A 55,336-nucleotide genomic window follows, 5' to 3' on the forward strand; every position below is an offset into this window, starting at 1 on the left:
GTTCTGCACATCGGTGCCGGCAAAATTGCTCTTGCCCGTGTTGGCTGCCGCAGCAATATCGCCGTTGGTCGATGCGCTTACGCGGAAGCCGGAACTCTTCGACTTGCCGCCCTGGGTGCCGGCCTCCTGCGCGTAAGCGATGGTGATCGCGCCGTTGGCGGCAAGGCTGAAATAGTTCGCAGCCATGATGCTCGAACCCGTTATCCCGATCGAGCCCAGCTGCCCCTCCCCGGTCGCGACCAGCGCCACGTTGTTACCGGCGATCGAAGAGCCGACCGCGGTTTCGTCATGACTTGTGTTTGCCGAGGAGGATTTGCTGATGCCAAGGCTTACGGTGATGGCACCAAGCTTCGACAAATCACCCATCTTGATGGCGCTCACAGCATCCTTGCCGGTATCGTAGGCATTGACCGCTGCCATGCCGCCGGCAAGCCCGGCCACGGCCGTTACCCGGTCGTTATCGCTGGTCGAGGCGATCTTGGCTGCGTCCACCAGGTTGCCGCCGTTCTGCAGAAGCTGGCTGGATGCACCGATGCTGAGCCCGAAGCTGGAGGACTTGGAGGTCTGGGTCGTATCGGTAACGTCGAGCGCATTGGTGATGTCGATGGATTTACCGGCCAGCAGTACGTCGCCGCCGGACGTCAGGGCGGCCGCGTTGAGGGGAATGTCGTTGCCGGCGCTGAGCTGCAGGTCCGATGGGGCATTGATCGCCGCGTCCGCGACGCGCTCTCGGCGCCATCGAGCTCACCCATATGATCAGCAAAGGTCAGATGATTTGCGCAAACGACGCCCGGAATCCGTCTCTGGCCGATCAGGTCAGCAGCCTCGCTGCATAACATACCCTTTCGAAGATCAAATTCCGGTCGACATCCAAGTTTGCGACAGCCTCCCGGGTCAGTTCTCGGTGAAACTCAACAAATACCTCTCCGTTAGCTGCCCACGAGTTTGCGTTTCTCTTCGTCAAACCAAAGAATTTTGGGGCAGTGAATGTCGTACCAAAAGTTGGTTAGCCGGATATCGTTCTCTTCGCTTATCCCTTCAGGCCAATAGCGGCGAATGTGCTCGATCATGTGAGCGTGGGGAGCGGCCCACACATCGACACCCAAGACTTCGCGCGATCCGTACTCTGCGTCAGCAGGTTCTTCAAGATAGACTTTTTCGTTATCTAATAACCTCTTCAGTAAAAAATAGAAAACCTCCATTTTCTGCTCATAAGATAAATCGAGGCGACTTGGCCACAAGGCACTTATCCAGAGTCCGAAAGCGCCTTCTCGCGCAGATATCCATGCGAAATCTTGGAGTATCAGATTTTCAAAGTCGCTCTTTCTCATCTAAATTTAATTTCCGCTTTCTTGGGCGTTCCAGCGACCGATGCCGGCACATCGATAGTCCACTTTGCTCCAGTCTCACCAGAAGAAGTAGATGTGCTACGCAATGTGAAGTTGCCGTTTGGAGCTTTAATAGTATAGCATCCCCTCTGGAACCACTTGTCCATTTGCCTTCGTATACGCAGAAATAATCTGTAGATCCGGCAGCTTCTGTCCAGCGAGTCCTGTAAAGTACCGCTTTACCTCGGCGTCTGAATCGAACTTACCATGCCCTCTGTTCAAGCACTCGCACTCGATGGGCTGTGATGCACATTGAAGCAGAGCGGTTTATCCGGAACGGGAAAACGGATCGTTTGAAATTTTATGAAACAGCGCAACAGCTTGACTGATCGGAGGAACATAGATCTCTCCTGTCCAACTTTTTTTATTAAAATCATCAGAATCGAATGTTATATTTACAATTGATCCCTCACCCACCCTGCATATAGTATGCAATTTTTCTCCGTCTGGGGATTCAAGATCAATATTATAAATTCCCTTCTCAATGTAAATTATGCTTCTCAAGTATTTTATATTTCCGTTTGGAATATACGTCATTTTCCCCACACTCCACCAGCGACATATTGCTCAATCCAAGCCGAGTTCACGTTGTAGGTGGCGCCTGCTCCCGTGTCTTGGACAAAAAATTGCCCCGGAGACCCTGCGACCGGCGATATTGTCACCATGTGAGCTGGCGCTCCGGGCGCCTGCAAAACGGCACCAAATTCGCCCGAATTGGCCACAGTCAGCGCATCGGCACCACTCGCAAAATAGCCGCCAGTCCAATTGGCGCCAGACTGCGCCCGATTTAAGGCGCACGTAAGCTTGATAAGCTAATAATCGAGTTGAGCGCTTAGCAACCGGTTGGACAGACAGAATCAAAAACGCAGTGATCCCGAAGGCTCCGCGTGCTGCTTCGATAACCGCCCATCGTTTAAAGCCGATCCGCGGATGGTGGGGCAGTGTCACTGCCTAGAAGAAGTGCGAGCCGCTCGATGCGTGATGGCAATTGAATGGCTGCTGTCCCTAGGTTGAAACCCGAAACCGGACGGGCAGCAAACGGCCACAAGCCGTCATTCTCGCTCACTTGAAATTCCGCCCCTTTCCGAACGTGTCGATGTGCAAATCGGGGATCAGAATGTTGCGCGCAGCAGGATGCTTCTCGACCGGGTCGCGCGGATCGGGACCGCCGCCATTCTTCGCTCCATCGCCGCGCCCGAACGGCAGCGAGAACGTGTCGTGAGTACTGCCGCGCTCACGTCCCACACCCGATAGCAGTGGCGTCAGATCGGCCAGCCTCTTTGCGATGACGTGGATCACGTCGCCCTCGCGCTGGACTACGCCCTCGACGCCGAGCATCCGCGCGCCCATGACGATCCGGCGGTTCTCCTCGAACATGCGCGGCCATACGATGAGGTTGGCGATGCCCGTCTCGTCCTCGATCGTGATGAACAGCACGCCCTTGGCGGAGCCGGGACGCTGGCGCACCAGTACGAGACCTGCAAGCGAGATACGGCGCCCATCGCGAATGCTCTCGAGCGAGCGGCAGGGCGCGATCTTCTTGGCGTCGAGGTCCTCTCGGAGAAACGCCACCGGATGGCGCCTGAGCGTCACGCCAACGTGGCCGTAGTCCTCGACCACCTCCCTGCCCTCCGTCATGGCGCGAAGGAGAACGGGCTGCTCGACGATCTCATGGATGAAACCGTCGCCGCGCGCCTCCGCGGCAGCGAAGAGCGGCAATTGCTCATCCCGCAGCGCCTTGATCGCCCAAAGGGCCTCACGCCGCGCCAGCCGAAGCGAGGGGCGAAAGGCATCGGCTTCGGCGAGTTTACCGAGAGCGGCCGCTGGAACATCGGCGCGGCGCCACAGCTCCTCGACGCTCGTGTAATGCTGGTCCGCGCGCGCGGCGACGATACTCGCGGCATCTGCCTCCGCAAGCCCGCGCACCATCCGCATGCCAAGACGCACCGCAAAGAGATCATCTTCGTCACTACTCGCGGTGGGCTCGAGAGTGCAGTCCCAGCGCGAGGCATTGACGCAGACCGGCCGCACCTCGACACCGTGCGCCTTGGCATCCGCCACGATCTGCGCCGGAGCATAGAAGCCCATGGGCTGGGCATTGAGCAGGCTGGCGCAGAACACATCGGGATGCCAGCACTTCAGCCAACAGGACGCATAGGCAATCAGCGCGAAGCTCGCGGCATGGCTCTCGGGAAACCCGTAGCTGCCGAAGCCCTCAAGCTGGCCGAAGGTCTTCTCGGCGAACTCGGCAGTGTAGCCGCGCTCGGTCATGCCGGTGACGAGCTTTTCCTTGAACTTCGAAACGCCGCCGGTGAACTTGAATGTCGCCATCGCGCGGCGCAGCTGGTCGGCCTCGGTCGGGGTAAAGCCCGCGCACTCGATCGCGACGCGCATGGCCTGCTCCTGGAACAGCGGGACACCCAGGGTCTTACCGAGGACCTTTTCGAGTTCGGGCTTGGGGTAATGGACCGGCTCCCTGCCCGCGCGCCGGCGCAGATAGGGATGGACCATATCGCCCTGGATGGGCCCCGGCCGGACGATCGCGACTTCGATGACCAGATCGTAGAACGTGCGCGGCTTGATGTGCGGCAACATCGCCATCTGCGCTCGGCTTTCGATCTGGAAGGCACCGAGCGTATCGGCTGCGCGGATCATGGCATAGGTGCGCGGGTCCTCGGGCGGGATGGAGCTGAGATCCATCTCGATGCCCTTGTGCTGGCTGAGGAAATTGAAGCCGCGTTTCATGGCGGTCAGCATGCCGAGCGCGAGACAATCGACCTTCATGAACTTGAGGATGTCGATATCGTCCTTGTCCCATTCGATGACTTGACGGTCCAGCATTGCCGCCGGCTCGATCGGAACCAGTTCGTCGAGCCGGTCATGCGTGAGCACGAAGCCGCCCGGATGCTGCGACAGGTGCCGGGGTGTGCCGATCAGCTCACGCGCAAGGTCGATCGCGAGCCGCAGCCGGCGATCGCCGAGATTGAGGTTCAATTCCTTGACGTGACGGTCCTCGACGCCGTCCTCGCTCCAGCCCCACATCTGGCCGGACAGCGACTTGATGAGGTCTTCGGAGAGGCCGAGCGCCTTCCCGACATCGCGGATGGCGCCCTTGGCGCGGTAGCGGATGACCGTCGAGCAGAGCGCGGCGTGATTGCGGCCATAAGTCTCGAAGACCCACTGCATGACGATCTCACGCCGCTCGTGCTCGAAGTCGACGTCGATGTCAGGTGGTTCTCTCCGCTCCTGGCTGATGAAGCGTTCGAACAGCAAATCGGAGCGCGCAGGATCGATCGAAGTGATGCCGAGCACATAGCAGACCGCGCTGTTGGCCGCCGAGCCCCTGCCCTGGCAGAGGATTTCACGGCTGCGCGCGAAGCGGACGATCGAATTGACCGTCAGGAAATACGGCGCATAACCAAGCTCGCCGATCAGCGAAAGTTCGTGCCGCAGCAGCCGCGCCACCTCATCCGGGAGGCCCTCGGGATAGCGCTGCTCGGCTGCTTCCCAGGTCAGTTTTTCGAGGCCTTGCTGCGAAGTCAGCCCGGGAATCGCGGTTTCCTCGGGGTATTGATAGCGCAGTTCGTCGAGCGAGAAGCGGCAGCGCTCGGCGATCTCGACGGTGCGCGCCAATGCCGCCTCGTACCGGCCATGGAGCCGGTACATCTCGGCAGGCGGCATGAGGAAACGGTCGGCATTGGTTTCGCGCCGCGCGCCAAGTTCGTCGATCGTGCAACGATGGCGGATACAGGTCATGACCTCCTGCAGCACGCGCCGATGGGGATGATGGTAGAGCACGTCTCCGGTGACGACCGTCGCCACCCCATGCTGTGCAGCCAGATTGGAAAGCGTATGGAGGCGCATCTGGTCGCCGGGCCGACGATGCAGCGTCAGGGCGAGATAGCACCTGCCCGAGAAGATGCGTTCGAAGCGGGCAATTACAGGCTCCGCTTCCTCGATCTCACCCGGAAGTAAAATCGCCAGCAGGCCTCCGGCATGATCCGCGACATCATCCCAGCCGATGAGGCACTTGCCCTTCCCGCCCCGCTGCTTGCCCCGGCTGAGGAGGCGGCAAAGGCGGGCATAGCCTGTCCGGTTCATCGGATAGACGAGAAGCGAGTGCCCTTCGATGAGATCGAGACGGCAGCCGACGATGAGGCGGACACCCGTCGATCGCGCGGCATCGTAGGCGCGCACGATCCCGGCGAGGCTGTTGCGGTCGGTAATGGCGAGCGCCTCAAGCCCAAGCGCCGCCGCCGTGGTGAACAGTTCCTCGCAGCTCGAAGCCCCGCGCAGGAACGAGAAATGCGAGGCGCATTGGAGTTCGGCGTAGCGCATGGCACTTCAGCCCTTCAGCAAGGCTTTCTCAGGCGAGCCCATCCGCAAACAGGGGCAGCGCGGCGCCCGCTTCCTGTTGCTCGAAGCCCGATACCGTCACACCAACGAGGCGTACGCCCTTTTCGGTCGGCAGCACCTGGCGAACGAGTGCGAGGCTTGCTTCGCGCAGCTGCGCATGACTGCGCACGGCCATCGGAAAGGTCTTGCTGCGCGTGATCTGCTGAAAGTCGGCGTATTTGACCTTCACGGTCACCGTCCGTCCAAAGGATTGCGCCCGTTCGCACCAGGTCCACACATCGTCGGCCTGGCCCAGCACGCCTGCCTCGATCTCCGCATCCGCGACCAGATCGCGGTCGAAGGTCGTCTCGCTGCCCGACGACTTGCGTTCCCGGTCCGGATTGACCGGTCGCTCGTCAATGCCACGTGCAATCTGGTAGTACCATTCCGCCGAGCTGCCGAAATGCTCCTGCAGGAAGCTGAGCGTTTTGGCGCGCAGATCGGCGCCGGTCTCGATGCCAAGCGCCTCCATCTTGCTCGCGGTGACCGGGCCTACGCCATAGAAGCGCTTCACCGGCAGGCTCTCTACCCAAGCGGCGCCCGTGTCGGGCGTCACGGCGAACTGGCCGTTGGGCTTCTTCTGGTCGGACGCAAGCTTGGCCAGGAACTTGTTGTAGGAAATGCCGGCGGACGCCGTGAGCCCGGTCTCATCGAGAATCCGTGCGCGAATTTCCTTGGCGGTCAGCCAGGCGGTGGCAATCGCCCGCCGGTTGGCGGTCACATCGAGATAGGCCTCGTCGAGCGAGAGCGGCTGAATGAGATCGGTGTAGTCGGCGAAGATCGCATGAATTTGCCGCGAGACCTCTTTGTAAACGTCGAAACGAGGCGGCACGAAGATGAGGTCAGGGCAACGCCGCTTCGCGGTGACGGAAGGCAGCGCCGAACGCACACCGAACTTTCGCGCCTCGTAGCTCGCCGCTGCCACCACGCCGCGCGCCGCCGGGTAGCCGACGGCAACCGGCTTGTCTTGCAGCGAAGGATCATCGCGCTGTTCGACCGACGCGAAGAAGGCGTCCATGTCGACGTGGATGATCTTTCGCTGCGGAGACTCGGCCATTCCTTGCGGTTAGCACGAATGGAACATTTAGGGAACATTCTGGATATTCGCGCAGTGCCGTATCCAAGCGTCGCGCTTGCGCTCAATTTTATAAAGCGCAATCAGATTGGGTAACACTGGTTGCACTCCTTGCATTTGCTCTAGAGATCGTTCGCCCACATATGCCGGGGGCCTTTCAGGCATCCTCTCCCAAAGACTTTCCAAGCCGGCCCTCGTGGCCGGCTTTTTTTCGTCCTGCACGCTTTGCTGCCTCAATATTCTGGCCGCGAACAGACGGATCAGGCGGCTTCGGATTGCTTTCGTTTTGGAATGCCGGCAACGCCATCTACGAGCCAGGCCGCCAGTCGCCAGAACACTTCGAGTCCGGCTATAACGGCTAAAGCGGCACCGAGCGTATCCAGAATCCGCTCCCGCCAAATATCATACGACTGCTTCTCTGCGATCACGGCAGCCTGTCGATCGACGTCGGAGGTTGGATCGAAACCGGCTGCCATTCCTTGGGCATACCGCGTGGCATCGGGGCTGTCCTTGGGCCAGCCGGTCCACCCGCTCCCCTCCTCGCTGACGGGGATCAGCATTTCGCCTTGATCTGATACGCGCGATTTCAAACACAGCCGCGCAAGAATGGGGATTCCGCCCGCCATGCGCTGGATGTCCTCGAATTCACTTGTTCCAGGATGCCTACTGCTAAGTGAGGCGGGTTCGGCCTCGCAGTCCATATGCTCGTCGATCTGCCAGGGGCTGTTCGGGCCATCGATCGCGAAGCCGACAACCACGTCGGGCTGGAAGTTGACGAGAACCGTCGCTGCAACACCCGCCGCGCCAAATTGCAGCAAACGTACGACACGAGAACCCCACTTGTACCACCTAGCTTGCATGTTCCCCCCAAAAAAACGCCTGATCCGCCGCGCCCGATTGTCGTACGCGGTACAACATACGACCTAAAACAAAACGAAAAACTGCTGCTATCTCAAAGCAATCCCCCCATCGAGGATTGCTTACTGCAGGGCATTATTCGTTTGATTTCGGCCTTTCCCCCGCGTTTTTCAGGCAAAGATTCCATGCAGGAACCAGTCCTGCCCGCCGGTGGCGGCGTCCATGCCGTCGCCCTGCCGAAAGACCCAGTAGCGTGCGCCTGTCTCGTCCTCGACGAGGAAATAGTCGCGCACGCTTAGCCATTCCGCCTCGCTCAAATGCCATTCGCCATAAATGCGCTCGGGCCCGTCGGCTCGCTTCACACGCCGACGCACGCCGCGCCACACGAAATGAACCGGCGGATGGTCGGGCAAAAGCGCCATCGTCTCGATCGCCTCGGGCCTTGCGAAAAGGCGTGCCGGGCGCGGCCAGCGCTCGGGCCAGCGGAGCAACGTCGGATCCGACATCGGTGCGATACGCATGACCGAGCGCTCGGGGATATGGCTCTCGCGCGCGGCGACGCGGAACAGTCGCTCCTCGCCGACCCGATTGCCGAGGATATCGACGAGCGCCGAGACATCGGGAACGGGCTTGTCGCCGAGGCTCGACATGGTCCGAAGACCCAGCGGCTCGATCACCGGTGCAGCCAGCACCATGCGTTCGATACCAAAGCCTGGGTCGACGGTCTCGATTCTGTCGCAGAGCAGCCGGGCTAGCTGCTTCTTCTCCCGGCTCGCCTTGGCAAGACCGGCGCGGATGGCCTGGACGGCATTATCGACGCGGTGGAAACGAAGATCGAGCCGGCGCGCACCGAGCCCTGCCTCCTCCAACAATTCGCATAACGTATCGACCAGCTTGCGGGTGTAGCGCGCGATCGTCTCCGGGGCGCCGATCGGCTCGGCAAAGCGGCGCTCGACTTCGATCTGTTTCGGCGCCTCGACCGGTTCGAAAGGTTCCGACAGCCTCCCAAAGATCTGGTCGAGCCGCCGGCCGGGATCGGAACCGAACCGCAAGGCGAGCGAGGCGCGCGGCATTGCCTCCAATTCCGCGATCACCTCAATACCCAGCGCGGCCAGGTTCTCGATTGTCTTGGCCTCCAATCGAAGGGCCGCAAGCGGTAGCCGCGCGACAGCTTCGACAAGGTCTGCCGGATCGACAATGCCAAGTCCTTCAGGGCACAACATCTCGCCGCCGAAGCGGGCAAGCGCATGCGCAGCCCCGTAGGTCGGCGCGCAGACGGCGCGCGCGGCGGTCTCGACTTCGGCGAGCCGGCGCAGCATGTCGGCGAGCAGCCCTCTGGCCCCGCCATGGCTATGGGTTGCTCCGGTCACATCGAGCATCAAGCCTTCGGGCGGATCGAGTGCAATGAGAGGCGAGTATTTGCGCAGCGACCAGACCGCCAAACGCTCCAGCGCCTTCTCATCAGCTTGAGGGTCGGCATCCATAAGCAGCAAATCGGGCACCAGCGCCTGCGCCTGGGTTACCGCCATGCCTACGTGGAGGCCGAGAGCGCGGGCCGGCGCGCTCACCGCAGTCAACACGCGGCGGCGCCCTTCCACACCTGCCAGGACCAGCGGCGCGTCAGGCGGCGGTGCTTGTCGCCCAAGTCTGCGCCGCAGCCGGTCGATCGGCCAGGTCGGCAGGAAGAGCGAGACGACCTGTCGCATCGCAGGATTCCAGAAGAAAATCGGCGCTCTCGCCAGCCCGGCACCGGATGAGCTCGACGAACCATCGCGGCCGCCCGACGCCGGGGACCGGCAAGGCCTCGGACGGGACCGCCGTCACCCGCCAGCGCGTCGCAGCCGCTGTCGGCTGCCCGAAATCGGCCGCATCCTCGCGCCTACGCCAACGGCGCAGCGCGATCCCGATCGCGCCGCTGTTTTCCGCAGCCAGCAGCAGGCGGCGAGATACCGGCATCGAGAGCCGTGACACCTCGGCAACCACACCGCCGAGCCCGCCATGGCGCAGTCCCTCCTCGAAGCAGGCCAGCACCGAAGTCTCATCCTGCGCTTCAAGATAGATGACACGGTCGGGATCGAGCCCGGCCTGGGCGATGGCCGGTGCGAAGAGATCGGCCTTGGTCATGCACCAGAGAATCTTGCCTTCGGCGCGTGCCATGATCCCGGCAGCGAACAGTGCAGCCGCCGCGCCGTCGGTCACGCCCTGGGCGCCGCCGGCCACTTCATGCAGTGAACCCAGCGCAAGCCCTCCGCCGGGTAGCTTGGCATCGAGCGCTTCAAGACCGAAGGGCAATACCTCGCGCGCGCGCCTGTCCCCGCCTTCGATCTCGGCGATCCGGGCGCGCAGGGTATCAATGCGAGATGGTGACCCTCGCTCCGTCATGAAGGGCCTCCTTGTGGCTCTGCGATGGAAATTTCGTTCTTATTTTGTTCCATTTCATCTAAGAGTCAACGCCGCGCCTTGAACATCGCAACGCGCGGGCAGGAAAGGGCCCGGAATTCAGATAAAAAGGTTGAGCAAATTTGGGCCTCGTCGATACCCGCTGCTTCCCGTGCCGGACAGAGCGGGCAGTGGCGGCTAGCGGGCGAGCGAATCAGCCTGCGCCCGCCCTCAGAAGCGTTGCTCACCCTTTGTTGTACCTGCCTGCGGGCGTAGTATGGTTTTGAAAGGATGCTCCCATCTGCAACCTCTATCGCTTGACCACCCCTGCTAGCGCCATCGCCGCGCTTTTCGACACCGAGCCGTCGAGCGGGGCCAATTATCTCGAGGTGGTGGCACCGACGGACCCCGGCTTGGTAATTTCCCAAAGCCAAGTCCGGGCGATGGCCTGGGGCTTCCCGCGTACCGATCCAAGCAAATTGACCGGCGAGATGCTGAAGCCTCACCCCATCTACAATGCGCGTGCGGACAAGATCGGATCGAGGTTCTGGCGCGGGAGCTTTGCGCGGCGTCGCTGCCTCGTTCCACTAAACGCCTGGGCCGAACCGGAAGGAAAAAAAGGAAAGATGACCCGGACCTGGTTCTCGGTACCCGGCGAGGAGATTTTTGCAGTCGCGGGCATCTGGCGGCGTAGCGACGAATGGGGGCACGTTTTCTCGATGATGACGGTTCCCGCGCACGAATCCATGCTGGATCTCAACGACCGCATGCCAGTGATCCTGCGCCGCGAAAACTGGAAGACCTGGACCGACGGCTCGCCAACCGCCGCTCACGGACTTTGCAATCCATGGGAGCGGGAATTGCTGCGTGAGCCATCCGACGAGCCATGGTCCGACAAGTCTCAAATGGACAAGCCGCCGGCACCCTCACCGCAGTTGTCCTTGCCGCTGTAGCCGAAAATCAGGCGATCAGACGCACCAACCAGGGAAGCGCAAGCGCTGCCGCCAGGAGACCAGCTTCGATATATGTCTTCAATGGAAACGGTCCCGCCGTTCGGACGTCGGGCGAAAACCCTCCGCCCATAACGCGTTGATGAGGGCCTGCCCCGCCCTTTCGATGGCCTGCGTGTTTCCGGCAATATTCACGGCCTGCCGATAGCGTTGTGCTGTACGTTCGCTTTTCATGGAGGGCATGTAGAACGCCCGTCAGCAAGCGCGACCGCTGATGCATCCGGATTGGCGGCGCTTTGCATAAGCAACGCCCGCAAAAGTTGCCCGCCAACAAGCCCCGATCAAGAAATTTCCGGCCCGGAACGTCCACGTCCAAACTGCCAGTTGATACCGGCCTCGCGCATGATCCCGCCGGCCTGCTGCCCAAGCTGCTTCTCGAGTACGGGCCGCCATGGAACCAGGGTGAATTCGTGGCTGCGCTCGATGAGCGCGAAGCGCCCCGAAATACCATCTATCCTGCGGCTCACCTTGCCTTCGATCCAGTCGCCGGTCTTGGCCTCCGAGAACTCCTTCCCCAGCTCCCCGGAAAGGCGCTCGGCGATCCGGAGCAATTCGCGCCGCTGAAGCAACGCCAGGGTATGCTGCCGCAATCTGACGCCGCTCGGTGAAACATCGGCCAGATCCTGCTCGACCAGCCACTGCCGTCGCTGATCCAGGCCCGTGCGCACTTCGCGTCCGAACCCTGCATCGCGTATTGCCAGTCCTGACGGCGAGGCGAGTTCACGATCCAGCCATGTTGCCGCTTCCATGCCGGACATTCGCTCCACCGAGCCCGAGCCCAGGACCTCGACTGCAACAGGCCGGGAAGCGACATCTCGCTGCTCGAAGCGTTCTGCGACTTCGAGATGTTCGGACGAAATACGCCAGCTTCCATCGGCCTCACGGGTAACATCGGAGCGCGCTCGTCGCATCGCTTCAAGCCTGCGCACGTGGGTCTCGGCGAAAGCCTGGGTGACGGAGCAGTCGTAGCGTAAATGCCGCGCGATCGAATACCGCCCCTCGTTCGCCTGCGACACCTCCAGAACATTGCGATCGATATCCCGAACCTCCGCTATTCGCGGGATCACCCGTACCACCGCATCGCGTGGCAACGGCTCAACGGCCGTCGAGGGTCCAATGTCGATGTAGTGCGAACGTCCATCGATGCCGTCGACCAGCAGGAAATGACGATCGTGATGCTCGTCCGCCAGCCCGCGACAAATGACCCTGCCGACAAGCGGCCCAATGTCCGGCGCATAGATGCGCTGGTCCTGTCGCTCCAGTCTGGCGCGCGTGACCTCGCGCTGCATCAGGCGGATGATGTCGCCGCGCTCCCCCATAGCCCTAAGCGTTTCATCGAGCCTATCGGCAAGCTGCCATCGCCCGTCCCCCAGTTCGCTGGCAAGATCCATGCGCTTCAAAGCCTGCAGGCGTCCCGTCTCCAGTGCCTGGAAAAACGGATCGCGATCATGCGGCGAGACGCACCGATCGGCATCCATCCGTCCGATGAGCCGGCGGTCCAAGCCAGTGAAGCGCTCCTGCTCCATTTCCTGACGCAGCCGCGCCTCGATTTCGTGGCCTGCGCGCGGCCCGAGATCGAGCGACATGAGATCAACGGCGCGCTCACGGAAACCATGGGCAATATAATCGCGCGCAATGACGAGGTCCTTGCCTCGATCGTCGATCCCACGAAGCACGATATGCGTGTGTGGATGGCCGGTGTTGTGGTGATCGACAGCAACCCATTCCAGCCTGGTTCCAAGGTCCTCCTCGACCTGGTTCATGAGCCGGCGAATATAGGGCTTAAGGTCCCCATACTGGTCGCCGTCCTCGGCCGAGACGATGAACCGGAATTGGTGCCGGTCGTCCTTCGAGCGTGTGAGGAATTCGGCGCCGTCCATGCGGTCGTTGTCGGGGCCATAAAGCACTCCCTGTTCGCCCTCCCTGGTGACGCCGTCACGCTGGATGTAATGGAGGTGGGCTTTGAGGGCGCTGGCGCTACCGCTGCGAACTTTCACCAGCCTCGTCTTCACGACAACGCGGCGGGCCCGGTATCCCCCCAGTCGATCCCGCCCCGCAAGCGCGCGCCCGAGCGCCGCACCCCGACCGATACGGCTACCAACGAACTTGCCGCCCTTCTTCCCGGTGCCGATCAGCCCCGCTGCGACGGCAACGCGGGTCGCGTATTTGATCGCTTTCCTGCCGCCCTTTCTTGCGACCGCATCGCGCTGCCGCCCAAGGCGCGGCTCGAAATCGTCGTCGAAATCCATGCAAAGCCTCCCGAAAAGGCATGTCTCGCTACAGTCTCGTCACCGACCCTACAGTCTCGCAGAAAAACGATGTGCAGACAGAAACTTAAGCGTGTCACGAGACACGCCTTCAATCTTGTCGTCCGCCACTTTTCCGCCTCCCCCCTCCCCGCAACCAAATCCGACCCCTCCCATCCAACCCAGTTGCCAGACGCCAATGATTCACCGGCAAATCGATGGGGCAGCACCGTCCGGCACTGCCCCATCGATTGCGCAGAGCTCAATGGGCCTGCGCACTCGCTTTCTCAGCTGCTGCGCGCTTCGCAAAATCGCGCCGGGCAATGAGGCCGACCGGATCGCCCTCTCCATCAATGATGAGCGTGGCGGCGAACCAGCGGCGGCCCAGGCGGCCCAGGACGGCGACCCGATCGAGATCGACCGCATCGTCCTCGCCAAGGCCTTCGTAGCGCCCGAGCCAGCGCTCCGAGATACGTGCGTCCCAGAGGAAATCGCTTTCCTCCGCTTCGATAAAGCGCTGTGCCAGGGCGCGTCCTGCGCCTTTGCCGAACTCGATTTCGAGCCCGTGAACGAGGCTGGCGAACACATCGTGATGGTTTGCGGCAATGGTGCGATCGATCTGCATGATGAAGCTCCTCGCGTGACCGTTCCCGTGACTGAGAACGACCATTCGAAGACGGGCGCCGGGCGGTCTGTCAGGGCCGCAGGGCTTTAGTCCTGCGCCGCGAAGCGGACGTGGGGGGAACCGATTTGCGAAGCAAATTGGGGGGTACCCGCGGGCCTTGATAGACTGTTCGGCGCCCGTCACACTGCACCATCTCAGACGAGCATTCTTACCTCTCCTCTGGGCACGACCTCTCAGTGGGCGTTGTGGCGAACGGCAAACAGAGGATCGCGTTCGGGAGGACGGACGGGACTTTTCCCATCTCCTTCCACCACTTCCCCACGCGTTTGCCCCGACTTGTCCTCCGGGTTCTCCACAGGGCTTGGGGCAGACTGCGAAGTGCCCACAAAGAGCGGCGGCGCTTGGGGCAAAACGGAGGTGTCACTGCCGCTTATCCCCGCAAGGTAGGCCACAGTTTCGGCGGGCAGCGGTATGCCGGACAGATACTTTTCATAGCGCGCCGGCCCGGCATTGTAGGCCGCAAACAGCCCCGGATATCCGAAGCGATCGTAGAGCAGTCTCAGGTAATATGCCCCCGCGAGAATGTTGTCGCGCGGGTTATCCGGGTCGTTGCCGAGCGACAGGCGCGTGCGCATCTCCGCCCAGGTGCCCGGCATCAGCTGCATGAGCCCGATGGCGCCTTTGGGACTGCGGATCGGTGCGCCGCCGATCTGCGTACGCCCCCTGCTCTCGGCCCAGATCACTTTCCTGACCCAGGCCGACGGCACGCCGAAACGGGACGAGGCTTCTTCGATATGGGGCTGCCAGCGCTCCAGATCCTGGGCGCAGGCAGGGGTTGCCGCGATGATCGTCGCGGCGACGATCATCGCTCTCAGCGCTCCCATAGCAGATAGGCCTGACCGATGATGTCCGAGCTGCGGCTTATCCCGAAATACCGCCCGTCGAAGGAATCCGGGCTGGCCGTCATGAGGAGGAAATACTCGCCGCGAGCGAGCACCCGGCATCCTTCCCACCGCGGCATGGGCCGTCCTTTTCCATCGTGTGCCTTGCGAACGACCAGTGGCACGCCGTCGAGGAAAATCTCGTTTCCCAGCGCGCAGATTTCCCGCCCCGGATAGCCGACGACGCGCTTTACCAGCGGTACGTTCGAGGGAAGATAGCGGCGCGAGGCGGCAAGGTCGCGCCACGGCCGGGGCATGCGGGCAATCACCATATCGCCCGGCAGGGGATCGCTTCCCGGCGATACCAGGTAGAGGCCCATCGGCGCGCTGGGACTGGCATTCCAAAGGAGGCGTGGTGCAGGCGGAAAGGCCAAGGTTGCACTCAGCAGGCTCGCCACTATGGCGATGCCGAACGTCATGGTCCGCGCCTTCCGATAACGGTCGCCCTTGGACTGCCAGGGCGACACATCGCCGCCGGGGATATCGGGCCCGTTCACAGGCGGAACGCCCGGCCGGAGTTCGCTTCGCTCCAGGCATTGAGATCGTCAATATGGTACTGGATGAAGCGGCAATGGCGGCGGAAGATGGGGCCGCCGCCGTTGCGCCGAAACTTGAGGAGCAGGCGGATCGAGATGCCGAGATAGGCTGCCGCCTGGGGCGTGTTGAGAAACGGCGATCCGCGCTTGGCAGCCCGGGCGCGATCGATCTCGTCGGAGTTTTCCATGGTGTCCCTTCCGTGCATCGGGCGACACCCAGTCGCCCTCGGGGACACTCAAATGAGGGACAATCCATGGCCCGGGCAGAGTCGGATTCGGCTATAGGCGAATTCGACTCCCCGCGTCGGTTGGCCCACGAACCGCTCTTTGCAATTGCGCCGAAGCGCCGGACTTGCCACACCGCCACGCGGGCTTGTCGACGGGGGTTATCTATGCGCGGACTATCGGTTTTTGCGGGCTTGGCAGTGTTGGCAGGCACGGGGGCAGCCCATGCCGCCGAGCCTGCGCCGCCGGCAATTCCGACTGCAATTTCGCATCTCCAAGGATGCTGGGAAGGCACCGGGGAGGTCATGAAAAAGCCGGTGACGATCGCGCTTGTCAGTAAACCGGTCGCGCTCGGCGCCATCCTGACGGTTGATGCCGAGAGCCACACCATTGCCGATCCCTCCGATCGCTATTCAGCGCATCTGGTGCTCGGCGGGGCCATGGTTCTGCCGGGAAGCGCGCCGGATCTGGTCGGCTATTGGGCGGACAGCTTCGGCGGCGCAATGACCGCTACGGGATCCGGTTCGAGCAGGCCCGACGGCTTCGACATGAGCTATCAATATGAGGACGGCGCCTTCCTCAATCGCTGGCGTTTCAATGGCGACAAGCTCACATGGCAGATTGTCTCGCAGGATCCGAAAAAGGGCGAGGAAGCGTTTGCGAGCTACACGCTCAACCGCGTGAAATGCCGCGCAAGTTGATCGCCGAGACCTTGCCGTTCCGGGCTACGAGCACGTCATATTTGATGGCGTGGCCGACCTCGAGACTCCATATTCCGGCAGCGATGACTACGGACACGTGGACGAAGAGATCGCGTCCTCCGTCATCGGGCGCTATGAAGCCATAGCCCTTTTTCGCATCGAAAAACTTGATCCGCCCGCTCGGCATCGCCCCTGCCCCCACGTTACTGAGGTTGTGCACGGTGCGGGCGAGATCAGAAATTGCACAAGTGAACACAGTTCCCCCGTATAGAGGGGGTGTCGCAAACCGGGACGGATTTTGGGCGTCAGATGTTGGAAAGCCGCTTCTCGGCGATGCCTTGAACAGCAGTCTGGAGTTCCTGCACCCGCTCGAAAGCCCAGTCCAATTCGGCATCGCCGATAGAGAATTCGGGAGAATATCGCCCCTTGATGTATGCCTGATGGAGAAGCTCGAAACACCGCCTGGCGAACTTGTCCTCGCGCGGCCAGATCGGGATCAGTTCGCGCGCGACCTCCTCGGCCCGGCTGCGAAGGAACTTGAGGTGATGCGTCCCCGGGCAATGGAGGGTCTTGACCGCTAAAACTGCCTGATAGGATTGCTCGGCGGCCTGATGAAGCTGGAACGCAGCATGGCTGTTCGCTCCCCGCGACAGTGCAAAATCCGCCGTATCGAGGAAGATCCTGGCGTTATCGAACCACTGATGGAAAAGCTGGTGTGTCTGCTGGCGAAGTTCCTCTCGGGGGAGCCTCTTCGGCATCTCGAACTGTGTCGAGCCGCACTGATAGAGCGCAATCCCCTTGCGCAGGAGGTCCACGAAAAACGGGCGTCCGTGACCAAGTTGCCGGGTGAAATCATCCAGAGAATGGACAACCAGATTTGGCAGCGCCGATATCCGCCTCGCCATCGAATATTCGCGCGCCAGCGCGTCCTTCGCCTTGTTCCAATTCGCGACTTCGTTCGCCAGACGCTCGTGGTTGACGATGACCAGGATATCGTAATCCCACGCGTGACCGTCCAGGTGATGTGCCTCCCAGTCGGCGCGCGCATAGGCGCCGTAGAGAATGACGCTCAGGATCCGGCCCCGCCGCTTCCACGGCTGTGTGGCGCGCGCAATGGCGTCCTCGAACTGCGAGAATATGATCTGCACGACCCGTTCCAGGTCGCGCTGATGCTGTTCGGGCAAGTGGTCGAGATCGGTCTTCATAGTCCCCCGGATTTGGAAAAGTCCGGTCCAGAGACGCCGATTATCGAAAACACCCCCAGCGGGACTTCTCTTTAATCCAGCGGCTTGCCCAGATGCCTCTCGCAGATCGCTTTCACTTCCACTTCGAGCAGTTCGATGCGCTCGACCAACCACTCAAGTTCGACGTCACGGATGACGTAATGCGGCGAATACCGGCCCTTCACGTAGGCCTGATAAAGCAGCTCCCAGCAGCGATTGCCGAACTTGGTATCGCGGGGCCAGACGGGGATCAGGTCGCGCGCGATGTCTTCCGCCCGGCCGCGCAGATACTTCAGGTTGTGCGACTTGGGGCTGTAGAGTTTGAGGACCAACAGCACGGTGTGGTAGAAGTTCTCGGTGGCTTGGTGGAGTTGGAACGCCGCCTGATTATTCCAGCCCTCCTTCACCCCCATTTTTCCGAATGCAAGAAATCGGCTGGCGCTCTCGAACCACTGGTTGAAGTGGTTCTCGGCTTCGATATGCGCCACCGCGCTATCGAGCGGCTTGGGCAGTTCGAACTGCTGGGCTTCGAGCTCGTAGAGCACGATGCCCTCGCGCACGACGTCGATGAAAAACGGTCGGCTGCGCGATAGCTGGAAGTTCGCGTCCGCCATCGAATGGACGGTCAGACCAACCGGCGCCGAGATCAGGTTCATGATGTCGTAGGCGCGGTTGAGGTGGTCCTTCGCCTTGCCCCAATACTCGGCCTCATCCGCAAGGCGCTCGTCGTTCACGACGACAAGGATATCGTAATCGGAATAGTACCGCCCGACAGGATCGGCGACCCAATCGCCGCGCGCATGCGAGCCGTAGAGGATCACTTTCATGATCCGGCCCTGCTTCTTCCAGCCCTGCGTCGCGAGACCGAGAACGTCCTCGAATTCGGCAAAGACGATCTCCACCACACGCTTCAGGTCCCGGCGCTTTTCTTCGGGAAGGTGATCGAGATCCGTCTTCATAATCGGCTGATTCTAGACGAGTTCGGGGTAAGAACAACACTCGTTTTGCTGCACGCACAGGAAATCCCCGCGCCGTTTTCGGCGCGGGGACCGGCTGTCAGTCTGCGGGATTCCAGATGATCGCGTAACTGTCTTCATCGTCCTTGCCGGCAGCGCGACCGAGGTTCGCGTAAAGCCGCCGGGGTCCGAATTCCGGTGCCGCCAGCGTCAGCGAGACGTAGTCGTTGCCCGAGGCCTCGCTGCGGCGCAGCCATCCGGCACCGACCTCGACGCCGGAAGACGTAACCCTGAAATCCGGCTGGGTGTCGCCGGTCTTGCGGGTATTGGGCGCGATCTCGATCTCGGCGCGGATAGAGAGTGTGCGAAGCTGACCCTTGAAGCTGCGCCCATCGCGCGTGACGTATCCGATTGCGGGCATGATAATTCTCCTTGATCTGTCGCCGCGAGAACCATTCCCGGGCGATGGGCAGACCAAAGGGACAGTCACAGCGGCGCCCGCGAACCGTGAGGCCGCAGCGTCAGCGAAGGACCGGAACCGGCGGCTTGTTTGGAGCGTCAGCGGCCGCGAGGAGCCCGCCTTGGCGGGCGGGGAAAGAAGCCGTTCGGCGATGGTTTGCGCGGGACCGCGACTGTTCCAGGTCAATGCCCCGAACCCGGAATGGACCTGGCGACCAATACGGGAACGCTGTCAAAGCCGCAGTTGGAAACGCAAAAGGCACCGACGTCGCCTCGATGGAACCTGCCTTGCTCTGTCTGAAACCGAGCCGATCAGAGGGCAACCCCGTGTCCACCCGTCGACACTCCCGAAGCGCGGGTTGAACCTTCTGCCCCCACTCGAGCTCGCAGCTTGCCGCAGAAGAGCGTCGATTTATCGCAGCAGATATGGATCGCGGCGCCCGTCGATTGGAGAATTCGCGGGTCGTTTAGTGAAGCGGGGCATTGCCCGCGCATGGAGAACGCTATGACGATCTACACGCTCAAGTTCCATAAAGACCGCCACGGCCCTGCCAAGGATATCCGGTTCGAAGCGACAGACCCAGGCGCCGCCCTCCTGTTTGCCCAGAAAGAAGCACCCGAGCGCCCCGCCGAATTGTGGGACGGCGCGCGAAAGATCTGCACGCTCACGCAGAGCGGTAGCGGTGTGTGGGAACTCAAGGCGTGATCCGCCGGTCGTCGCGCCCCGGCGCCGAACGGCCTTGGCCGGCCGGGAACTCTTCAGCGGCTGTTGCAGTTTGTCAGTCCGCAAGCGTCCGGAAGAACGATGGAGGAGAGACATGAAAATCTACACGCTGCACTTTTCGGACGATGGCGAGGGTCTCGCCAGGCGCATCGAATTCAAGGCCGAGGACCTCACCGCCGCGCTTATCATTGCCCATCGCGAGGCGAATCGAAGGACGGCTGAACTTTGGGAAGGAGCAACCAAGCTCTGCACCATTCGGCGCGAAGCGAACGAGAACGAAGTCCCTGTCTTTTCGCAGCGCCGCCAGATGGCCTGAACCTTCGCAGGCGGTCACTGTCGACGGCCGCCCTTTGGTGCGTCGGTCGGTTCGATGGTGCCCGGGATCAGTTCAGCGACGGCGCGTCACGAGGCGGGTTTCGCCGCAAAGGCTGCAGGCATCCTTGTTGCGTTCGAACCCATTAGCCCCTGCCAGTTCGCGCACAAGCTGATCGGCGTGATCAAGCGGCGAGAGTCCGAGGATCTGGTTGATGCATTCGTCGCAGATCGGATCGGGAGAGAGCCGGGAAACAAGCTTTTCGATGGTGTGAAGCGCGTCGGTCTGAATTGCAGTCATGATGTTTTTCCTGTCACCGATTGCGTGCCACCGGGATAGGACCACGGCAATGAAGTTTTGGTGTCAGCCGCGGACCCGCGCCTATCAGGGCGCGGGTCCGAGGCCGGAATTTTCCCTCGCCGCAACAAGTTGGATCGGAGGCGGATTGTTCCGCCTCCGATCATTTTTCAGGCCGCCAGCCGGTCGCCTTGCGGTCCGGCATCCTCCGTGAGGTCCTCGGGCCCCGCCCCTTCGGTTGAGCGCGAATCATAGGTTTCGCCCCAAGCCTCGCCGCCCTCCTCTTCCGCCGGTTGTCTGTCGGCTTGCATGGCCGCGCGGGCGTGCGCCTCGACCGTCCCGACTCCGCCTCGCTCGGTATAGGCGGATGGCGGAAAAGCCATCCAGCGCGGCACCCAGCCTTCGCGCTTCTCGCGCCCGCCGTTCCCCGCCAGATGATCGCGAATGATCGCGCGCAAGGTCTTGGCCTTCTCCTTGGCATTGGCCTCGGCCACCAGCTTTCCGGCCACCTCACCGACCATAGCGAGCAGGACCTCACGGTCGCGCAGCGTCTCGAGGAAGGCTTCGTCAGCCTCCCACCAATCCGCCATGGGAACACCGATGGCGAGCCCCACCGCTTCCACCGAAGGGCTCCCGGCCTCCAGCGCCTCGCCCATGACGAGCGCCAGCACGTCCATGACCTGCGCATCGGCAAGTTCGGTCAATCGAGCGAACAGGCCGCAAAGCGCGCGCAGCCCGCCCCGCATGCCATAGCCGGTCCCGCCGATCACCGTGGGTTCGTCATCCGGCAACGCCAGCTGCGCCAAAACTTCGCGCCGCCGCGCATCGAACACCGCTTCGGCGCGGCAGTTCTCGACGCTTTCCTTCACCGCATCGCTCTTGGAAACCTGCGGTTCGACCACGATCCGCCATAGCGCAGACCCGGCAATGGCGTGGGCGACCATGAGCCGCAAGGCAATGCCGGGCCGTCCCAGCAGTTCGGCACGAACGGCGGCATGACGGTGCAGGTCGATATAGGTCTGGGTGATCGAGGTCAGTTCGGGGCGGACTGCCTTTGCCATCGCTCCACCCTCTACCGCCTCGGCCTTGGCGAGCCGCGCCGCTTCTTTCGCGGAAAGATAGCCTTCGTGGATGACGACTTCGCCATTGCCGCGAACGTCCAGATAGACGCGCCCGCCCTTGCGCTTCGGGGTCTTGTCATACTCCCACGAATGGAAATGGGTTTCGGGAGGAAGGATGACGGCATCAGCCCAGCCCGCCTCGATGAAGCCCGTGCGCTTCGCCTCGATGGCGGCATTCTGGAGGTCCCAGAACGCGTCCGTCTCGGCAAAATATGCGTCTTCTCCGAAGAGGTCGGAAACCGTGGCGAGCCCGCTCGTCTCGACATCGAAGAGCGCATGGCCGGTCGGAACCGACTGCCCGCCGAACAGGAACGACTTCAGCTGAAACCCGCGCGGCGCGTAGCTGTCGGGGTCGTCGGCAAGGGCCAGCCATGCCTTCTGCTGCGATTTCGACGCCATGGTGAGATGGCGGATGGTCGCCGCGTCGATCTCTTCGGCCCGGTACATCTCGCGGATGCGGGGCAGAAGATTGCCGAGGGCAAGAATGCGCTTCACGGAGAGGTTCGGCAGACCGAAGATGAGGCCGATATCCTCGATGGATCGTCCTTCCTTGACCAGCCGGGTGAAGCAGGCCCAGCGCGAGACTTCGTCGGGATCGAGCCGGGCGATGTTCTCGATCAGCGAGGCCTCGACAGCGCTGGCATCGTCGGCATCGTCCAGCACCGCGCAAGGCAGCAAGGCCGCTTCGGGGTCCGGCTCGCCCGCCTCGGTGCAGGCGGCCAGCCTTTCCGCAGCAACGATCTGCGCGGCGTGGAAGCGGCGGCATCCCGCGACGATTTCGTAATGGCCCGGTTCACAATTGGGCCGAACGATCACCGGCTGGATCACGCCGCGCGCCCTGACGGTCGGCAGGATATCCGACACATCGGGGGCCTTGCGTGCATAGCGCATGTTCGCCTTGCTGACGGAAAGGTTGCTCAGAGCGATGAACTCGAGTTTCATGGGTAGCACTCCTATTTGAGAGTGCCGGTCCACCGGTTGGTGATGCGATACGGTGGACCGGCTTAGGATTTGACGGTGAACGACCGCCTGCGTCATCGGCCCCTCAACGGGGCAGAAGCCTGATGGCGGACGGGTCCTCGCGGGTGAGCCGGTCAAGAAGCAAAGCGGCATCGGGGATCGATCCCGCGAGACGCGCGGCCTCCGTCCAGACGGAGAGCCGGTGCCGGGTGCAAAAGCCCATATCCCGCTCGATGGTGAGCCCCATCGGCAGACGGATCGCCTCGATTTCACGAAGCGAGGAAATGCCGAGTTCAGGGCAGCCGAAACCGAGGTCCGCCAGCCCGAAGAGGGTGTCGTCATCGGCATAGATTTCGGTCACCAGCCAGACCGCACGCCCCATAGGATTGAACAGGCGGACCAGCGGCAGCGGATCGAACTTGGGGTTTTGCATGCAATGCTCGAAATTGGCCGAGAGCATCGAGCGGATGGAGCGGGAAAGGAGGGTCATGCCTCGGCCCTCCCCCCGTCATCGCAGCCGTGATCGTGGCCCTCATCGTGGCCGTCATCGGGGGCGTCTGGGTGACCGGCTTCCTCGTTCCCCGGCACGCTTGCCTCGTAGCGGGAAAGCAGCCAGTCGGCGGCTTTGCTTGCCATGCTGGCCGCGCGGAAGATCGCGCGGTTGTCCTCGCGCAGGACTTCCAGCCATGCCCCGATGTAATCGGCGTGGCGGACGGTCGGCACGATCCCGAGCGAGGCGCACAGGAATGCCGAACCCATTTCCGCGATCAGTTCCTCGCGGGCGTAGTCCTTGCTTCCGAAGCCGTTCGTCAAGTTCCGGTCGAGCCGGGAGACATGCCCGGTCGCGTGGGTCAGTTCGTGCAGCGCCGTCCGGTAGTAATTGACCTGATCGTGGAACGCGGGCTGCGGCGGCACCTGCACGAAGTCCGCACCCGGCGCATAGAAGGCCTTGTCCCCGCCGATCCGGAAATCGACACCGCTCGCGGCAATGGCGGCTTCGGCCACGGGCACGATTTCCCGCTCGGGCAGCGCTACGGGTCCGGCCATGAAATCATCCGGCAGGCCCTCGCACTGCGCGACATTGAAAACCGTGAACCTTTTCAGGAACGCAACCGAACGAGCATCCCCACCCGTCTCGCGCGCCTTGTCCTTTTCGGCCTCGGGCGTGAAGCGGTCGGCGTAGACAACGCATGTGCCCTGCTCACCCTTGCGCACATTGCCGCCAGCGCTGAGCGCTTGCCGGAAAGTCAGCCAGCCCTGCGAGGCCCAACCGCCCGGAATGACCGCGCCCCAAAGAATGAGAACATTTATCCCTGAGTATCCGCGACGGGTCAGGGCATTGATCGGAAGCCCTGCCACCGGGCCGCTGGCGGTCTCGCTGCTCCAAGGCTGCACCCATGGCACTCGGCCCTGTTCCAGCTCGGCAATGATCCGGGCCGTGACCTCGTCATAGAGCGAGGCCCGATCCGTTCCCCGACCCGTGTCCCGTGATCCCGAAGCTCCCGAGCCCGCGCCCTTCGATAGCGCGCCTCCCGATTGCGACCCCGCGCATGACGGAGCCTTGCGATTGCTGCGCATGTCTCACCTCCATACCCCGCCCCAAACCACCATGGCCTCCCCCGACGGAGCGGGGGTGGGCGGCACGGGCGACCGCAAGGCCCGCTGCAGGGCAGCGCCTGCACGCGCAGCCGGGGCCCCGATCCAACAGGATCGGGGTGGCAAGGGCCGGAGCGAAGTCGGAGGAGCCGCACGCATGTGCGGCTTGCAGGCGGTGCCGGCGGGCCTAGACGGGCGCCGAGCCCACCCGCGCTCCGAGAGGGAGGCTCAACAAAAGACGCCGCGCGCGAAAGCGCGCGTCCGCGTCACCGGTCCATCTCGATGGACCGGTCTTCTGCGCCAGCGATCCTCACCGAATGGCCGAGACCGTAAGGGCTCGGTGCCTTGCGCGCGGCCATCAAGGGCGTTCAGCCCCGCACGCAGCATAGAGCGCGGTCGCGCCGGCAGGCGCGAGGCGCCAGGCATCGCCTCAATGGCAAGACGGAATCACGACCCACAACCTCACGCAAATCGCGCCCGAGATTATAAACGCAACAGGTCGACAAACCCGATCCGATTCACGAATAACCCGATTATTTTTCATGAAATCAGAATATTGCATTTCATCGCAGCAATGTTGACTAAAGCTGAATCGCCATTCATCTTTATAACAACGAATATTCACAACAATTTAAAGGCTCGGATCGCGTAACCGGCACCGCATGAAGCGATGCCGCGGGAACGAAGGAACTGCCATGAGCACCGACCAGGCCTACGGATTCTTCCGCGAAGTCTTCCTCGACAAGACCCTCCAGGGTCAGCTCCATCACGCGCTCGCCGCCGCCTCTCCCGAGATCGTTGCCCAGATCGCCCGTGCGCGGGGCTATCAGGTCGACCCGGAAGATGTCGGCAAGGCCCTTGGCGTACCTCTGGCCGACGGCGACAAGGTCGGCAATGGCCTCGCCGAAGATCAGCCGGGCACAGGCAAGCTCGAGCGGATCGTCGAACATGTAATGGCCCGGGATTTCTGGGAACATTTCCGGCAATCGGACATCTGGAAGCGCATCGAAGTGCAATCCGGCTGGGATCCTTTCAGGGAAGCGGCGCCGTTTCGCATGACCATTCCGGGGCCCTCCTGGGTCCAGGTAATGGGCGGCCGGAACGAGAGCGGGATAGAGGAGGAAGGCCGCCCGTCGGCGGTGGATCTCTACGACAGCCTCTAGCAGGCCGCCGCCCGTGCCTCCAGCAGGACCAGTGCAGCGCCGGGTCGAATTCGTGGTGAAGGCCAGCAAGCTGTGCAACTTGCGCTGCCGGTACTGCTATGAATTCGAACATCTTGCGAGCCGCGAGCGCATGGCGCCCGAGGACCTCGAGCGCATGTATCGCCATATTGCAGATTGGCGGGAGAGCTTCGCCGCTCCGACCGCGATCGATTTCGTATGGCATGGCGGAGAACCGCTGCTCAACGGACCCGACTATTTCGCGGCGACATTCGATGCTCAGCGCGCGATCTTCGGATCGGCCACCAGCGTCCACAACACGATCCAGACCAACCTTACCCTGCTGGACGACAGCCGGATCGAACTTCTGCGCCGCTTCGACCGGGTCGGCGTGTCAATCGACCTGTTCGGGGCATTGCGCACGAACCTGCGGGGGGAGGATTCGACACGCCGCGTCCTCGCAAACATGGACCGCCTCCAGGCCGCCGGTATCGACTACGGGTGCATCACCGTGCTCTCGGCGCGCAATGCGCCGCATATCCGCAAGATCGTGCGCTTCTATCACCAGCTCGGCGTGCGCTCGGTGCGTTTGCTCTGGCTGATCGACGGTGCTTTTGAGAATCAGCACGAGGAATTCGACCTCGGTCCCGCAGAGATTGTCACCGCGCTCCAGGAGGCGTTCGAGGAACTTCGCACGCTCGGATCAGAGCTGCTGATCGAACCGCTCACCGGCTACATGCGCCAGGTGGTTCATCACCATACCCCGGGCGCCGCGCCGATGATCTACGACAAGGCAGATTGGGAAAGCGTCTTTCTCGTCGACACGAATGGCGAACTCTACAGCTACGGCAACGCCTACGAGGGCGAATTTGCGCATGGCAACGTGTTCCGCCAGCCCATGGATGAAATCCTGCGCTCGTCAGGCCATGCCCGGGCCATCGAAACTGCGGAAGCGCGCATGAACTCGATCTGCACGTCATGCCGGTTTCTCGGCAGCTGTTCGGGATATCCGATGGCCGAGGAAGCCGCGCTACAGCAGCGACGCGGTGCGCCGCTGGGCTGCAACATCGATCGGCCGATGCTTGAATATATCGAGCGGCGCCTGCAGGAGGAGCACCCGGCGGCACCGGCAATGCGGCTCCAGCCGCCATCGCTCCTGCCCGCATCGATCGCGCCGCACCACGCTCGCCCGGAACAGCTACTGCTGCAGCGCGATGTTCGGATCCGCCTCGATACGGAAAGCAGGCTCTCCCCACAGGCACGCTTTGCGCTGAGTGCAGGCACGACGGACCGGACGCCTGCAGTCGGCGATGGACCCTGCTACATTGCCGAAGCGATCGTACCGCTCCTGCCGTTCCGCCCCGCCACCGCCCGCGAAAGCGAATTGCTTCTCGCAGAGCCGGACGCCGAGTGGCAGATCGGCCGCGATATCGCGATCGTCAGAATCCCGGAATGTGTCGTCGCTCCGCTCAGCCGGGTCTTTGCCGATTTCGGGACTTCGCAAAGCCTTGCGAACTACCGCGATCACACTGCGCATCCGGACTGGCACACAGCGTATGATCTGCTCAGCGCCCATATCGCCGCCCATCACTCGCTTGATGGCGGCGAGCCGCGCGTCGTGCGCCTCGGCAGTGCCGAAACCGGCAAGACAACGGTCACCAAGGATGCCGTCAGAGGTCGAAAGGGCGAGCACTACGTCGGCATGCATGTCGATTCCTGGACAGAATCGCCGCTGGCGGAGCGAGAACGCGCGCAGAACCGCATTTGCGTCAATCTTGGGCACAGCCCCCGAAGATTCCTGTTCGTGAACCTCTCGCTGGCGCGCATGCACGCCGTCCTTCACGGGACGTTGCTTGCAGGGACAGCCTACTACGGCAGCGATCTGGGCCATGCGTTCTTGCGCGCCTTCCCGAACTATCCGGTCGTGCGCCTGACAATCGAACCAGGCGAAGCGTACATCGCTCCCACCGAGAACCTCATCCACGATGCGACCACGCTCGGCATGACCTCGCCCGATCTTGCCCTTCACATGATCGGCTTCTTCGCGCCGCAGGAGCTGGCGCAGCAAGCAAGGCGGGAGGTTGTGCCGGCCGACGCACTCTGAGGCTCCAACAGCCGCAGGACGGCCCGGCGGCGATAATCCCCCAATGCGGCACGGATGCCCGCCAGACACGCGCACCCGCGTGCAGCAGACATGGACAACCGGCTACGCGCCGTCTCCCTCGCCAACCCGGGCCACCGTCAAGTGACCGCCGACGACACCGCCCCTTCTCGCTCATGGAAACAGATTGAGCTGATCAGGATTCTCGATGCCGGGATAGTCCTCGAGCCTTTCCACGATCGACTGGGCCAGCTCCGCCGCGGCTTTAAGCCGCATGCGCTCATCGCGCATGGTGATCCCGACCCGCGCCCAGGCCGGCGCGGTCAGGATAGCCTCCGATAGCTGCTGTGGGTCGAGTCTCTCCATGACTCAAAAATAGAACATAATAGGAACGCAATGCAAGTCCCCTTGCGCGCCGTCACGCCAAGCGACATGAGCGCTGCTAGCAAAATCAGGGGGTTACATGAGCGACACATGCGGAAATTGCGCCGCGGAAATCACCAGCGGCGGGATCATCAAGGGACCCAACCGCCGGTACAGCGACCAGCAGACCCAGATCCTGAACTTCCTCTCCGGAACCAACTACACGGAAATTTGCGAGAAGTGCGGCAAGGGCGAGTACGAGGCTGCCATCTGGCAGCTCAAGGGCGAACGTCAGAAGTGCCAGGATTACATGACAGCGAACGTCGTCGATTTTCCGATGATGACGATCTCGCAAATCCCGCCCGGCGCCGATTGCAAGATCAAATCCATGGTGACCGCTAACGTGACGGTCGGCACGGGCATGTTCAGCGAACTCAGCCAGGGGTTTTCCGACATGTTCGGCGCGACCAACGTCAATTCCGGCATGGCACTGAAGGTCAACAGCGGCGAAGCGACCGCCCGCTCGATCCTGGTCACCAAGGCGATGGCAATGGGCGCCAACTGCATCATCGGTGTCGATGTCGACTACGGCACGACCGCAAACAATGCGGCCACGGTCAACATGCAGGGAACCGCTGTCGTCATTCGCAATCTCGAGGCCATCCTCGACGAGGACGTGCTGGAGAAATTCAGGCTTTTCGAGGCATCGCTGGCGCGCGCCCAGGAAATCAGCCGCTGGCTGGCCGGCGATGTCACACCTGACAGCGTGCCCGCATAGGATCTGGCACGCCCGCCGACTTGCGGCGCACCCTCCCCAAAACCTCCAGACCTGCGAGAAATCGTCCCATGCGCCCCATTCATATTGCCGCCCTCGCCTCTTTTGGCCTCGTGATTTCGCCGGCCTCCGCGCAGGTGAAGGACAGCCACGGAAATGCCCTGCGCGTGGGCTTGCCCGCCAAACCGGCAGCTGACTACAATGGCGGCACGATCAGCGCCGGCCGCCCGGCCAAATGCGTGCTGGACGGCGATGCGCCGCAAGTCTGCACGTTCTACCCTCGCAATGGAGACGGCAGCTTTGCTATCGATGTCGAAGGCATGGCCTACTATGCCGACAAGGTCTCGCCCGGCGAGATCATCGTCGACTACGACAATGGCGCCAGGATGGTTCCACAAGGCTCGTTCACGCGCAGCAAGCGCGATCCAGCCTGCTGGGTCCAGGGCAGCGATCGAAAAATCTGCGTTTATTGAACCCACCCCCCCGAAAGGGGAGAACGCGCCTGTCTGGCTCCCGCGTGCAAGCGCGTGAGGAATGCCGGTCCCCCAATTTACGCAGGGCAACAAAGGAGTGCCCATAAAACACTGACCGATAACCACTTTTGATGGTTGCACGCGGGCAGCGACCGGTCATAGTGCTCTTCTCCCCAAAAGGGAGAAGGGGCTGGAAGGTGCGACCCGAACCCAGCAACGGCGGCAGCTCATTCGACCCCCGAGCCGCCGCCGTCCCTTACCCCGCCTCTTCGCGGTCCAATCCGTCCCGACACCAGCGCGACGACGCACATGGAACCCTCCCCCGCTTTCACCGGTTGAAGCGAAGGAGGTCTTTTCCATGTCCGAGCAAAATACCGATGTCCGCGCTGTTTCCGAACTCGATCTCGGCCGATATCTCGGCACCTGGTTCGAAATCTGCCGCCTTCCCCTCAAATACGAGGATGCCAAGGCAACCGATATTACCGCCAATTACGCGCTGAACGAGGACGGCACCGTCCGCGTCGAGAACCGGCTCCTCGACGAGAATGGAAAACCCGACCGAGCAATCGGAAAAGCCGAGGCCACGGACGCGAGCAACGCAAAGCTCAAGGTCAGTTTCCTGCCCGAGTATCTGCGCTGGATTCCCTTCACCAAGGGCGACTACTGGGTACTGGCGATCACGCCCGATTACGAGACCGCGCTCGTCGGCACGCCGGACCGTCATCATCTCTGGGTTCTGTCGCGGACACCACACCCGCACCCGGAAACCGTTGAAGGCATGCTCGGGACAGCCACCGCCATGGGCTTCGACTTGTCCAAACTGATCTGGACCGAGCAAAGCGGAGCGTCCGTCCCCGCCAGCGCATTCGTGGATTGACCAAGCTGTTCAAGCACAGGCAGGCACGACTTTTGCGGTTCTAATAGCCACGCACCGGAACCGCATGACAACCATGATCCATCCGATCAAGGCAGATGAGAAACGGGCGTTCGGCTACCAGTAAAGCCGCGAGACGGACAAAGGAACTGCAAGGGCGGATAGAGACGGCGACATCATACTGTTGAAAACGATCTCAATTATCGATTTCAGCTTGCGCTTCGAGCGCATTGGTGGTTGCCGTGCGGCAGGTGCGATTCACATTTTCACGCGGGTAGCAAATTAAAATGATGAAGGACGTTCTACTGGAGCTGACGAGCGACATTGTCGCTGCGCATGTCACGAACAACGCCGTTTCCGCCGACCAGCTGCCGCAGATCATCGCAGCCGTCTACGGGTCGCTCGACCGGCTCGGGCAGCCGGCGGAGCCAATCGAGGAAGAACGCGTCCCTGCGGTCCCCATCAGGTCTTCCGTCAAGGCCGATGCCGTAGCTTGCCTGGAATGCGGGGCGAAGCAGAAGACGCTGAAGCGTCACCTCATGGCGCAGCACGGCCTTTCTCCAGAGGAATACCGCGCGCGCTGGAAGCTTGCTTCCGACTATCCGCTGGTTGCTTCCGACTACGCGGCCAAGCGCTCCCAGATGGCACACAGCATCGGGCTTGGCAGCAAGGGCGGCAGAAAAAAGCAGGGCGAAACGCCCATGCCCCTCACCGACAAGCCCGACAGCGAGGTGGCAAGCCCAACCCAAGGCAAGACCAAGCGCAAGCTTGGCATCAAGGCCGGCTGAGGGCGATCGGAGAGCGAGCCGGCGGTCCTGGCCGTTCAGCCGATGTCCTTGCCCATCAATGATCGGTACTCCCCCGCCGCCATCGACCGTGCATCGCGGACGAGGCGGCGGACCCGAGACTTGAGGGAATCCGATCCGCTGTCTCGCCCGGCACGCTCGGCCCCGTAAAAGGCTTCCACGATCTGCGCGATGCTTGCGCCTTCGGCAAGCGCATCGCCAACTCGCAGCGCGTCTGCGAAGCGCCCCATCCGGGGATCCGGCGGAAACAGCGAACGCACGAAGCGCCTGTGAGTGCACAGGGCCAGCAGACGCCTGAGTGGCTGGATCCGGGGGCGCAGGGAAGCCAAGCCCGCCAAGCCGTAATGTAAGACGACCGGCCCATCCTGGAGGGTCCCGGCAAGAACATCGAGCCGTATCCGGCACCTGCCGTCCGTCAGAGCAACGTGCTCGCAGCCTCCCGGGCCCGCAACCAAACTGAACCAAGAACGGAACCAGAGCGGGTCGACGGCATCAGGGTCGCCGACGCGTGCAAGCTGCGCCTCCACCGGAATTGCTCCGGGATCGAGTTGCGCGCTCCAGATAAGCTTGGCCCCGCAGGCGCCGACTGCGGGGTTCTCGGCGAAAGTGAAGTCCCCATTTTCGGGTCACCTCCCCATCAGCCCCTTCCCGGGTCGCCTCACTCGCACAGGCATACCATTCCACGTAGGCAGGGTCGCGGCGCAGCCATTCCCACATCAGGGCAGCACGATCGAGCTTGGCGAGGCGGCGGTATTGCGCAGCATCCCGCCAGTTCGGCGCGTTGCTGTCGTGGCCCGTCATAGATAGGGGCGGCCCACCCGCTGCACGCATGACAGTTGTGTGACACAAATCACATTGCGGCGCGGTAACCCTACGATAGCTTGCACGCTACGTAGAATCGCGGATCGCCAAGGGAATGAGGGCCCGAGGCGGTTTCGCCCCAAAGCGGAAAGGACGGCTCGACGCGTCCTGGCGGCTTGAGACGCCGCGAAGAGCCGTGTCAGCGCATGGGCGTCACTTTTGCGTACCGGAAATACAAGGAGCTCATCCAGACGGCCGAAAACTTGAGCAGTCTGGACCTCACTCTCTGCAATATTACCCGCGATGTCGGCTGCGACTACTACGCGATCGGCCACCACATAGATTGGGGATCGGGTCAATTGCAGGCCTTTCGGCTGCTCAACTACCCGAAGGAATGGATCGACTTTTACGATCGCAACGGCTTCGTGGGCCGCGATTTCGTGCACCGGGCGTCGGGCCGCACGCAAAATCCCTTCCTCTGGCGCGAAGCGGCAGAACTCGTTGAATACAGTGCCAACGACGAACGCTTCCTCAATCTTGCGCGGCATCATGGGGTCTATGACGGGTTTACCGTTCCCTCGAACGTACCCGGCGAATTCCTGGGCTCGTGCACGTTCGCCACGGCGCCGGGACGTTCGCTCAACGAGGATGGCCTCATCCTCGCCCGCCTGATCGCGCCGGAAGTCTTCGCCGCCGCCCGGCGGCTGGTCGGCCTTGCCGAAGTGATGCAATGCATCAACTCTCCGCTGGTGACCGAGCGCCAGCGCGAGTGCCTGATCTGGATGATGGCCGGCAAGACCGATTGGGAGACCGGCAAAATCCTCGGGATCAGCCATCAGACGGTCCGGCGCCATCTCAACGAGGCCGGCAGAAGGCTGGGAGCGCTGAACAGACCATTGCTGGCTTTCCTCGCATGTCGGAGCGGAGTGATCAGTTACCCCGAAGTGCCGTGCGGCCCCTATACACGGAAGCGTGCATAGCGCCGGGCGAATTTCGTAGGGCAGTTTTGCGAACCTTTTCAAAGGAGGTCCGCAATGATCCACTGCCTGTCCAACACTCCGAACGTAAGCCAGCACGCCGTCCTTCGAAACATGTTCGAGGCTCGCAAGCGCGTCTTCATCGACCTTCTGCGCTGGGACCTGCCCGTCCTTGCCGGCCGGTTCGAACTTGACCAGTTCGACAACGAAGCGGCGATGTACATCGTGCTTTCCGACAAGGATGGCGCCCACCGAGCATCGGCGCGCCTGCTGCCGACAACCAGGCCGCATATACTCGGCACCCTGTTCCCGGCCTGTGCGACGAGGCCATTCCCTCTGGTCCCACGACCCTGGAAATCACGCGGTTCTGCCTCGAACGCCGCTCCACTTCCGCCGAGCGGCGCGAAGCGAGGAACGAACTCGTGCATGCGCTCGTCGCCTTTGCGCTGGCAAACGGCATAGAACGCTATAGCGGGGTCGCCGATCTGCCCTGGCTGCGCCAGATCCTGGCTTTCGGCTGGCGATGCCGCCCGCTCGGCGCACCCAAGATCGTGGACGGCAAGACGCTCGGTGCGATGCTCATCGACATCGATGAGGACACCCCGACCCTGCTCGAGCGCGGCGGCATCTGCGCCCCGGCTCCGGCAGTTCATGGGGGCACGCACCATGTTCACTGAGCTATTGCCCCGCGAGGCAGGGCAGGATTTCGAGCGAGCTGACCGCCGCCCCGGGGAACAAGCAGGAATTCGGTTTCGCGATCAACTGATATGGCGCGACGCCTACGACAGGTTCGAGTATCTCGTCTACGCTGGCCGGAGGCTGCTCTCATGAACGCGGGCGCCACGGGAGAGCGGGTCTATGACAGGTTGAAGCACGCGATGGCATGCGGCTCCCTCGCCCCCGGCGCGCGGCTGGAACCTGCCCGCCTTGCGCAGGAGTTCAACAGCAGCGCGACGCCGATCCGCGATGCGCTGCATCGCCTGGCTGGCGAACGCCTCGTCGAAACGCGCGCGAGCGACGGCTTTCACGTGCCGGCCGTCACCGAGATCGGCCTGCGCGATCTTTACCGGTGGAACGACGAACTCGTGCGAACCGCCCTGCGCTTGAGCCAGGGATCATACCGGCCGCTCAGTCCCCCGACGGATCCGGTCGACGCAGCCGACGTGTTCGCATCCATTGCGGCGAGATCGCGAAACGCCGAGATCGTCATGCAGGTCGCATTGGCCAATGCCCGGCTCGCCTATGTTCGCCAGATCGAATCGAGCATAGTCGAAGACACTGCCGGCGAGATTCGGGCCATCAATATAGCCCTGAGCCAAAGCACAAGGTCGACTAAACCGCTAATTCACGAGTACCACAAGGCCAGGATCTCAATCGTTCCAAAATTAATAACCTCGATTTTTCAAATCACCCAATCTCGCAAATAACATTCGATCTATATTAGCGATATATATTTCATATATTCACAAGAGCGCCATAAACTTCTCGTTACCGCAATCCCGCGGTGATTGAACGAGGAGAAGTGACATGGAACGAAATGACGACGTGATCGAGCTTGGCACCGCCAGCATCGAAACCCAGGGCCACGGCGGCCTCAATCCGGATCTCAGCATCGGCGATCCGGTCATGGGTCTCGCCGAAGACTGAGCAAGAGGGATGCGTGATACGGTCACGCATCCCTTTCGGCATTCCCTGACTGTCGGATCATCGTCATGGCCTTTGCACTGCACGGCGGCCTGTCCTTCTGCATCACCGAAGACAGGTTCGTTTTCCTCGATCTTCCCTCCGATCGCTATTTCTGCCTTTCGCCCGCAATCGAAGCGGATTTTCGCAGGCGCATCGCAGAGCCGCCAGCCCACGATATCACTTCGCAGCCCTTGCAGGTCGGGAACCTGACCATCTCGAGAGAGTGTGTGGGCGCCATTACCGAGTGCAATGCGCCGCCTGTCACGAGCACGCTCTTTGGCGAAAACGAGAGTTCGACAGCGCGCGGTAGCCTCGTCGCCATCTCCTGGATATTGAGGAGCAGGCTGCAGTTGAAGCTGCTCGGCCTCGCTGGAACGATAGCGCATCTGGCGCAGCGCAAGACATCCTTGCAAGAGGACTGCGCCAGCGAAATTACTGAGGCGTGCTTCAAGCGCAAACTCTCCCATGTCGCCGGCTCATTCGAAACGGCATCGGCGTTCATCGACACGCATGAGCGGTGCCTTGTCTGGTCCCTTGCCATCGCGCATCGCCTGCTTTCCCTCGAAATAAAGCCGCTACTGGTGCTCGGCGTACGCCTGACCCCATTCGCGGCACATGCGTGGGTTCAAGTGGGCGGAACCCTGATCAACGAGCGCCCCGAGAGGACGGACAGGTTCACGCCGATCCTGATCGTATGAGGTCCGGTCGCTTCCTTGCCGGCGTTTTGCTTGCAGAGCCTGAACGCCAAAGATTGTTGGCCGCCGCTGCCGCCAACGACCTCGTAATCGTTTTCGAAACGCCCGAGGTGATCGTTGCGGCTAGCAGTTCGACATCGATTACCGACCTCGGCGAAGATGGGATAATCCTTGGAGCGCTTTATCAGTCCGGCACACACCAGGCGTTGCAATCGGTCTCGGCCGAAGCGCATCGCGCCATTGCCAAATCCGCGGGCACGAGGTTGTTCGAGGCGTTCTGGGGCGCCTACCTGGGCATCGTAAGACTTCAGGGCGGCGCTGCATTGGTACGCGCTCCGTTCGGCGCCCTGCCCTGCCTGTTTATGCGCTCCGGCTCCGGTGCAATCGCCGGATCGGATATCGACCTGATCAGCGCCGCAAACGGGCAACCTTTCATCCTCGATTTCGAAGCGATCGGGCGGCAATTGGTGTTTGCCGACATGCGCCTTCATACCACGTCGCTCAACGGGATCGAGGAGCTCCGGGGCGGATCCCGGTTGCTCATAGAGCAAGCCCGGATCCGTCTTGAGGATATATGGTCGCCTTGGTCCTTCGTCACGGCGAGGCGCAGTATCGACGATCTCGAGGATGCCACGCGCCGACTTCGACAGCTTTGCATAGCTTCGGTCGCCACGCAGACTTCGCGGCTCTCCAATCCTCTCCTGATGCTTTCAGGTGGGCTCGATTCCTCGGTCCTTGCTGCGAGCCTTGCCGCCGACGGGCGCAGCTTCTCCTGCCTCAACCTGGCAACACGGGATCATGGCGGCGACGAAAGGGACTTTGCCCGCAGGGTTGCCGGACACATCGATCGCCGGCTCGTGGAACGACCAATGGCGGTCCCCGAATACGACTTCACGCGCATCGGTGCTGCACGCACGCCCCGGGCGGTAGCGAGAGGTTATCAGCAATTGGCCTTCGAGATGGCCTCGCAGGTGGCCGAAGAACTGGAATGCGACGGCATTATCGACGGCGGCGGGGGCGATAATGTGTTCTGCTCACTGCGTTCCGTATCGTTCGCCGCCGACTGCCTCATGGATCCGGGCGGGCTGCGCCATTTCCGCAGGGTATGCGGCGATATCGGGCAGCTGGCAGGAGTGTCGCGCTGGCGGATCGGCTGGAAAGCGCGGCGACGCGCATGGGCGGGACCTCGCCCCTACAAGTTGCAAGCGGACACCCGCCTGCTGGCGCGGGACTTTCAACCACAAGCAACCGAAAACGAGAGCCATCCCTGGCTCTTGCCGCCCGATGACGCGCTCCCGGGGCGCGGTGCCCACATTGCAATCCTTATTGCCGCACAAGGCTACGTCGAAGATGGCCCACACGGCACCAAAATGAACTGCATAGCTCCGCTGGTGACCCAGCCCCTGATCGAGCATTGCCTCGCCATTCCCAGTTGGCACTGGTTTGCACGTGGCAACAACCGCGCAGCGGTACGGAGCGCCTTCGAGAGCGTCCTGCCGCCCGTAGTCGCGTGGCGACATGGCAAAGGCAATCCCGAAAGCTTCCTGTTCGGGCTCCTTGAGAGGAACAGGAAAGCCATGACCGAGCATCTTCTTGACGGTGTTCTGGCGAGCGCGGGCGTGATCGACACGGCCGCACTCGCCAGAGCGCTAAGGGACACGGAGCGCCTGAAGGGAACGATCTACGGGCGGATCCTGCAACTGGTCGACGCGGAATCCTGGGCGCGGGGGATCATGGCGAGTTAGCCGCACGGGCCGTACCTTTGGCGGCGCCATTTCCAGCATCCCGTGCCGCGCGAAGCTTGTCCCAGCGTGCATATTGGTCCCGCTTCGCCGGATCGGGATCGCGCCGTCCCTGGAGCCAATAGGCGAACCAGTCGATACTGCGCCGGTAGACCGCCAGACGGTGCGCAGGCTGCCACTTGTCGTGGTACTCGTCGGGATAGACGAACATCTCGGCGGGTTTGCCGGCTTCCCGAAGGGCTCCGAACGCAGGAAGGGCCAGATGGCTTTCCCGATCGGCAAGCTGCATGAGGATCGGCGTGTCGATCTTGCGCGCGTTCACCGAAAGCGACACCGGCCGCCAATAGTCGCGATCGTTGTCTACCGATGGCGGTAAACCGATCTTGATGTTGTGATCGCCCCACGCGAAGCCGCCCAGCACCATCGAACTCAGCATGTCGTCGCAGCAGGTGCTCATCGCGGCCGCAGCGAAGCGCCGCGAATTGACGAGCGCGAATTCGATCGTCGAAGCCCCGTCGCTGAGCCCGCTGATGCCGATCCGGTCAGGATCGACGAAACCCGTCGCGACGGCCTTATCGACACCGCGATCCAGCGCGGAGAAGATGCTGCGCCGCTCTGCCCAGTCCTTGAACTGTGCGGTCAGGGCCTCGTCCCAATCCGTCACGCCGGGGGTTATCGTCGACACGCTCGGCGGGCGTTCGAAGCTCAGGACAGCGAAGCCTTTGGCGGCAAGCGGGAAGACCGGATAGTCATCCCCGGTGCCACCGCGCAGGAATCCCATGCTGTGGTATTGTGTGATGACCAGGGGCAGCCGCGACTTCCCATCATAGCCCGGCGGCAGCACGAGGTCCGCCCAGGCAGGTAGCCCGCGATCGTTGGTCCAGCGCAGCCGCTGAACCTTGCCCAGCCTGAACCGGGCAAATTCGGGATTGGGATCGAACACGGTGCGGCTCTTGCCTGACTTCAGATCGATCGCAACGACACGCCGGGGCGTAACGGCATTCTCCCGGCCGCAGACCAGTTCGCGTCCCGCGAGGAGGCATCCGGTGAGAGCATCCAGCGTACGCGTGATCAAACTCACGCGGCCTGCCCCCGGCGTCCAGCGATAGAGCGCCCATTCTTCGTTATTCCACCCTTGGCGGCGCAGGAACACCAAAGAAGTACCCGCGCTGTCCCACCAGCTCTGAACGATGCGTCCAGCACATTCTGCCTGCGAGCAAGGCTGCTTCTCACTTCCGGGAAGCACAGCCCAAAGCCTCTGATCGCTTCCCGGATTGGCGCCCACGCGCTCGGTCCATGCCGACGCGCCGTTTGCCGCGCGCTCTTCCACCTCATAGAAGCCCCCGACAGCGGGCGCGGGGATCACGCGCAAGCGTTCGTCCTCGCTTGCCGCCCTCGTCGCACCGCTCAGGAGTTCGACCGTGAACGCCACGGGCGGAATGTCCTGAACCCAGGCGCGTGGATCCCAGGACTCGTTGGGGAGAATGCTCGAGTCATAGAGCCATCCGGAGCGACCAGCCTCCTCCGTCCGGCGTCTAGACTCGAGCTCTCCTGGCCTGGCGAGGTAGGTTAATTGCGACCCGTCGGGCGACCAGGAGAAATCTTCGACATCGATCTCGGAATGCGTCGCGGCAACAGCTTCACTGCCATCGGCTTTCGCGAGGTAGATCTGCGTCACACCGTCCACCTTCTTGCGAAAGGCGATGCTCTTGCCGTCGGGCGACCAGACTGGAGTTATCAGTTCGGAGACACCCGAAGTGATGTAGAGACCGCGATAGACGCCTCTCGACAAAGGGAGAGCGCCTCCGATTTCCACTACACGCGCTGGCCCCCGGCTGCGGACATTCCTTCCATCCACCGGCACAACCACAAGCGCACTGCAGATCGTGTTGTTGGTGGGCTCACTGCGCGTCACCACGAAGGCGAGACGCCGTCCGTCCGGCGAAAGCGCGAACGGCGAGACCTTTCCGGATATGGCATCCGGAAAGCCGATCCCGCGGACCCGGACAAGGTCCTCGGGCGATACGTCGCGATGCTCGTTCGCTGCTGCCTGGGCTTGGGCCGGCAACACGTCTTCGCAGGAAGCGAGCGCCGGCTCTGCAGCAAAGCTCGCGATGGCAAGCGCGAGCAGGCTGGTCATCGTCCTCACCATTTCTTGGTGACCGTCAGGCTGACGACGCGCCCGAAAGGCGAGTAGTTCGTGCTGTCGTAGGGCGGGTCCATGTAACTGCTCGTGGCGATCGTATCAGGCTTGTCGTTGAAGGCGTTCTGCAACGAGAAGACCACGTCGATGCCGGCAAGCAGGCCATGTTCCTCGCCCGTTCGGTACCGCACCGTGAAATCGACCGGTGCCATGCTCGCAACGTTCACCGGGGTTGCAGTACGCTTGTCCTCCACCGAGCCGATATAATTGACAGCAGCGGTGAGCGTGATGCCTCCCCTCGCCCAGCCGAGCTCGCCGCGCCCGCGGAAATGCGGCGGATTGAATAGGGTACCCGCGAGCCGGGTGAAGGCCTGCCCCGCCTGGATCTGCTGCTCACTGTGGATATAGCTGCCGTTGATCGCGGCGGTCAGCCGACCTTCGGCGAGATCGAAGCTATAGCGTCCCAGGACATCGATACCGTAGATGTTCTGCCGCCCGGCGTTGATGTTGGAATTGTCGATGATTGCGACGACACTGGCGGGATCGTAGGCTGACGTCGTCGCGTTCGTGAACGACACCAGTCGGTCGATGACCGAGGCCTGCGTCGCGGCATCGGGATTGAGCGTCACGTAATCCGCGTAGGCTGGATTGGTCAGAGCCAGCCGGGGATAGGCCATCGGCGTGACAATCCGGTTCCGGTAGCGATTGTTGAAATAGCTTACCTCGAGTTCCGCTCCGTCCAGCGCCGCCGGATGCAAGGCCATGGTCGCCGACCAGTTGGTCGAGCGCTCGGGCTTGAGATCGGGATTGCCGCCGACAACATAGATGGCCGTTCCCGTCGTGCCGCCGAAGGTGGCGGCGCTGTAGAGATAGCCGGGCATCGGCATGTACTGCTCGTAGAAGGTCGGCGCGCGGAAGGACTTGCCCCAGCTGGCCTTGAGCGTGACAGCGGACAGCGGCGCGTAAATGAGGCCCAGCTTTGGTGTGGTGACCGAGCCGACGTTGGAATAATGCTCGTAGCGCGCAGCGAGACTCAGATCGAGGCTTTTGCCCAAGGCTGATTGCTGAACCGGCGCGATGACCGGAATGCTGAGCTCGCCGAAGGCGTAATAGCTGTCGCGCGTCTCGTCGACATGCTCGGTCAGGCCGCGGTAGGTTTTGCGAACGAACTTGTCCTGGCGAAAGCCGCCGCCAAGCGCGACCTTCAGCGGTCCCGCCGGCAGATCGACAAGCTTGCCGTTGCCGCTCAGCTCGACGTTGGCGGTCTCGTTGCGATAAAACCCGTAACCGGCGTTCGACGCCGAGGTGCCATAAGTGAAGGTCCCCTCGTAGTAGACCCTGTTCCAGCCGTAGCTTCCTCCCAGCGTGACTTCCCAGTCGGCGGGTAGTTCAAGCCGAAGCGAAGGAGCGACCGCCCAGGACTCGGCTTTCTGCAACAAGTCGTACCGGCTCACAGAAAGGTCACCCGCGGCATTGAGCGGCATCGTCTGCTCGCGCCGCCGCTTGTTGTAGATGCCGTCGAGATCGAAGGTCAGGCCGGGCGCCAGTTCCTGCTGCACCGTGATCGCCGCATTGTGATGGCGCATGGCCGGATAGACTTCGAGCCCTGGTGACCGGTTCTGCAGATAGGAGCGCTGGCTCGACCAGATGCCGGAATTGCTTCCATATTCGGCGGAAACCATCGCGCTGCCGGACGACCAGACCTGACCGAACGTCGCTCCGTACTGCTGCTGGAAATTGCCGCCATCGGTCGAACTTCCGATCCGCGCCGTTGTCTCGAGGCCGTCGAAATTGCGGCGTAGGATGATGTTGGCGACCCCCGCCACCGCATCCGAACCGAACAAGGCCGAGGAACCGTCAGGCACCACATCGAGCCGTTCGATGGCGCCGAACGGTATCGCCGAAACATCGACACTCTGGATGGCCGCATCGAAGCTCATGCGGCGGCCATCGAGCAATGTCAGCGTGGCATCGCTGCCGAGCCCGCGCAAGTTGATGGAAGCGCCGCCTCCCATGTCGGCGCTCTTGCCGCCGGTTACATTGCCGCCAATGCCGGGATTCTGACCGCCGGAGAAGTTCTGCGGAATGGCGCGGATGACGTCGGCCGCGCTCGACTGCCCGGCATCGCGCATCCCTTCCCGTCCGTAAGTCAGCTGTACCGAGGCCACCGGGGCGCCGCGGATGCGCGATCCCGTCACGACAATGCCGCTATCATCGGCATCGCTTGCGGCACGCTTGCTGACGATCACGCCGCCGCCAGATGGACTGAACTTCAGACCTGTGCCCGCAAGGACAGAGGCGATCGCTTCCTCAAAGGTCAGGTTGCCATCAACGGCGCCTGCAAGCCGATCGCTGACGACCGCATCATCGGCGCTGACATTGCGGCCAAAAATGCGCCCAATGTCGCGCAGTGATGCGGACAGCGCTTGCGCCGGAAGATGGACCTCGACCCTCGTATCGGCTTTCGCAGCAGCCGGCGCACAGATCATCGTTGCGGCCGCAGTCATACTGCAGCACGCCAGTAGGTGATAACGCACTTGTGTACCTCCGTCCCCGAGGACTGCTCTCAGCAGAACCCTTCGGAGGCGAAGCGCCGTCCTTGAAGAAACACCCTACGCTTCGTGAGAAATTTTTTTTGCAAGCCCGCAGGTCATGCTCCCACAATCGCAAAACTGCCGTCCGCGCGCGTTTCGAAGCCAAGACCGAAGGTGCCTGCCAGTTGCCGAGCAAAGCTTTCCGGATCCGATCGCCTGAAGGCGCCGGTGACTTTCATGGGATGGGTCGATGATGCCTCGTAGAGGACAGGAGTGGGAGCAGTGCGGTTGAAGGCAGCAACGGCCTGACCGATTTCCACTCCGTCGAGAACAAGCATGTCGTTGGGCCACTGGCTATCGGCAACGACGATCGGCGTGGCGTCTCCGACAGAACCGCCTTCGATCGCGATGCTCCGGCCGGCTGCCAGTTCTTCACGCTTGCGACCATGCCCGCCGCCGGCATCGCGCACTTCGACAGCGCCCTGTAGCAGAGTGACCCTCACAACAGTCTGCGCAAGTTCCACGTCAAAGAGTGTACCGTGGGCAATTACCCTCCCCGCCCCTGCCTCAACGACGAATGGCCGCGCCTTTTCGTGTGCCACGGAGAAGCGGGCCCTCCCGGCAAGCAACCGCAAACGCCGCTGCTGCCCATCGAAGGAAATCTGCATCCGCGCACCCCGGTCCAGGATTACCGTCGACCCGTCCGGAAGAGATACATGCCGCGGGGGCTCCTCCAGCGAAGCCACCTCCATTCGGGATACCGCGTCCGGCACGTCCCAACTGCGATGCTTGAGGACGGGAACAAGCACCCCCAGGAGTATGACGCCGGCGGCAGCTGCCGCGTATTTTCGGTATGAAGTTCGCAACAGCCAAGGTGTCGCGATACCAAGATCCCTGTTGCGGACAGTGCCGGTGCTGGCAAGAAACATGGTCGTGTCGAATGACCGCACCCTGCGATCATATGCCTCTGCATGCGCGGGAAAAGCACGCCATTCATCGAACTCGGCGCGGAAGCTTTCTGCGTCCGATCGCCGCATCCGAATGAACCAGTCGTCGGCTTCCTGCTCGAGGCTCATTCCATCCCCATTGATTTCCTGCCCGGCATCATGGCTCGAGCCTTCGAGTGATATGCCCGATCGCCCGGCTCATGTGCTTCTCGACGGTCTTTACGCTCAGCCCCGTCCGCGCCGCAATCTCTCCGTAGGTGAAGCCATCGAAGCGGTGAGCGAGGAAGATTTCGCGCGTGCGTGGCGCCAGTTCCGCCATGATCGCCTCTAGCCGGGCAAGCATGTCGCGCGCTTCGGATGAAGCGACGCCATCAACGTCGGCGATCGGGACATCATCCGAACACACATGGAGGTTTGCACAGCGACGCCGGTCGTAACGCGCCTCGCTCCGGATCAGATTGATCGTCGCCTGGCGCAAGTATGCGTCGGGCGCCTCCACCTCCAACGGATTTGCCTGCCCCCGTGCCGCCAGCCGCGCGAACAGCTGCTGGACGATGTCCGGAGCGCGATCAGGCTGGGTGTGCAGCATTGCAAAGCGCACAAGCTTGGCGCGATGGGAACGGTAGAGCCGGTCGATCCAGTTTCCTTTCGGGAATTGAACCCGATCTTCAGGTGGCAAAGGGTCACCGTCCGCGATCCTTGGCAGACAATCCTCATCAATATTCAGGCGCATGAAATCGCCCCACCTGTCACGAAACAGGTTTCGACTGCGCGCATCAAGGGCGCGCTCATCTTGCCCAAATCCACGGGCAACTCTCCAGCCGGAGACCGCACGGCGAACGCCGGGCGGGGCCAACACTTGGAATCGATTACCGGCGTCTTTAGCCTGAGGCCTGGACATTCACACCAGCGGCCCGGATGCACGCACCGAGCGATTATTCCTGCAAGGCAGTTGGTTCGCCTTCACGCCCTTTGCAGGGCGCGTTTGCAATCTTACGGATGGAACCCTTCAAGGCAAGCCGCAGTTATGATGAAAAATGCCGGGCGTGAGGGATTACCATTGTCTTGAGACAAGGGCCAAGACCTTTAGCCACAGAGGACCTGAACATACGTCTCGGCCACCCGGACAATTCCAGACCGTTCGGCGACGCGATCGTTTTTGATGGCAGCTTCCATTTCCATCCGGCGCGACGCAAAACGCTCTCAACGTTATTGAGTTTGGGTCGCCGCCTCGACCAATAATATCATGCCTCTTAAAACGGCGCACACAGAATTAATTTTTTGAAACCGCCTGCAGGGGGCCTCGGTATCCATTTTCGATGCTGGATTTCGGGCATTATGGCAATTGCTTACGACATATTGTTGAGCATATTCTGGCTTCGGATCACTTCGCATTTTACTGTCTCTGTCATCCGATTTCAGCCGATTAACATAATTTATGTTATCTGTTCCGGCACATTTAAGCGGGTGGATTCAGCCGCCAAGCGGCGGTCCCAGTCTGGGAAAGGCCATAACCGACCCCGCCTGGCTGCCAGTCGAACGCGAGCGTACCGGAAAACCACACCGCTTTGCGTCTGGATCCCCGCACCTCAAACACATCGCCTGTCAGAAAGGCTTTGGTTGCGTTCTAGGTGAGACGCCCGCCGATCGTGCCGGCGGGCGGCGGAGTGTAGAGAATCTGGGCTACTCGCTTAGCGTGCGCGAACATGCGTAAGGTTCGCAAAGCCGGCAGCGATTTGGGCAATTTCACCCAGCAAGCGGCATCTGGAGCCTGATCGCCGCCGTGAATTGCGAGGCCAGATCGAAAGTCATGCCCTCGCGCAGCCATTGAACGGTCAAACCATCCATCAACGCCAATATGCTGCGGGCAGTTGAAGCTGGGTCGTCGCAAAAGTGCTGGAGTGCAACAGCCAGCCTGTCCTGTCGCATGGCTTCGTGCGCGATGAAGTAGTCGTGCGCCGGGTGGTTCGCGCTGAGCGTCTCGGCCTGCAGCATGATGTGCATCCGCACCATTTCGACATCGGCAGTGTCGCTTTCCATGACCTTACGAAGCGAGTCTATAAAGGCCGCTCGGTCGTGCCGATCTGTCGCAGAGGCTTTGCGCCGGGCAATCCACGTCTTCATGTCGCGCAAGTGACGCTCGGTACGGTCCTGCAGCAGTTCGATAAGAATTTGCTCCTTGCTGTCGAAGTGGTGAAGGAGCCCCGCTTTCGTCAGCCCGCAGCGATCGGAGAGTTCCTGCAAGGCGAAACCGTTGTATCCTCGCTCGCCGATGAGGCGCTGCGCTTCGTCCATGATCTGCACACGGCGTATGGCACCGTCGATGCGCACAATCTTGCGACCTGATTTCATTTACGTTGTGCCTCGAGGAAAAAGAGAACCCGCCCCGCAGAACTATCGGGCGGGTCCTCGGATGCAATCTCGGCCAGAGCTTAGAATTTCTTTGTCAGGCCCAGTTGGACCAATCGGCCAAGCGAGAACGTGCCACCGGGAAGATAGCCCGGCTGCCCGGAATCGAGATAAACCGGCGGGTCTTCATCGAAGATGTTATCAAAGTTTAAGGTCAGGCTGAGACCATTGGTGAGGCCATCGCCCTTGAAATCGTAGCCAAAGTAGAGGTTTACGATGTTGAAATCGGAAACCCTCTTCTGACCCGCCACATTCGCGCTGCGCGTGTAACCGGGCGTCAGGTTCCACGTTGCTTGCGCGCGGAATTGGCCGACCGTGGTCCCAAGGTTCGTCGAAATTCTGTACTTCGAGTTATCGAATTCCAGGACATCGAACCAAGCAATCCCGGGGCGCGACTGGTTCTTCTGGGTCAGGCGATAATTACCGGCGACGCGGCCGTCGATCGCCCCCCAACTTGTCGAAAAGTTGAAGTTGGCAGAAAAGTCGATGCCCGACAGCTTGGTTCGGCCCAGGTTCTGGGCACGCGTGTCCAAAAGGACCTGGACGGGCGTCGTCGATCCGCCAGCCCCGAGGAGAAGCGCCTGACTGGTCGAGGTGGGATTGGCCAGTGCCACTCCGACACCCGTCGAAGGGATTGTGGCCAGAATGGCAGCGACTTGTTGGCCCGATGGCTGGAACAGCCAGAGGTCGGGATATCCGGTGTAGAAATCGGTCAGATTGGATCCGGTGACCGGACGTCCGATCGTACCTTTGAGGTCGATATTGTAATAGCTCGCGCTCAAAGTGATCTGATCAACTGGCCGGAAGTCGAAGCCCGCCGACCAGGTTGTCGCTTTCTGAGGCTGCAGATCTGGAACTGCGCCGTTGAGGTAGACGCCTGCGGCCGTCGCGGAAGCACAAGCCGGAAGGCCTGGCGTTCCGCAGATTCCCGGAGTGGTTGGCGGGAACTGCAGAAAAGCGCCGGGAATCTGCTGGGCGATCGATGAGAACACGCCAAGCTGATCGGCAGGCGTGGCTGCATTGAACGACTTGCCCCAATTTCCGCGAAGCGTCAGCATGCTGAACGGGACAAAGGTGACACCAACCTTCGGATTGAAGGTATCGCCGAAGTCGTTGTACTTGTCATACCGTCCCGAAGCCGCCACGACGAGGGACATATCGCTGTCACCGCCGCCCAGGACGGGGATTTGCAGCTCTCCGAACAGTGATTTCACTGTCTGCGTATAGGACTTGGGCGGAAGCAGCACATAGGTCGTGACGTTGGAGGTGCGCTGCCGCATCGTATCGGTCGAATATTCCGCTCCTACGGCCGCGCGCAGATCGCCTGCCGGCAGGGACAGGATAGGACCGTCAAGAATGGCGCGGAAGTCAGCATATTGGTTCCGGCCGATTCCAACATCGTAACCAACGATGCTGTCGAGCACTGACTGACTGGTGGCGGCTACATTGTAAGGGTTGAGCGCGCCGGTATTCGCGGCATTCTGCAGTTGAGAGTTCCCCCGCGCATTCACGAGCTGCGCATTGCGGTAATCAACCGTTCCCTCGCCGTAGTTGGCAAGCGCCCGCAGCTGCCAATCACTGCCAATCTTCCACGTCAGTTGCGGGGTGATATTCCAGGTTTCCAAGTTGGTGTTCTGCGTGCTCGAGCGTGGCCCCAAAGCATCGGCAAGGCTGAAGCGGACGGTCTGGCTCATCCCGAAGCTGGGGTCCCCCGCCGGGAAAGGGTGATAATTCGGATTCGAAGGGGCGAGCGTCACCATCGATTCCGAGCCGGTACCGAGTTGTCCGTTGCCGAGCGTGCCATTGTTCCCGCGAATGTTTCGCTGAGCGTAATAGACCTTCACATCAATGCGAAGGTCGTCATTCAGGTTCTGCATCAGGCTGGCGAAGACGTTCTGCGACTTTACGCTGGGATAGATCGCGACGTCCTGGGCGTAATCGCAGGTGACCGCCCCCCCTGCAACCAAGCTCGAACCATTCAGTACGTACGATCGGCTCCCCGCTGCAACATTGACGCCTTCCGCGCAGTTGCGACCGGTCGAAATGCCGGTCAGCGGGTCGGTGCGATGCACATAGTCGCGATCGGATCCAAAGATCGCATCGTTCTTCGAATACCGATAGGCGATGTAGGCCGAGCCCGTGCCCCAATCCTTACCGGCGATGCCGCCCGCCTGATACGAAGTGTAGCTGTCCGCAAAGCCGACTTTGGCATCGATCTGAACACCGTCAAAGCGACTGCGCGTCATGAAATTGATGACCCCGCCGAGTGCGTCCGAGCCGTAAACCGCCGAACCGCCGTCGGTCATGGCTTCCACGCGTTCGATGACGAGCGGAGCAATGAAATCCGGGTCGACAGCAAGCTGGCTGATGCCAAGTGGCGTAACCCGGTGGCCGTCTAGAAGCACCAACGTCTGCGCGCCGCCGCTGGTATTGGCGCCGGGAAGGTTGCGAAGGTTTGGACGGGCGATGGGGATGCTGCCATTGGAGCCAGCAACGCCGGAAACCCCGGATTGAACAGAGTTGAAGAAATTGCCGACGGTTGGAAGGCTGGACAGTAGCTGGTTGGTCGTTGCCGCGCCGGTTGCTTTCGCTTCATCTCCCGAAATTCCAATAACGTTCGAGCCTGCCGGCGCGATGCCTCGGATCAGGGTACCAGTGACGACGATTTCGGTTTCGCGAGTCGCAGCGGGTTTTTCGCTCGGCGGCGGTTCGTCTGATGATTGAGCCCATGCAGCTGCCGGGAGCAATGCGGCCAAGGCGACACTCGCCAACGCGCAGCGCTTCAATCGTGAAGAATTCACGCTCATACTCTCTCCCTGTTTTGTTTTTATAAAACTGGCAGGTGAGATGAACTCACTCCCGGCTTTTCAGGCCGTTCTTTTGAGCTGGAATGAAAAACCTAAGATGGGATTGGATGTAGTCGCACCTACCAACCGAATGGTTGCTTGAGCGCAATTGCACGTCAAGTCGAGCTTGCGTCATATCATCTGCAGGCAAGCCAATATCCTCGCTGGTCAAGTAGAGCGCACGGCGGTACGCGCGGTCGGGTCTTTCAGCCTGACCGCGCGGCGGTCAATCTCCTCGGGCTGAGATACGCGCCAGCACAAAAACCAATGGGTCCGGTGAAATCGACATTACTGTTAGATCGCGCTTTACTGATCCAATGACTGAGGAAATTCGGACGCTTCGAGTGGGACGGGGTCCGGCAGGCATTCACGCATGGTCTCACTCACAGCCCGTAGTAGTTCGGCCTCGTTGACGAGTTCGTGCTTGCCCCAAATCAGGCTGATCGCCATCGGCCGGCCCGCCGGTTGACGCGGAACCAGCGCGGAAAAGCCGAACGCTTTCGTCCCAAATCCGACGGGGCCCATGACGTACCTGCGGTCACCAGCCTCATTGATCTGGCCGTTCAATTCGGCCACGTGAAACTTGCCGTGTTCAGGTGCCTCTGCGTTCAAGCGCCGAAGCATTCCCTCGCGGCGATGCATTGGGAAGGTGGAGAGCATCATCCATCCTGCCGCGCTGTTCTGGACAGGATCCTTCTGCCCCCCTGAGAGTTCCCGCGTGGCAGCCATCGCGTAGGGTGAGTGGCGCCAGTGTACGATCTGGCAATCCAGTCCAACCATCGCAGAGAGAGCCACGGACAACCCCGTTCTGGAAGCCAGAATGTCGATAAGTCGCACAATGCGACCATCGCGGACAAACTCAGGCTGGCCGGACGTGCCGATCAATGCCGCACGAGGTGTAGGTTGATAGGTGCGTGCAGCAGGGTCCTTGCGTAGCAGACCCAGTTCAACCAAGGATGACAGGAGTTCAGACGTGCTTGATTGGGGGCGGTCATAGCGGCGGACGATGTCCATGACCGTCGCCTCCCGGTGCGTGTCATCGAAATATTCGAGGACCTCGACCACTCTGCGGGCGATCTTTGATTTGTTCGCCAAATGGGACGGCACTGATGATCCATTCATCGGTCTTTCCTCTCCACAATCAGGTTGCTCGCTTGGCCCCCGAGAGAATACAAAAAACGAGCATATCTCATTTTATACTAAGGATGGTTAGTATATAGGCAAAGTCAAAGCAAGCCCCACATCGCTGAGGGCTCGACGACACGGTAGAGGGATGCGATCGGCGGTGGTCGAGGTCAGTGGGGGCCAATCGCCAGCCGCTCCCATGCCCATGGGCCTAAGAGGCCCGGACGGCCGTCATCGTTAGGGTTTGCATACAGGCACGCTTACGCTCCTGAGCAGGGTCCTGACGAACGCCAGGTTTGGCGCGAAATGTTCGCGCAGTGAATTTCAAAAGGTTTTTTGATAGCAATTCCGCATGACCACCGACATCCGTAGCCTCCGCAGCCTGATCGTGCTGGCACGCCGATTGAATTTCTCCCGAGCAGCAGATGACTTGGGGATGTCCCAGCCCTCGCTTAGCCGAACAATCCAAGCGCTCGAACAGAAGTTAGGCGTACGTCTTTTCGATCGTGACCGCGGCGGCGTTCGCCCAACCACTCAAGGTCGCTCGATCATTGAGCGGGCTACCGCTCTCGTAGCTGACTTCGATGATTTTGAACGTCAGGCGCGTTTGGCGGCCAATGGGGACGGTGGACATATCAGGGTCGGTATGGCGCCTCTGCCTGCTCATGCCCTTCTGTCGTCCGTATTGGCCGAGCGAATTGATAGCGGTTCGCTCGTTGCGAATGAAGTCTTGGTTCGCAATATGGAGGTGCTCTGGCCGCTGCTAATTGCCGATGAGATCGAGTTCATAGTCGCTGCAGAGGGGCAGATTCCAGAGAATGTGCGCATTCGCGGCGAAGTGCTCGGCTATTTTCCCCTCGCGTTTATCGTCAGGCAGGGCCACCCCTTATTGGAGACGCCGCCTGCAGCGAGTCGATTTCCGCTGTTCTTGGCCAATCGCAAGGGAATAAGCAGCGACCTCGTGACCAATAACCGGGGTTGGTTCCGGGGCGCCCCCCCATATCGTCGAGGATTACCAATCGTTATCGCGGCTTGTCCTCAAATGCGACGGTATCTGGCTTTCCTCTCCGTTTGCCTCCATCCCGGAACTCGAAGCAGGAAAATTGCAGGAATTGCCCACCTCGGGTGAAGCAGAAAGCCCGCGGCTACGGATGATGTTCTACTCGCTGGAGCGCAGATCTTTGTCGCCGGCGGCGCGAAAATTCAAAGAAAGCCTGTCGCGTCAGATAAAGCGCTTGGAAATCCAATACGGTCAGCTTGGGAGTGCTGATCTGCGCTACGAAAGATGACTGCGCTCAAATGTCCACGCCGAGGGAACCTCTAATTTCGGTTGCCTGATTGGCAATGTCGTCCCTCTGTGACCGACTTGAACTTATGTCAAAAGCAAATCAAACATGGCCCTGTTATGCATTGGACAGCCCAAATGCCCTCTGCAACTCTTGGGGTAATAAGGAGCGCGACAATGGGCAATTTGGGCATTTGGGTGTTGGGCGTCACCGGCGCCATTCTCATCGCAGAGATTGCGACGGGCCGTCACAAAAAGGTGTACAGCCGCAGCGATCATCTGGTGAACTTTATCTGCATTGTGGTGGGTGCGGCAGTACGCCCACTGTCCGCGGTGATTGTCGCGTATCTTATCGCTGCCGTCGCGCCGAACGGAAAAGGAGCACTGGCCGGAGCGCCGTTCCTGCCGTCGCTGCTTGCAATCATCCTGTTGGCAGAATTTGCAAACTATTGGGTCCATCGGCTTTCGCATGAATCTAAGGGCAAGCGGTATCGCGACTGGATGTGGCGAATGCATCGCACGCATCACACCGCAAAATATGTCAACGTCATGCTCAATTTTCGAATCAGCCTTTTTTGGGGCTTCCTGTCCGGACTGACTTGGGTGATGTCACTGGCAATCTATGTGGGCCAGGCCAAAGCGGCAGGCTTTGCCATCGCTGCGTTTTCCTTCTGGGGCATATTCACGCACAGCGACTTCCGCTGGGATGACATCATTCGCCGCCATCGTTTTGCCGGCCCTGTCTTTCGCGGATTGGAGCATATCCTCATCTCGCCCGGCATTCATCACTCTCATCATGGCTACGGAAAAGATGGCGGCAATTACCGCAATTATGGGATTTTCCTCAGCATCTACGACTGGATGTTCGGAACGCTCTACACCCCGAAAGGCAGGCCGTTCCGCTACGGGATTCCGGGGGCCAATCCGCACTGGGCCGACGATGCATTTGCGCCTTTCAACGTGGGTAGTTGGGCTGTGGCGACGAAATCCCGAAGCGGCAGCAAAATGGACCCTGCCGAATAGACAGTGGAGGCCTGGTTAAATCGGATTGGGCCGGCTCCCGATGTCCGGGCGTCTTCAGCGCTCCAATGCATGGTGCTATTCAAGAAGTGTCGTAATGCGTTTGATGGCCAGTTCGGCAAGTGGCGAAAACATACGCCCTTTCAGTGACGCTGCATAAACGGTCAACGCGCTCGGCAGAAATCCGGGAACGCGGATTTCCTGTAGACTGCCCTGCGCGAGCTCCGTTTCGACAAACGCTCGGGTGCAAATGCATATGAGATCGGTTCGCATCACCGCGTCGCGTAAAGCGTGGTAATTGTCGCAGAAGAACCGGACTGGATTGAGTAAATCGCCCATCGCTGGCAGATCGACAGAACTGGCCCACGAAAAAACTGCCAAATCCTCATTGGATAAGCTTCCCTTTTTTAGTGCCAGTGGATGCCCTGCCCTTACCACGCAAGTTGGATAGATCGTACCGAGCGGCACGCGATCGACGTCATCACCGGGGTCAAGCTGAGTCTCTGCAAAAAGCAGGAACTCGATCTGGTCGCCTTTCAGCTCTTCCAACAGGACGGGAGCGCTGCGGATAGAGATGCACAAGTCAATTTTGTTAGGTCCGGCACAGAAGTGCGAGGCGAGGTCTGCCGCAAGCTGGCTCGCAAGGAGTGGCGGCAGGCCTATCTTCAGAAATCCTGATTGGCCATTGGCGAGCAGCCCCATGTTGCTGTCAAAAACCCGCATAGACTGCAGCAGCGGCTCCGCCAGCGCGATGACTTGCGCACCGGCTGCAGTGGGGACAACGCCGTGGCCGACCCGGGTGAAAATCGCAAAGCCCAGAAGCTTCTCGATCGTCGAAATGCTGCGACTTAGCGCAGGTTGGCTGATGTGCAGCTCGTCGGCAGCGCGAGAGAAACTGCCGCACCGGGCTACGGCAATCACCTGCTGAAGTTTGTTGGAGGATACGTTCATAACCATTGTGCATAGGTATACGAAAATTCGGCATTGGACAGGCATTGGGTCACTCATCCAGTCGCCCTGCAAACCCGCGAACGGCTCTGTCTTGCGAGGCCGGCGGGTCGAGAGGAAACCGGGTGTCGAACCCAACGCACGATCTCGCTGCGTAACTTGGGCGCGGCACCGCTTCACACGACGTCAAGGATCATCACGATGGGCTCCCCAATTCTCGATTGCTCGGATATCGACCAGTACCTCGGCAAGGCGATCACATCCTCGCGCCTGCGCGAACCGATCGCCAACAACGACATCCGTCGTTGGGCGCACGCCATGCACTATCCCAACCTAGCCCATTATGACCCCACCTATGCGCAGGCCACGCGCTGGGCCAAGATCGTTGCACCACAGAGCTTTGCCTGTGCAGTGGATGACGGCATGGGCACATCTCCCGCCTGCGTTGGCGGAATCCCTAATTCGCACTTGCTGTTCGGCGGCGAGGAATGGTGGTTCGAGGACTTCCGCATTTCTGGCGGAGATTGGGTCTACAATGAGCGCATTCCATTGGATTACGTCGTCAAGGAAACCAAACTTGCCGGCCCGACCTGTTTCCAGCGCGGCGACAATTTTTACACTAACCAGCATGGCCAGCTGCTGGCCAAGCAGCGCTCGACAGCGATTCGCTACAATGCGGAAGCCGGCGGTCACAACGTCAACAAAGGCGAATTCGAGGAACCCGAATGGTCTGACGACGAAATCGAAGCGCTGGAGGAGCGCAAGCTCGGATGGATCCGGATGCTACGTAAGCTGGGCCATCAAGAGCGCTGGTGGGATGACGTGAAGGTGGGCGACCAACTCGATGAGCGCGTGTTCGGTCCTCATTCCATCGCCAGCTTCTCAACTGAATGGCGCGCTTGGATCATCAACACTTGGGGGGCGCTGCAGGTCCGCAAGATCGACATGGTGGCTCTCGGCTTCACCCCCGAGATGGCGGGATGCGAGAACGATCCCGACATGTTGCTCGAGAACCCCGAGATTACCGACGGTGCCTACTACGGGCCCTCGCGTGGGCATTTGTTCCCCAAATATGCCCGCAAGATCGGCATGCCGCGCGCGTACGGCTACGGCGGAGCCATGGGTGCCTGGGTGATTGACTTCCTGTCCGGTTGGGCAGGCGAGCACGGCATGGTCGTACACTCGGTTGCCAATTTTCGAGGGCCCGCCCTCTCCGGCGATGTGACGATCCAAACTGCCGAGGTGGTCGACAAGACCGTGGACGATCGTGGCCGACACCTCATCCATGTGAAGCATCATATGGCAAATCAGAAAGGCGTCACCATGGCGACAGGCACTGCAGAGATCGCCTTGCCCAAACGGCCGGACAACCGATGACGGGAGCCGCTGATGCCGATGCCATGAGCTATCAGGGCTCGGTGACCGGACGGCGGACCTGAAATGAAGACCCCTGAGCTGGACGTTGGATCAGCCAAGCAACGTCCGGCTCGGGAAGAAAAAAGCGCAACATCGAGGAGAGAGAGATGACCGGCAAAACAGCACTTGTAACCGGAGCGGCATCAGGGATCGGCAAGGCCTGCGCAAAGCGCCTCGCCCGCGACGGGATGGCGATCGGCGTGCTGGATATTCTCTTCGACGACGCGCAAAAGACCGCTGACGAAATCGTCGCTGAGGGCGGCCAGGCGATCGCGGTTCAGGCGAGCATTGCCGATCGCGCGCAAGTGACATCCGCCGTCGCGCGGATCCGTGACGAATTTGGGCCGATCACGGTCCTCGTCAACAATGCCGGCATAACGGATACCACTCCGTTTCTTGAGATCACCGACGAGCGTTGGGAGCGTATCTACGAGGTCAACGTGAAGGGCACTTTCATCGTGACGCAGGTAGTCTTGCAGGACATGATCGATGCCGGTTGGGGGCGCATCGTCAACATGTCATCCTCCAGTGCGCAGACCGGATCGGCGGGCATGGCGCCCTATTCGTCGTCAAAGGGGGCGATCATCACGCTCACGCGTACTCTCGCGGCTGAACTCGGTCCGCTTGGCATCACCGTCAATAACATCCCGCCGGGCATAGTGATGAACACGGTGATGTCGGAAGCGAACAAGGAGAAATTCCCGATCCCATTGGAGACCGTGCGCAACATGATCCCCGTGCGCCGCACCGGAGAGCCTGAAGACATTGCCAATGCCTGTTCGTGGCTGTGCCTTGACGCCAGCAGCTATGTCACTGGACAGACTCTCGGCGTTAACGGAGGCCGCATCCCCTCCTAACATCTAGAATCCAGACTGGTGCCTTCTGCTCGGCGACAAGACCGATCGATCAGAGGGCCCTATTTGGTCCTGCCGGTCGGTTTGCGATCGGCGAAATCTGATCCTCAAACCTGACACTCGCGAACAAGCGCGAAGCTCTTTTCCATGTGCTCCGAAAAGCCGTCCTCTGCCGGATGGAACGTCCACAAACGCTCGCTATCACGGATCGCGTCGATATTGTCGCCAACGGTATCGATGCTCCAGTCCGGCCGGTAGAGCCCCTCCGTCTCGGTGATGAAGGCGCGCGCGACGCGTCCGCCCATCGAGACGTACATCTCGCCTGTAACCGAGCAGCTCTCATGCGCCAGCCACCCGACGACGGGCGCCACGAGTTCGGGCCCCATTGGCGGGTACCGCGAGATGTCGAGGCCCTCGGCCATGCGCGTCACCGCGCCGGGCAGGATGATGTTGGACTTCACCCCCCGCGCCGCGCCTTCGATCGCGACGATGTTGTTGAGGCCAATCATGCCGGACTTTGAAACCGCGTAATTCACCACGCTGGGCATCGAATAGAGCCCGCCAATCGATCCCGTCAGAACGACGCGTCCATAACCGTCCTTGGTCATGCGTTCAAACGCCGGGCGAACGACGTGAAAGGCGCCGAGCAAGTGGACATCCACCACCGCGCGGAAGTCCTCGTAGCTGATCTCGTCCAGCATCGCGAAACGGTTGTTACCGGCGTTGTGGATCAGCACGTCGATCCGGCCGAAAGCATCCAATGCGGCCTCGATGATGGCCTTGCCGCCTTCCGGCGTCGCCACGCTGTCGGTCGAGGCAACCGTTTCATATCCGGCATCGCGCAGGGCCTGGGCTGCCTCCTCGGCAGGTCCGGCGTCCGATCCGCTGCCCGACAAGGCGCTGCCATTGTCGTTTATGACGACCTTTGCGCCGAGCGAGCCGAACAGTTCGGCATAAGTGCGGCCGAGCCCGCGCGCGCCGCCGGTAATGACGACGACCCGCTCATCGAAACGACGTTCACTCATGATGCTCTCCAAGTTGTGTCGCCGCCCGGCCGCGTCCCGACTTGCGGGTCCATTACGAACGTCGCGATCACCCGGCGCTTTTGACCTAGTTCGAGCCGATCGCCGCCGATCCGTTGGTCAGCCAGACACAGTGCTGTCATCGGAACTTCGCGCCCAATTCGATGCCGTAAGTAACCGGCGAGTTCCAGACGGAACCCGTGCCCAGCGTGTTGAACAGGACCTGCGAGCGATAGCGGCGATTGGTCACATTATCCCCGAACACTGCGACCGTGTAGCGATCGGAGGGATCGGTCCACTCCGCCC

The 55,336-nt window shown here is 61.3% G+C and carries 55 protein-coding genes and 2 pseudogenes (2 of these 57 cut by a window edge); 22 read left to right on the plus strand and 35 right to left on the minus strand.

The window, feature by feature from the left end; genetic code table 11:
- Both ACZ1JV_RS07855 and ACZ1JV_RS07860 read right to left on the minus strand, forming a co-directional pair.
- Positions 1-492: the 5' portion of a hemagglutinin repeat-containing protein gene (locus ACZ1JV_RS07855; RefSeq protein ID WP_465149056.1), read on the minus strand. The gene continues 111 nt to the left of window position 1, outside the view; 492 of the gene's 603 nt are visible here — the first part of the coding sequence; its start codon is at positions 490-492; its stop codon lies off the left edge, out of view.
- A gap of 3 nt (positions 493-495) precedes the next feature.
- Positions 496-708, minus strand: a pseudogene (locus ACZ1JV_RS07860) (hemagglutinin repeat-containing protein); the annotation flags it as partial.
- Positions 709-728: 20 nt separating this feature from the next.
- Here ACZ1JV_RS07860 and ACZ1JV_RS07865 point away from each other — a divergent pair.
- Positions 729-836: pseudogene (locus ACZ1JV_RS07865) on the plus strand (IS6 family transposase); the annotation flags it as partial.
- Between the two features lie 93 nt (positions 837-929).
- Here the strand turns inward: ACZ1JV_RS07865 and ACZ1JV_RS07870 are convergent.
- The 7 genes from ACZ1JV_RS07870 to ACZ1JV_RS07900 all read right to left on the minus strand — a co-directional run bounded on the left by ACZ1JV_RS07870 (position 930) and on the right by ACZ1JV_RS07900 (position 10,098).
- A complete protein-coding gene (locus ACZ1JV_RS07870) occupies positions 930-1,331 on the minus strand; it encodes a hypothetical protein (protein WP_465139148.1) in 402 nt (133 codons plus the stop codon).
- Between the two features lie 324 nt (positions 1,332-1,655).
- On the minus strand, positions 1,656-1,925 hold the full coding sequence (locus ACZ1JV_RS07875; protein ID WP_465139147.1) for a hypothetical protein: 270 nt from the start codon (positions 1,923-1,925) through the stop codon (positions 1,656-1,658).
- A 525-nt stretch (positions 1,926-2,450) separates the two neighbouring features.
- Positions 2,451-5,726, minus strand: a complete 3,276-nt coding sequence (locus ACZ1JV_RS07880) for an error-prone DNA polymerase (RefSeq protein ID WP_465139146.1) — start codon at positions 5,724-5,726, stop codon at positions 2,451-2,453.
- A gap of 28 nt (positions 5,727-5,754) precedes the next feature.
- Positions 5,755-6,840, minus strand: coding sequence for a DNA polymerase IV (gene dinB / locus ACZ1JV_RS07885; RefSeq protein ID WP_465139145.1), 1,086 nt, complete (start codon positions 6,838-6,840; stop codon positions 5,755-5,757).
- A gap of 278 nt (positions 6,841-7,118) precedes the next feature.
- Complete coding sequence (locus tag ACZ1JV_RS07890) at positions 7,119-7,718, minus strand: hypothetical protein (RefSeq protein WP_465139144.1); 600 nt, start codon at positions 7,716-7,718, stop codon at positions 7,119-7,121.
- A gap of 168 nt (positions 7,719-7,886) precedes the next feature.
- Positions 7,887-9,422 carry a Y-family DNA polymerase gene (locus ACZ1JV_RS07895; protein ID WP_465139143.1) on the minus strand — a complete coding sequence of 512 codons (1,536 nt, stop codon included), beginning with the start codon at positions 9,420-9,422 and terminating at the stop codon, positions 7,887-7,889.
- Positions 9,337-10,098: an ImuA family protein gene (locus ACZ1JV_RS07900; RefSeq protein ID WP_465139142.1), complete on the minus strand. Its 762-nt coding sequence runs from the start codon at positions 10,096-10,098 to the stop codon at positions 9,337-9,339. The genes ACZ1JV_RS07895 and ACZ1JV_RS07900 overlap by 86 nt, the downstream gene beginning before the upstream one ends.
- Before the next feature lie 314 nt (positions 10,099-10,412).
- On the opposite strand from ACZ1JV_RS07900, the gene ACZ1JV_RS07905 reads away from it, so the two are divergent.
- Complete coding sequence (locus ACZ1JV_RS07905; protein WP_465149057.1) at positions 10,413-11,048, plus strand: SOS response-associated peptidase; 636 nt, start codon at positions 10,413-10,415, stop codon at positions 11,046-11,048.
- Between the two features lie 338 nt (positions 11,049-11,386).
- On the opposite strand, the gene rlxS is transcribed toward ACZ1JV_RS07905, so the two are convergent.
- The 5 genes from rlxS to ACZ1JV_RS07930 form a co-directional block, all read right to left on the minus strand.
- Positions 11,387-13,354, minus strand: a complete 1,968-nt coding sequence (gene rlxS / locus ACZ1JV_RS07910; protein WP_465139141.1) for a relaxase/mobilization nuclease RlxS — start codon at positions 13,352-13,354, stop codon at positions 11,387-11,389.
- 259 nt (positions 13,355-13,613) lie between these two features.
- Complete coding sequence (locus tag ACZ1JV_RS07915) at positions 13,614-13,976, minus strand: hypothetical protein (RefSeq protein WP_465139140.1); 363 nt, start codon at positions 13,974-13,976, stop codon at positions 13,614-13,616.
- A gap of 233 nt (positions 13,977-14,209) precedes the next feature.
- The gene (locus tag ACZ1JV_RS07920) at positions 14,210-14,842 is read right to left on the minus strand and encodes a lytic transglycosylase domain-containing protein (protein ID WP_465139139.1); all 633 of its coding nucleotides are present in this window, start codon (positions 14,840-14,842) and stop codon (positions 14,210-14,212) included.
- A gap of 5 nt (positions 14,843-14,847) precedes the next feature.
- The gene (locus tag ACZ1JV_RS07925) at positions 14,848-15,336 is read right to left on the minus strand and encodes a S26 family signal peptidase (RefSeq protein WP_465139138.1); all 489 of its coding nucleotides are present in this window, start codon (positions 15,334-15,336) and stop codon (positions 14,848-14,850) included.
- A gap of 74 nt (positions 15,337-15,410) precedes the next feature.
- On the minus strand, positions 15,411-15,641 hold the full coding sequence (locus ACZ1JV_RS07930) for a helix-turn-helix domain-containing protein (RefSeq protein WP_465139137.1): 231 nt from the start codon (positions 15,639-15,641) through the stop codon (positions 15,411-15,413).
- Between the two features lie 342 nt (positions 15,642-15,983).
- On the opposite strand from ACZ1JV_RS07930, the gene ACZ1JV_RS07935 reads away from it, so the two are divergent.
- A complete protein-coding gene (locus ACZ1JV_RS07935; protein ID WP_465149058.1) occupies positions 15,984-16,379 on the plus strand; it encodes a hypothetical protein in 396 nt (131 codons plus the stop codon).
- On the opposite strand, the gene ACZ1JV_RS07940 is transcribed toward ACZ1JV_RS07935, so the two are convergent.
- From ACZ1JV_RS07940 to ACZ1JV_RS07955, 4 genes are all read right to left on the minus strand, one after another.
- Positions 16,351-16,773 carry a cold-shock protein gene (locus ACZ1JV_RS07940; RefSeq protein ID WP_465149059.1) on the minus strand — a complete coding sequence of 141 codons (423 nt, stop codon included), beginning with the start codon at positions 16,771-16,773 and terminating at the stop codon, positions 16,351-16,353. The genes ACZ1JV_RS07935 and ACZ1JV_RS07940 overlap by 29 nt on opposite strands.
- Positions 16,685-17,584, minus strand: a complete 900-nt coding sequence (locus tag ACZ1JV_RS07945) for a nucleotidyltransferase and HEPN domain-containing protein (RefSeq protein ID WP_465139134.1) — start codon at positions 17,582-17,584, stop codon at positions 16,685-16,687. Before ACZ1JV_RS07945 ends, ACZ1JV_RS07940 begins: the two co-directional genes overlap by 89 nt.
- A 71-nt stretch (positions 17,585-17,655) precedes the next feature.
- Complete coding sequence (locus ACZ1JV_RS07950) at positions 17,656-18,561, minus strand: HEPN domain-containing protein (RefSeq protein WP_465139133.1); 906 nt, start codon at positions 18,559-18,561, stop codon at positions 17,656-17,658.
- A gap of 97 nt (positions 18,562-18,658) precedes the next feature.
- Complete coding sequence (locus tag ACZ1JV_RS07955; RefSeq protein WP_465139132.1) at positions 18,659-18,979, minus strand: DUF736 domain-containing protein; 321 nt, start codon at positions 18,977-18,979, stop codon at positions 18,659-18,661.
- A gap of 543 nt (positions 18,980-19,522) precedes the next feature.
- Here ACZ1JV_RS07955 and ACZ1JV_RS07960 point away from each other — a divergent pair.
- Positions 19,523-19,723 (plus strand): hypothetical protein, encoded by a 201-nt coding sequence (locus ACZ1JV_RS07960; protein WP_465139131.1) that lies wholly within the window; start codon positions 19,523-19,525, stop codon positions 19,721-19,723.
- A gap of 112 nt (positions 19,724-19,835) precedes the next feature.
- On the plus strand, positions 19,836-20,057 hold the full coding sequence (locus ACZ1JV_RS07965) for a hypothetical protein (protein ID WP_465139130.1): 222 nt from the start codon (positions 19,836-19,838) through the stop codon (positions 20,055-20,057).
- Positions 20,058-20,129: 72 nt separating this feature from the next.
- Here the strand turns inward: ACZ1JV_RS07965 and ACZ1JV_RS07970 are convergent, their stop codons facing one another.
- From ACZ1JV_RS07970 to ACZ1JV_RS07985, 4 genes are all read right to left on the minus strand, one after another.
- Complete coding sequence (locus ACZ1JV_RS07970) at positions 20,130-20,354, minus strand: hypothetical protein (protein ID WP_465139129.1); 225 nt, start codon at positions 20,352-20,354, stop codon at positions 20,130-20,132.
- A 167-nt stretch (positions 20,355-20,521) separates the two neighbouring features.
- Positions 20,522-22,414, minus strand: a complete 1,893-nt coding sequence (locus ACZ1JV_RS07975; RefSeq protein WP_465139128.1) for a ParB/RepB/Spo0J family partition protein — start codon at positions 22,412-22,414, stop codon at positions 20,522-20,524.
- A 103-nt stretch (positions 22,415-22,517) separates the two neighbouring features.
- A complete protein-coding gene (locus ACZ1JV_RS07980; RefSeq protein ID WP_465139127.1) occupies positions 22,518-22,922 on the minus strand; it encodes a DUF2958 domain-containing protein in 405 nt (134 codons plus the stop codon).
- Positions 22,919-24,010 carry an ArdC family protein gene (locus ACZ1JV_RS07985; RefSeq protein WP_465139126.1) on the minus strand — a complete coding sequence of 364 codons (1,092 nt, stop codon included), beginning with the start codon at positions 24,008-24,010 and terminating at the stop codon, positions 22,919-22,921. Before ACZ1JV_RS07985 ends, ACZ1JV_RS07980 begins: the two co-directional genes overlap by 4 nt.
- 713 nt (positions 24,011-24,723) lie before the next feature.
- Between ACZ1JV_RS07985 and ACZ1JV_RS07990 the strand changes: the two genes are divergently transcribed.
- Positions 24,724-25,191: a Nif11-like leader peptide family natural product precursor gene (locus tag ACZ1JV_RS07990; RefSeq protein ID WP_465139125.1), complete on the plus strand. Its 468-nt coding sequence runs from the start codon at positions 24,724-24,726 to the stop codon at positions 25,189-25,191.
- A 31-nt stretch (positions 25,192-25,222) separates the two neighbouring features.
- On the plus strand, positions 25,223-27,292 hold the full coding sequence (locus tag ACZ1JV_RS07995) for a radical SAM protein (protein WP_465139124.1): 2,070 nt from the start codon (positions 25,223-25,225) through the stop codon (positions 27,290-27,292).
- A gap of 171 nt (positions 27,293-27,463) precedes the next feature.
- Here the strand turns inward: ACZ1JV_RS07995 and ACZ1JV_RS08000 are convergent, their stop codons facing one another.
- Positions 27,464-27,655 carry a DUF6771 family protein gene (locus ACZ1JV_RS08000; protein WP_465139123.1) on the minus strand — a complete coding sequence of 64 codons (192 nt, stop codon included), beginning with the start codon at positions 27,653-27,655 and terminating at the stop codon, positions 27,464-27,466.
- A gap of 97 nt (positions 27,656-27,752) precedes the next feature.
- Between ACZ1JV_RS08000 and ACZ1JV_RS08005 the strand changes: the two genes are divergently transcribed.
- The 4 genes from ACZ1JV_RS08005 to ACZ1JV_RS08020 all read left to right on the plus strand — a co-directional run bounded on the left by ACZ1JV_RS08005 (position 27,753) and on the right by ACZ1JV_RS08020 (position 30,562).
- On the plus strand, positions 27,753-28,430 hold the full coding sequence (locus ACZ1JV_RS08005) for a heavy metal-binding domain-containing protein (protein ID WP_465139122.1): 678 nt from the start codon (positions 27,753-27,755) through the stop codon (positions 28,428-28,430).
- A gap of 68 nt (positions 28,431-28,498) precedes the next feature.
- Positions 28,499-28,900, plus strand: a complete 402-nt coding sequence (locus ACZ1JV_RS08010) for a hypothetical protein (RefSeq protein WP_465139121.1) — start codon at positions 28,499-28,501, stop codon at positions 28,898-28,900.
- A 358-nt stretch (positions 28,901-29,258) separates the two neighbouring features.
- Positions 29,259-29,777, plus strand: coding sequence for a lipocalin family protein (locus ACZ1JV_RS08015; protein ID WP_465139120.1), 519 nt, complete (start codon positions 29,259-29,261; stop codon positions 29,775-29,777).
- Between the two features lie 284 nt (positions 29,778-30,061).
- On the plus strand, positions 30,062-30,562 hold the full coding sequence (locus ACZ1JV_RS08020; RefSeq protein ID WP_465139119.1) for a Ros/MucR family transcriptional regulator: 501 nt from the start codon (positions 30,062-30,064) through the stop codon (positions 30,560-30,562).
- A 35-nt stretch (positions 30,563-30,597) separates the two neighbouring features.
- Here the strand turns inward: ACZ1JV_RS08020 and ACZ1JV_RS08025 are convergent, their stop codons facing one another.
- Positions 30,598-31,107, minus strand: a complete 510-nt coding sequence (locus ACZ1JV_RS08025) for a DNA -binding domain-containing protein (RefSeq protein ID WP_465139118.1) — start codon at positions 31,105-31,107, stop codon at positions 30,598-30,600.
- Positions 31,073-31,411, minus strand: coding sequence for a transcriptional regulator domain-containing protein (locus tag ACZ1JV_RS08030; RefSeq protein ID WP_465149060.1), 339 nt, complete (start codon positions 31,409-31,411; stop codon positions 31,073-31,075). The genes ACZ1JV_RS08025 and ACZ1JV_RS08030 overlap by 35 nt, the downstream gene beginning before the upstream one ends.
- 176 nt (positions 31,412-31,587) lie before the next feature.
- Between ACZ1JV_RS08030 and ACZ1JV_RS08035 the strand changes: the two genes are divergently transcribed.
- The 7 genes from ACZ1JV_RS08035 to ACZ1JV_RS08065 all read left to right on the plus strand — a co-directional run bounded on the left by ACZ1JV_RS08035 (position 31,588) and on the right by ACZ1JV_RS08065 (position 36,484).
- A complete protein-coding gene (locus tag ACZ1JV_RS08035; RefSeq protein ID WP_465139116.1) occupies positions 31,588-32,361 on the plus strand; it encodes a LuxR family transcriptional regulator in 774 nt (257 codons plus the stop codon).
- Positions 32,362-32,472: 111 nt separating this feature from the next.
- Entirely contained in the window at positions 32,473-32,820 is a 348-nt protein-coding gene (locus tag ACZ1JV_RS08040; RefSeq protein WP_465149793.1) for an acyl-homoserine-lactone synthase, read from the plus strand.
- Entirely contained in the window at positions 32,781-33,035 is a 255-nt protein-coding gene (locus ACZ1JV_RS08045; RefSeq protein ID WP_465139114.1) for a hypothetical protein, read from the plus strand. The genes ACZ1JV_RS08040 and ACZ1JV_RS08045 overlap by 40 nt, the downstream gene beginning before the upstream one ends.
- 150 nt (positions 33,036-33,185) lie before the next feature.
- The gene (locus ACZ1JV_RS08050) at positions 33,186-33,785 is read left to right on the plus strand and encodes a GntR family transcriptional regulator (protein ID WP_465139113.1); all 600 of its coding nucleotides are present in this window, start codon (positions 33,186-33,188) and stop codon (positions 33,783-33,785) included.
- A 100-nt stretch (positions 33,786-33,885) separates the two neighbouring features.
- Positions 33,886-34,005 carry a benenodin family lasso peptide gene (locus tag ACZ1JV_RS08055; RefSeq protein ID WP_465139112.1) on the plus strand — a complete coding sequence of 40 codons (120 nt, stop codon included), beginning with the start codon at positions 33,886-33,888 and terminating at the stop codon, positions 34,003-34,005.
- 65 nt (positions 34,006-34,070) lie between these two features.
- A complete protein-coding gene (locus ACZ1JV_RS08060) occupies positions 34,071-34,742 on the plus strand; it encodes a lasso peptide biosynthesis B2 protein (protein WP_465139111.1) in 672 nt (223 codons plus the stop codon).
- Positions 34,743-34,798: 56 nt separating this feature from the next.
- The gene (locus ACZ1JV_RS08065; RefSeq protein ID WP_465139110.1) at positions 34,799-36,484 is read left to right on the plus strand and encodes an asparagine synthase-related protein; all 1,686 of its coding nucleotides are present in this window, start codon (positions 34,799-34,801) and stop codon (positions 36,482-36,484) included.
- Here the strand turns inward: ACZ1JV_RS08065 and ACZ1JV_RS08070 are convergent.
- The 7 genes from ACZ1JV_RS08070 to ACZ1JV_RS08100 all read right to left on the minus strand — a co-directional run bounded on the left by ACZ1JV_RS08070 (position 36,471) and on the right by ACZ1JV_RS08100 (position 48,482).
- The gene (locus ACZ1JV_RS08070; protein ID WP_465139109.1) at positions 36,471-38,621 is read right to left on the minus strand and encodes an Atxe2 family lasso peptide isopeptidase; all 2,151 of its coding nucleotides are present in this window, start codon (positions 38,619-38,621) and stop codon (positions 36,471-36,473) included. The genes ACZ1JV_RS08065 and ACZ1JV_RS08070 overlap by 14 nt on opposite strands.
- Positions 38,622-38,626: 5 nt before the next feature.
- A complete protein-coding gene (locus ACZ1JV_RS08075; RefSeq protein ID WP_465139108.1) occupies positions 38,627-41,131 on the minus strand; it encodes a TonB-dependent receptor domain-containing protein in 2,505 nt (834 codons plus the stop codon).
- 143 nt (positions 41,132-41,274) lie between these two features.
- Positions 41,275-42,234: a FecR family protein gene (locus ACZ1JV_RS08080; protein WP_465139107.1), complete on the minus strand. Its 960-nt coding sequence runs from the start codon at positions 42,232-42,234 to the stop codon at positions 41,275-41,277.
- Positions 42,235-42,262: 28 nt separating this feature from the next.
- Entirely contained in the window at positions 42,263-42,838 is a 576-nt protein-coding gene (locus tag ACZ1JV_RS08085; protein WP_465149061.1) for an RNA polymerase sigma factor, read from the minus strand.
- A 1,013-nt stretch (positions 42,839-43,851) separates the two neighbouring features.
- Entirely contained in the window at positions 43,852-44,457 is a 606-nt protein-coding gene (locus tag ACZ1JV_RS08090) for a TetR/AcrR family transcriptional regulator (protein ID WP_465139105.1), read from the minus strand.
- Positions 44,458-44,537: 80 nt separating this feature from the next.
- Positions 44,538-47,321 (minus strand): TonB-dependent receptor domain-containing protein, encoded by a 2,784-nt coding sequence (locus ACZ1JV_RS08095; RefSeq protein WP_465149062.1) that lies wholly within the window; start codon positions 47,319-47,321, stop codon positions 44,538-44,540.
- 345 nt (positions 47,322-47,666) lie between these two features.
- Positions 47,667-48,482: a helix-turn-helix domain-containing protein gene (locus ACZ1JV_RS08100; RefSeq protein ID WP_465139103.1), complete on the minus strand. Its 816-nt coding sequence runs from the start codon at positions 48,480-48,482 to the stop codon at positions 47,667-47,669.
- A 355-nt stretch (positions 48,483-48,837) separates the two neighbouring features.
- Between ACZ1JV_RS08100 and ACZ1JV_RS08105 the strand changes: the two genes are divergently transcribed.
- Complete coding sequence (locus tag ACZ1JV_RS08105) at positions 48,838-49,614, plus strand: LysR family transcriptional regulator (RefSeq protein ID WP_465139102.1); 777 nt, start codon at positions 48,838-48,840, stop codon at positions 49,612-49,614.
- 333 nt (positions 49,615-49,947) lie between these two features.
- Positions 49,948-50,793 (plus strand): sterol desaturase family protein, encoded by an 846-nt coding sequence (locus tag ACZ1JV_RS08110; protein ID WP_465139101.1) that lies wholly within the window; start codon positions 49,948-49,950, stop codon positions 50,791-50,793.
- Between the two features lie 75 nt (positions 50,794-50,868).
- Here ACZ1JV_RS08110 and ACZ1JV_RS08115 read toward each other — a convergent pair whose 3' ends face one another.
- Positions 50,869-51,741: a LysR family transcriptional regulator gene (locus ACZ1JV_RS08115; protein ID WP_465139100.1), complete on the minus strand. Its 873-nt coding sequence runs from the start codon at positions 51,739-51,741 to the stop codon at positions 50,869-50,871.
- A 198-nt stretch (positions 51,742-51,939) separates the two neighbouring features.
- Here ACZ1JV_RS08115 and ACZ1JV_RS08120 point away from each other — a divergent pair, with 198 nt between their 5' ends.
- A complete protein-coding gene (locus ACZ1JV_RS08120; protein ID WP_465149063.1) occupies positions 51,940-53,115 on the plus strand; it encodes an FAS1-like dehydratase domain-containing protein in 1,176 nt (391 codons plus the stop codon).
- Positions 53,116-53,261: 146 nt separating this feature from the next.
- A complete protein-coding gene (locus ACZ1JV_RS08125) occupies positions 53,262-54,011 on the plus strand; it encodes an SDR family NAD(P)-dependent oxidoreductase (protein WP_465139098.1) in 750 nt (249 codons plus the stop codon).
- Between the two features lie 104 nt (positions 54,012-54,115).
- On the opposite strand, the gene ACZ1JV_RS08130 is transcribed toward ACZ1JV_RS08125, so the two are convergent.
- Together ACZ1JV_RS08130 and ACZ1JV_RS08135 are read right to left on the minus strand one after the other, a co-directional pair.
- Positions 54,116-55,033 carry an SDR family NAD(P)-dependent oxidoreductase gene (locus ACZ1JV_RS08130; protein WP_465139097.1) on the minus strand — a complete coding sequence of 306 codons (918 nt, stop codon included), beginning with the start codon at positions 55,031-55,033 and terminating at the stop codon, positions 54,116-54,118.
- 136 nt (positions 55,034-55,169) lie between these two features.
- Positions 55,170-55,336 carry the 3' end of a TonB-dependent receptor gene (locus ACZ1JV_RS08135; protein ID WP_465149064.1) on the minus strand. Its footprint extends 2,101 nt past the window's final position, so only the last 167 of its 2,268 coding nucleotides appear in the window; the start codon falls outside the window, past its right edge — the gene reads right to left on this strand; its stop codon occupies positions 55,170-55,172.

This window comes from Novosphingobium sp. BL-S-19 (assembly GCF_055521675.1).

What these genes read in the sequence shown, in the direction of transcription:
- ACZ1JV_RS07960 (WP_465139131.1), top strand. Translation starts at nt 19,523, where the DNA reads ATGACGATCTACACGCTCAAGTTCCATAAAGACCGCCACGGCCCTGCC.
- ACZ1JV_RS07890 (WP_465139144.1), bottom strand. Translation starts at nt 7,718, where the DNA reads ATGCAAGCTAGGTGGTACAAGTGGGGTTCTCGTGTCGTACGTTTGCTG.
- ACZ1JV_RS08050 (WP_465139113.1), top strand. Translation starts at nt 33,186, where the DNA reads ATGAACGCGGGCGCCACGGGAGAGCGGGTCTATGACAGGTTGAAGCAC.
- ACZ1JV_RS08075 (WP_465139108.1), bottom strand. Translation starts at nt 41,131, where the DNA reads ATGACTGCGGCCGCAACGATGATCTGTGCGCCGGCTGCTGCGAAAGCC.
- ACZ1JV_RS08035 (WP_465139116.1), top strand. Translation starts at nt 31,588, where the DNA reads ATGGGCGTCACTTTTGCGTACCGGAAATACAAGGAGCTCATCCAGACG.
- rlxS (WP_465139141.1), bottom strand. Translation starts at nt 13,354, where the DNA reads ATGGATTTCGACGACGATTTCGAGCCGCGCCTTGGGCGGCAGCGCGAT.
- ACZ1JV_RS07990 (WP_465139125.1), top strand. Translation starts at nt 24,724, where the DNA reads ATGAGCACCGACCAGGCCTACGGATTCTTCCGCGAAGTCTTCCTCGAC.
- ACZ1JV_RS07900 (WP_465139142.1), bottom strand. Translation starts at nt 10,098, where the DNA reads ATGACGGAGCGAGGGTCACCATCTCGCATTGATACCCTGCGCGCCCGG.
- ACZ1JV_RS08015 (WP_465139120.1), top strand. Translation starts at nt 29,259, where the DNA reads ATGTCCGAGCAAAATACCGATGTCCGCGCTGTTTCCGAACTCGATCTC.
- ACZ1JV_RS07895 (WP_465139143.1), bottom strand. Translation starts at nt 9,422, where the DNA reads ATGCGACAGGTCGTCTCGCTCTTCCTGCCGACCTGGCCGATCGACCGG.
- ACZ1JV_RS07930 (WP_465139137.1), bottom strand. Translation starts at nt 15,641, where the DNA reads ATGGAAAACTCCGACGAGATCGATCGCGCCCGGGCTGCCAAGCGCGGA.
- ACZ1JV_RS08100 (WP_465139103.1), bottom strand. Translation starts at nt 48,482, where the DNA reads ATGAATGGATCATCAGTGCCGTCCCATTTGGCGAACAAATCAAAGATC.
- ACZ1JV_RS08020 (WP_465139119.1), top strand. Translation starts at nt 30,062, where the DNA reads ATGATGAAGGACGTTCTACTGGAGCTGACGAGCGACATTGTCGCTGCG.
- dinB (WP_465139145.1), bottom strand. Translation starts at nt 6,840, where the DNA reads ATGGCCGAGTCTCCGCAGCGAAAGATCATCCACGTCGACATGGACGCC.
- ACZ1JV_RS08085 (WP_465149061.1), bottom strand. Translation starts at nt 42,838, where the DNA reads ATGCGCCTGAATATTGATGAGGATTGTCTGCCAAGGATCGCGGACGGT.
- ACZ1JV_RS08040 (WP_465149793.1), top strand. Translation starts at nt 32,473, where the DNA reads ATGTTCGAGGCTCGCAAGCGCGTCTTCATCGACCTTCTGCGCTGGGAC.
- ACZ1JV_RS07985 (WP_465139126.1), bottom strand. Translation starts at nt 24,010, where the DNA reads ATGCGCAGCAATCGCAAGGCTCCGTCATGCGCGGGGTCGCAATCGGGA.
- ACZ1JV_RS07970 (WP_465139129.1), bottom strand. Translation starts at nt 20,354, where the DNA reads ATGACTGCAATTCAGACCGACGCGCTTCACACCATCGAAAAGCTTGTT.
- ACZ1JV_RS08000 (WP_465139123.1), bottom strand. Translation starts at nt 27,655, where the DNA reads ATGGAGAGACTCGACCCACAGCAGCTATCGGAGGCTATCCTGACCGCG.
- ACZ1JV_RS07870 (WP_465139148.1), bottom strand. Translation starts at nt 1,331, where the DNA reads ATGAGAAAGAGCGACTTTGAAAATCTGATACTCCAAGATTTCGCATGG.
- ACZ1JV_RS07980 (WP_465139127.1), bottom strand. Translation starts at nt 22,922, where the DNA reads ATGACCCTCCTTTCCCGCTCCATCCGCTCGATGCTCTCGGCCAATTTC.
- ACZ1JV_RS07955 (WP_465139132.1), bottom strand. Translation starts at nt 18,979, where the DNA reads ATGCCCGCAATCGGATACGTCACGCGCGATGGGCGCAGCTTCAAGGGT.
- ACZ1JV_RS08090 (WP_465139105.1), bottom strand. Translation starts at nt 44,457, where the DNA reads ATGAAATCAGGTCGCAAGATTGTGCGCATCGACGGTGCCATACGCCGT.
- ACZ1JV_RS07925 (WP_465139138.1), bottom strand. Translation starts at nt 15,336, where the DNA reads ATGACGTTCGGCATCGCCATAGTGGCGAGCCTGCTGAGTGCAACCTTG.
- ACZ1JV_RS07920 (WP_465139139.1), bottom strand. Translation starts at nt 14,842, where the DNA reads ATGATCGTCGCCGCGACGATCATCGCGGCAACCCCTGCCTGCGCCCAG.
- ACZ1JV_RS07875 (WP_465139147.1), bottom strand. Translation starts at nt 1,925, where the DNA reads ATGACGTATATTCCAAACGGAAATATAAAATACTTGAGAAGCATAATT.
- ACZ1JV_RS07975 (WP_465139128.1), bottom strand. Translation starts at nt 22,414, where the DNA reads ATGAAACTCGAGTTCATCGCTCTGAGCAACCTTTCCGTCAGCAAGGCG.
- ACZ1JV_RS08095 (WP_465149062.1), bottom strand. Translation starts at nt 47,321, where the DNA reads ATGAGCGTGAATTCTTCACGATTGAAGCGCTGCGCGTTGGCGAGTGTC.
- ACZ1JV_RS07950 (WP_465139133.1), bottom strand. Translation starts at nt 18,561, where the DNA reads ATGAAGACGGATCTCGATCACCTTCCCGAAGAAAAGCGCCGGGACCTG.
- ACZ1JV_RS07880 (WP_465139146.1), bottom strand. Translation starts at nt 5,726, where the DNA reads ATGCGCTACGCCGAACTCCAATGCGCCTCGCATTTCTCGTTCCTGCGC.
- ACZ1JV_RS08060 (WP_465139111.1), top strand. Translation starts at nt 34,071, where the DNA reads ATGGCCTTTGCACTGCACGGCGGCCTGTCCTTCTGCATCACCGAAGAC.
- ACZ1JV_RS08070 (WP_465139109.1), bottom strand. Translation starts at nt 38,621, where the DNA reads ATGACCAGCCTGCTCGCGCTTGCCATCGCGAGCTTTGCTGCAGAGCCG.
- ACZ1JV_RS07935 (WP_465149058.1), top strand. Translation starts at nt 15,984, where the DNA reads ATGAAAAAGCCGGTGACGATCGCGCTTGTCAGTAAACCGGTCGCGCTC.
- ACZ1JV_RS08125 (WP_465139098.1), top strand. Translation starts at nt 53,262, where the DNA reads ATGACCGGCAAAACAGCACTTGTAACCGGAGCGGCATCAGGGATCGGC.
- ACZ1JV_RS07940 (WP_465149059.1), bottom strand. Translation starts at nt 16,773, where the DNA reads ATGCCGAATTGGACTGGGCTTTCGAGCGGGTGCAGGAACTCCAGACTG.
- ACZ1JV_RS08005 (WP_465139122.1), top strand. Translation starts at nt 27,753, where the DNA reads ATGAGCGACACATGCGGAAATTGCGCCGCGGAAATCACCAGCGGCGGG.
- ACZ1JV_RS08130 (WP_465139097.1), bottom strand. Translation starts at nt 55,033, where the DNA reads ATGAGTGAACGTCGTTTCGATGAGCGGGTCGTCGTCATTACCGGCGGC.
- ACZ1JV_RS08080 (WP_465139107.1), bottom strand. Translation starts at nt 42,234, where the DNA reads ATGAGCCTCGAGCAGGAAGCCGACGACTGGTTCATTCGGATGCGGCGA.
- ACZ1JV_RS08010 (WP_465139121.1), top strand. Translation starts at nt 28,499, where the DNA reads ATGCGCCCCATTCATATTGCCGCCCTCGCCTCTTTTGGCCTCGTGATT.
- ACZ1JV_RS08110 (WP_465139101.1), top strand. Translation starts at nt 49,948, where the DNA reads ATGGGCAATTTGGGCATTTGGGTGTTGGGCGTCACCGGCGCCATTCTC.
- ACZ1JV_RS08115 (WP_465139100.1), bottom strand. Translation starts at nt 51,741, where the DNA reads ATGAACGTATCCTCCAACAAACTTCAGCAGGTGATTGCCGTAGCCCGG.
- ACZ1JV_RS07965 (WP_465139130.1), top strand. Translation starts at nt 19,836, where the DNA reads ATGAAAATCTACACGCTGCACTTTTCGGACGATGGCGAGGGTCTCGCC.
- ACZ1JV_RS07915 (WP_465139140.1), bottom strand. Translation starts at nt 13,976, where the DNA reads ATGCAGATCGATCGCACCATTGCCGCAAACCATCACGATGTGTTCGCC.
- ACZ1JV_RS07945 (WP_465139134.1), bottom strand. Translation starts at nt 17,584, where the DNA reads ATGAAGACCGATCTCGACCACTTGCCCGAACAGCATCAGCGCGACCTG.
- ACZ1JV_RS08120 (WP_465149063.1), top strand. Translation starts at nt 51,940, where the DNA reads ATGGGCTCCCCAATTCTCGATTGCTCGGATATCGACCAGTACCTCGGC.
- ACZ1JV_RS08055 (WP_465139112.1), top strand. Translation starts at nt 33,886, where the DNA reads ATGGAACGAAATGACGACGTGATCGAGCTTGGCACCGCCAGCATCGAA.
- ACZ1JV_RS08105 (WP_465139102.1), top strand. Translation starts at nt 48,838, where the DNA reads ATGACCACCGACATCCGTAGCCTCCGCAGCCTGATCGTGCTGGCACGC.
- ACZ1JV_RS08030 (WP_465149060.1), bottom strand. Translation starts at nt 31,411, where the DNA reads ATGCGTGCAGCGGGTGGGCCGCCCCTATCTATGACGGGCCACGACAGC.